The organism is Streptomyces sp. NPDC096013, assembly GCF_044763565.1.
GTDB lineage: Bacteria > Actinomycetota > Actinomycetes > Streptomycetales > Streptomycetaceae > Streptomyces.
Genome location: NZ_JBIWGK010000001.1, coordinates 281,260 through 337,111 on the forward strand (window position 1 = coordinate 281,260; position 55,852 = coordinate 337,111).

Sequence of the window (55,852 nt, forward strand, 5' to 3'; positions counted from 1 at the left end):
GCGCGGCCCCGTGCGCGGATCGTGATCGACCTGCGGCAGGTCGAGTTCTTCGACTGCTCGGGGCTGCGCCTGCTGTACCGGGCGCGGCACAGGGTGCTGGAGCGCGACGGCACGCTGCATCTGGTCTGCGCGCACCCGCTGACGCTGCGCATCCTGCGGGTCACCGGGCTCAACCGGCTGCTGCCGCCGCAGCCCACGCTGGACGCGGCCCTGGAACAGCCGGAGACCACGTCCGGCACGTCATGAGCCGTACGGGGAAAGCTACTTGAGGATCTTCGTGACCTGCCCGGCGCCCACGGTCCGGCCGCCCTCGCGGATCGCGAACTTCAGCCCCTCCTCCATGGCGATGGGTTGGATCAGTTCGACGTGCATGGTGGTGTTGTCGCCCGGCATGACCATCTCGGTGCCCTTCGGCAGGGTCACCACGCCGGTCACGTCGGTGGTGCGGAAGTAGAACTGCGGGCGGTAGTTGTGGAAGAAGGGCGTGTGCCGGCCGCCCTCGTCCTTGGACAGGATGTAGGCGCGGGCCTCGAACTCCGTGTGCGGGGTGACCGATCCGGGCCTGATGACGACCTGGCCGCGCTCCACGTCCTCGCGCTTGACCCCGCGCAGCAGCAGTCCGACGTTCTCGCCGGCCCGGCCCTCGTCGAGGAGTTTGCGGAACATCTCGATGCCGGTGACGGTCGTCCTGGTCTTCTGCGGGTGGATGCCGATGATCTCCACCTCGTTGTTGACCTTCAGGATTCCGCGCTCGATCCTGCCGGTGACGACCGTGCCGCGGCCGGTGATGGTGAAGACGTCCTCGATCGGCAGGAGGAACGGCCGGTCCACGTCCCGTACCGGCTGGGGCACGAACTCGTCGACGGCGGCGAGGAGTTCGAGCACCGACGCGGTCCACTCCGGGTCGCCTTCGAGGGCCTTCAGCGCGGACACCTTGACGACCGGGAGCTCGTCGCCGGGGAACTCGTACTCGGTGAGCAGTCCCCGCACCTCCAGCTCGACGAGTTCCAGGATCTCCTCGTCGTCGACCATGTCCGTCTTGTTGAGGGCGACGACGATGTACGGCACGCCGACCTGCCGGGCCAGCAGGACGTGTTCCTTGGTCTGCGGCATGGGTCCGTCGGTGGCCGCGACGACGAGGATCGCGCCGTCCATCTGGGCCGCGCCGGTGATCATGTTCTTGATGTAGTCGGCGTGCCCGGGGCAGTCGACGTGCGCGTAGTGCCGGTGCTCGGTCTGGTACTCGACGTGGGCGATCGAGATGGTGATGCCGCGCTGCCGTTCCTCGGGCGCCTTGTCGATCTGGTCGAACGGCGTGAACGGGTTGAGGTCGGGATACCGGTCGTGCAGCACCTTCGTGATGGCCGCCGTGAGGGTGGTCTTGCCGTGGTCGATGTGACCGATGGTGCCGACGTTCACATGGGGTTTCGTCCGCTCGAACTTCGCCTTCGCCACGGCGAGTCCTCCTGATCGCCTCGGTGCTGCCGAGCGTTGCTCCGTCCCCTCATGTCTATTCGTTCGGCGGCGCGTCGAACAGGGCGCTGACGGACTCGCCGTTGTGAATGCGCCGTACGGCCTCGGCGAGCGCCGGGGCGATGGACAGGATGCGCAGCTTCTCGGTGCGCTCCTCCTCGGGCACCGGCACCGTGTTGGTGCAGACGATCTCCAGTACGTCGGGCTGCTCCCCGATCCGCTTGAGCGCGCCCGCCGCGAACAGGCCGTGGGTGCAGGCCACCCGGATCGAGCGCGGCCCCAACTCCCGCAACCGCTCCAGGAGTTCGAGCACGGTGCTGCCCTTGGCGATCTCGTCGTCGAGCACGATGACGTCCCGGTCGGCGATGTCACCGATGACGGAGCTGATGACGACCCGGTCGTCCGCGTACCGCTGCTTGGCGCCGGCGGCCACCTGGGCGCCGATCAGCCGGGCGAACGCGGCGGCCTCCTTGGCGTTGCCGAGGTCCGGGGAGACGACGGTGGTGCGGGAGAGGTCGTACTGCCGGAAGTGCGCGGCCAGTTCACGCAGGGCGTGCAGATGGTCGACCGGCACCGAGAAGAAGCCGTGCACCTGCGGCGAGTGCAGGGTCATCGCCAGGACGCGGCTCGCGCCCGCCGCGACCATCAGGTCGGCGACCAGTCGGCCGCCGAGCGAGATGCGTGGGGCGTCCTTCTTGTCGGAGCGGGCGTACGAGTAGTGCGGCATGACGACGGTGATCCGCCCGGCGGAGGCCCCGCGCGCCGCGTCGCACATCAGCAGCAGCTCGACGAGGTTCTCCTGCACCGGTTTGACCAGCGGCTGGATCAGGAAGACGTCCCGTTCCCGGCAGTTGGCCTGGAGCTGTACCTCCAGGCAGTCGTTGGCGAACCGGCTGACCCGGGTCGGGCTGAGCGGAACACCGAGATGCGCGCAGACCTCCTTCGCCAACTCGGGGTGGGCACTCCCGCTGAACACGGCGATGTCTCGCACGATCTGCTCCTCGCATGATCATTCCCGGCCGTGCCTCATGCTACTGACCCGGAAAACCGGTTGCGGACGCCCCGACGGTGGGCGTCATGATGGCCGCGTCCGTGCCCTCTCCCGTCAGGAACCCTCAGATGCGCCGACTCCTCGGAATCCACCGGCTCCCCCACTGGACGACGGTTCTCGAGGACTCGACCACGTATGCGCACCCTGAACATCGGAATTCTGGCCCACGTCGACGCGGGTAAGACCAGCCTCACCGAGCGGCTGCTGTTCGACCACGGCGCGATCGACCGGCTCGGCAGCGTCGACGCCGGTGACACCCGTACGGACGACGGCGCGATCGAGCGGCAGCGCGGGATCACCATCCGCTCGGCCGTCGCCGCGTTCACGTCCGGCGACACCCAGGTCAACCTGATCGACACCCCGGGCCACTCGGACTTCATCGCGGAGGTCGAGCGCGCCCTCGAGGTGCTCGACGGCGCCGTCCTGCTGCTCTCCGCCGTGGAGGGCGTCCAGGCGCAGACGCGGGTCCTGATGCGGACCCTGCGACGGCTCCGGCTGCCCACGCTCGTCTTCGTCAACAAGATCGACCGGGCGGGCGCCCGCGGCGGAGACCTGGTCGCGGAGATCCGGCGCCGGCTGACCCCGCACGTCGTACCCCTCACGGACGTGACGGCCCCCGGCACGCCCGGGGCGTGTGTGCGGCTCCGCCCGCCCGGCGACCCGGAGCTGGCCGAGGCGCTCGCCGACGTCGACCCGGACATCCTCGCGGCCGTCGTCGACGGCCCGGCCCCCACCCCGGACGACCTGCTCAAGTCCCTCCTCAGCCGCACCGCCGACGGCTCGGTCCACCCCCTCCTGCACGGCTCGGCCCTCGGCGGCCAGGGTGTCCCCGCCCTCGTCGACCACCTGATCCGCCTGATCCCGCCCTCACCCACCGGCCCGGGCACCCCGAGGGGCACGGTCTTCGCGGTCCGCCCCGGCCCCGGCCGCGAACGGACGGCCTATCTGCGGCTCTACGACGGAGAGGTGGCCCCGCAGCAGCGGCTCACCTTCCGCCGCCACGGCGCGGACGGGCGGACGGTCGAGGTCTCCGGACGGATCACGCGCCTCCAGGTGATCGGCCGGGCCGGACCGCTCACCGCCGGGAACATCGGGGCGCTGACCGGCCCGAAGGACATCCGGGTCGGCGACCGGCTCGGTGAACTCACCGAGCGGGCACCGCAGTTCGCGCCGCCGACGCTGGAGACCGTCGTACGGGCGAGGCGACCGGAACAGGCGGCGGCGCTGCGGTCCGCGCTGCTCGCGCTGGCCGACCAGGACCCGTTGCTGCACGCACGGCCCGCCGCGTCCGGGGCGACCGTGCTGCTGCTGTACGGGGAGGTCCAGAAGGAGGTCGTCGCGGCGACGCTGGTCCAGGACTTCGGCATCGAGGCCGACTTCGAGCCGAGCCGGGTGCGGTTCCTCGAACGCCCGGCCGGGACCGGCGAGGCCTGGGAGGAGTTCCCGTGGCACGACCACACCCACTACTGGGCGACGATCGGGCTGCGCGTCGAACCGGGCGAGCGCGGCTCCGGCGGGGTCTTCGCCTACGAGACCGAACTCGGCGCGCTCCCAAGGGCGTTGCACCAGGCGATCGAGGACACCGTCCACGCGACCCTGCTCAGCGGTCTCCACGGCGCACCCGTGACGGACTACCGGGTCACCTTCACCCGCTCCGGGTACGCGGCCCCGCTCAGCACGGCCGCCGACTTCCGCGGTCTCACCCCGATCGTGCTGCGCCGGGCGCTCGGGCTGGCGCGGACACGGCTGTACGAGCCCTACGTCATGTTCGAGACGGAGGTCCCGCTGGACGCGCTCGCGCCGGTGACCGCGCGGCTCGCGTCCTGCCGTGCCGAGTTCGCGGGGACGACGGGAGGTGTCGGCTCCTGGGTGATCACCGGGGAGCTGCCGGCCCGGCGGGCGCGCGATGTGGAACTGGCGCTGCCGGGACTCACCCGCGGTGAGGGAGTGTGGTGGTCGCGGCCGTCGGGCGACCGTGAACTGCGGTCCCGCTGAAGGGCGTTCACCCCTCAGCGGCAGGAAACGGACAGTACGTCCGGGATGCCCGTGGCCAGTGTCACGACACGGAACGGACCGTGCTCCGGAAAGGTCACGGGACGCATGGGCCGGACCGCCCGGGAAATGCTGTCATCGGCCGGCCGGGACGCCCGACCGGCCGGACCAGTGACTTTTCACCCCCTGTGCGCCCTCCGTGCCCCCACCAGATGGACCGTTCAGCCAACAGGTCTGTCTGACAGGGCATTTGGGGGGCATGCGCATACCGAGGAAGGGAGGGCCGTCCCCATGACGACTTCCATCAGCCGTGCATCCCGGCGTATGCCGGGCTGGGCGAAGGTGCTCACCGCCGTCGTCGTCGTGATCGCCGTGCTGTTCGCCGGTCTCCGGCTCGCCGTGCTCCCGGGTCTGCGGGACATCTTCGGCACCAAGACGACCGACCGCTCGGGCCCGGCCCTGCTCAAGTCCATCCAGGACATGAGCCGTTACGACGCGGCCTCCGGCAACTTCCAGGTCGTCGTCGACCTGGAGAAGGACGCCAAGTACCTGCCGGACGCCATCCGCGGCACCCGCACGCTGTACGTCGGCGCGGGCACCGTCGAGGGCTATGTCGACCTGGGCAGGCTCGGCAAGCAGGACGTGACGGTCAACGCCGACCGCACGTCGGCCAGCATCAAGCTGCCGCACGCCACGCTCGGCAAGCCGGCCCTGGACCCGGACCACTCCTACACGGTCTCCAAGCAACGGGGTCTGCTCGACCGCATCGGGGACATATTCTCCGACAACCCCAACAGCGAACAGGCGGTGCAGAAGCTCGCCTCGAAGCACATCGGCGAGGCGGCGAAGACCAGTGGACTGACCACCCGCGCCGAGACCAACACGACCAACATGCTCAAGGGCCTGCTCGGCTCGCTCGGCTTCACCGACGTGAACATCTCGTACAGCTCCTGACCGGACGCTGCTGAACCATCGAAAGCTGGAGGCCCACCGCATGGCCCGTACCGTTCCGCGCCTGCGCACCACCAAGAAGGCCAAGGCGGAGCCCGAGCCGAAGCCGGTCCGACCCGAACGCGGACGCCATCAGATGTCGCTCCCCGTGCGTCTGCTGGCGATGCTGATCGGGTTCGTCCTCATGGTGGCGTTCGCCGTCGTACTGGCCAAGCTCACCCTGGAGCCGTCCCCCGCGTCCAAGGCCCTCGTGCACACCAATCTGCACCCGGGCCGCTCCCTGAAGGCCTATCTCGACCAGCCGGCCCTGCGCGACGCCGTCAAGCAGATCGGCGGGAACGTGGTCCTCGGCATCCCCTTCGGGGTGCTGGTGCCCGTGTTCGCGCCGCGGGCCCGCGGCATCCTGAAGGTGCTGCTGCTGACGGCGACCGTCATGCTCCTGGTGGAGTTCGCGCAGGGCGCGTTGATCACCGGGCGGGCCTTCGACATCGACGACGTCATCCTCAACACCTCGGGGGCGCTGATCGGTTGGGTCCTGCTGGGCCGCCGGCTGGGCCGGGCGGTGCACGCGCGCAAGCCCGTGGAGCCGGCGAAGCGGACACCAAAGGCGTCGAAGGCACCCAAAGCGCCGAAGGCCGCGTCCTGACCTTCGCCCACCGGGCCGTCGCGTTCAACTACTGGTCCGTACCAAGGTATTGACGCTCTCCTTATCTCACTCCTTAAATCAAGAGGCGACGCTTTCACCCCCCACCTCAGTCGGCGTGCCGGTCCCCACTGCCGCCGTACAGAAGGGAACGCCGTGGCCTCCCCACGCTTGCTCCGCAGATGCCTCTTCGCCGCCCTGTCCGCCGCACTGGTCGCGTCCGCCGCGATCGGTCCGGCGCGGGCGGCTTCGGCGTCGGCCGCCCAGGCCGACGCCGTCACCTTCTCCGACACCTTCGACGGGGCGGCCGGTTCGGCCGTCAACTCCTCGAAGTGGACTCTGGAGACCGGCGACAACGTCAACAACCACGAGCGCGAGTACTACACGTCCGGCACCAACAACGCGGCCCTGGACGGCCAGGGCCATCTGGTGATCACCGCCAAGAAGGAGAACCCGGCCAACTACCAGTGCTGGTACGGCACATGCCAGTACACCTCGGCCCGGATGAACACCTCGGGGAAGTTCAGCGCGCAGTACGGGCACGTCGAGGCGCGGATGAAGATCCCGCGCGGTCAGGGCATGTGGCCCGCGTTCTGGATGCTCGGCACCGACATCGGCTCGGTCGGCTGGCCCAACTCGGGCGAGATCGACGTGATGGAGAACGTCGGCTTCGAGCCCTCCACGGTCCACGGCACCATCCACGGTCCCGGCTACTCCGGCGCCAACGGGATCGGCGCCGGCTACACCCTGCCCAACGGCCAGGCCTTCGCCGACGCCTTCCACACCTTCGCCGTCGACTGGGCGCCCAACTCGATCAAGTGGTCGGTCGACGGGGTCGTCTACGAGACCCGCACCCCCGCCGACGTGGGCGGCAACACCTGGGCCTTCAACAAGCCGTTCTTCCTGATCCTCAACCTGGCGGTCGGCGGCGACTGGCCGGGCGACCCGAACAGCGCCACGGCCTTCCCGGCCCAGCTGGTGGTGGACTCGGTCTCGGTGACCACCAGCAACACGGCCGCCGGGGTGGCGATCAAGGGCCTGGCCGGCAAATGCGTCGACGTCAACGGCGCGAACTCCGCCAACGGAACCGCCGTACAGCTCTACGACTGCAACGGCTCGGCCGCCCAGCAGTGGACCGTGGGTTCCGACGGCACGATCCGCGCCCTCGGCAAGTGCCTGGACGTGGCCGGCGGCGGCACCGCGGACGGCACCAAGGTGCAGCTCTACGACTGCAACGGCAGCGCCGCCCAGAAGTGGGCCGTCTCCTCGGCGAACGACATCGTCAACCCGCAGGCCGACAAGTGCCTGGACGTCACCGGCAACACCTCCGCCAACAGCACCCCGCTCCAGATCTGGACCTGCTCGGGCGGCGCCAACCAGAAGTGGACCGTCGGCTGATTCCGTAGGACCTAGTGCGGCAACCAGGTGAACTTGTCCCCGCCGACCCAGCGCACCACGTCCGGGTCGTCCAGGTCGCGGACCGTGATGCCGCACACGGCCGCGACCTGGAGCACGTCGGTGATCCCCCTGGCCTCGGCGACCATCTCCCCGTCGATCTCCACGATGCGGAACGGCGGGGTACCGGGCTGCACCTTGAGCACCATGATCCGCGGGCTGGAGATGTGCGGACTGGACATTTCGGTCATGCAATAGAGCCTAGAACGCATCAGGCGGACGCGAGCGGTCCACGGTGCCCGACCGGGGGCCCTCGCGGGAGGAGGCTCGATGGATCCCGTGCAGGCACTGGACCGGATCGCCTTCCTGCTGGAACGCTCCCTGGCCCCCACCTACCGCGTACGCGCCTTCCGTACGGCCGCCGGGGTCCTGGCGGCACTCCCTGAGGGCGAGGTCGCCGAACGCGCCGCTGCCGGGTCCCTGGAGTCCCTCAAGGGCATCGGCCCCAAGACCGCCCAGGTGGTCCGCGAGGCCCTGGACGGGCGGGTGCCCGCCTATCTGGAGCAGCTGGAGGCCGAGGCGCCCGCCCCGTCGGGACCCGGCGGCGAGAAACTGCGGGCGCTGCTGCGCGGCGACTGCCACCTCCACTCCGACTGGTCGGACGGCGGCAGCCCGATCGAGGAGATGGGCCGTACGGCGGCCCGGCTCGGCCACGAGTGGGCGGTGCTGACCGACCACTCCCCCCGGCTGACCGTGGCGCGCGGGCTGTCCCCGGAGCGGCTGCGCGAGCAGCTGGACGTGGTGGCGGCGCTGAACGAGACCTGGGCGCCCTTCCGGCTGCTGACCGGCATCGAGTGCGACATCCTCGACGACGGCTCGCTGGACCAGGAACCCGAGCTGCTGGAGCGGCTCGACGTCGTCGTGGTCTCCGTGCACTCCAAGCTGCGGATGGAGGCCCGCGCCATGACCCGGCGCATGGTGGCGGCCGTACGGAATCCGCACGCGGACATCCTCGGGCACTGCACCGGGCGGCTGCTGATCGGGCGGGACGGGGGTGCCGCGCGGCCGGAGTCGGCGTTCGACGCGGACGAGGTGTTCGCCGCGTGCGCCGAATCGGGCACGGCCGTGGAGATCAACAGCCGCCCGGAGCGCCTCGACCCGCCGAGGCGGCTGCTGCGGAAGGCCGTGGACGCCGGGGTGCTGTTCTCGATCGACACGGACGCGCACGCGCCGGGCCAGCTCGACTGGCAGATCAACGGCTGTGCGCGGGCGGAGGAGTGCGGGGTGCCCGCCGAACGGGTGCTGACCACCTGGTCGGCCGACGAGCTGCTGGCCTGGACCTCTGGCACGTGACGCACATCACCGGGTGCCGCCGCCCCCGCAGGAACACCCTCAGGTAGTTCTCCGTTGAACAGACCGTGGGTGCGGAGGGAACAGTGTCCCCGGGCCTCAACCTCCGCCCACAGGGAAGATCGTTCGGCTGAAGCCCTGTGGAGCCTTTCGCCGCGAGGCGACCGCCTTCCGTGCCCACCACCTGACCGCCCCGGTCGTGATTCCCCCGTCACGGCCGGGGCTTCTCCTTGACTTGGAGCGCACTCCAATTCGTAGCGTTCCGGTATGACCACTGCACAGCACAAGATCGGTTCCGGATTCGGCGCGAAGAGCACCGCCGACGACGTCCTGAAGGGCATCGACCTCACCGGCAAACTCGCCGTCGTCACCGGCGGCTACTCGGGCATCGGCCTGGAGACCACCCGTGCGCTCACCAAGGCGGGGGCTCGGGTCGTCGTCCCCGCCCGCCGCCCCGACGCCGCGCGCGAGGCCGTGGCCGGGATCGACGGCGTCGAGCTGGACGAGCTGGACCTCGGCGACCTGGAGAGCGTGCGCGGCTTCGCCGACCGCTTCCTCGCCTCCGGCCGCACCGTGGACCTCGTGATCGACAGCGCCGGCATCATGGCCTGCCCGGAGACCCGGGTGGGTCCCGGCTGGGAGGCCCAGTTCGCCACCAACCACCTCGGCCACTTCGCCCTCGTCAACCGGCTGTGGCCGGCCATCGCGGCGGGCGGCGCGCGAGTGGTCTCGGTGTCCTCGACCGGCCACCACGCCTCCGGCATCCGCTGGGACGACATCCACTGGAGCCACGGCTACGACAAGTGGGAGGCCTACGGGCAGGCGAAGACCGCGAACGTCCTGTTCGCCGTCCACCTCGACCGGCTGGGCGCCGACCACGGCGTACGGGCCTTCGCGCTCCACCCGGGCGGCATCCTCACACCGCTCCAACGCCACCTCGCCACGGAGGAGATGGTGGAGCGCGGCTGGATCGACGCGGACGGCAACCTGCTGCACCCGGACCTCTTCAAGACCCCGGAGCAGGGCGCGTCCACCCAGGTCTGGGCCGCGACCTCGCCCCAGCTGGACGGCCTCGGCGGCGTCTACCTGGAGGACTGCGACATCGCCGAACCCGCCCCCGCCGACGGCGAGCGCACCGGCGTCAAGGAATGGGCGATCGACCCGGAGCAGGCCGCCCGGCTGTGGAAGCTGTCCGCCGACCTCACCGGTGTGGACGCGTTTGCCGGATAATTCCGGGCACGGCCTCACGAAGGGTCGAGGTCCTTCGGGCCGTACAGGGCGGCGGGCGCGCCGGTGGCCAGCGCCCAGTAGCGGTCTCCGTACGACCAATGCCACCACTCCGTCGGGTAGTTGACCAGGCCGACCGCGCCGAGCGCCTTGCCCAGAACGGCGCGGTGGGCCCTGGCCTCGGCGGTGATGTTGTCGGCGCCTGTGTAGCAGGCCCCCTCGCTCTCCTCGGGGTTGGCGTTCATCGGCGTACCCAGGTCGAGTTCGCGGCCGTCGGCGTCGGCGAGGGTCAGGTCGACGGCCGCGCCGGCGGAGTGCGGGGCGATCTCGGGCGGTGACACATAGCGGCTGGCGGCGGACCGGATGCGGTCGGCGGGCCAGTCCGGGTGGGCACCGCACAACTCGTCGCCGTAGTCCTCGAAGTAGCGGCGCTGGAGGGCCGGTGGCCGGTAGCCCTCGACGAACAGCAGGCGCAGGCCGTCGGGCAACAGGGCCTCCGCTGCGAGGAGCCGGTCCAACACGCCCCGGCGCAGGTGGAGTTCGGCGCCGGTGTCCTTCTTGCGGTCGTCGACCAGCAGGACGGCACTCACATCGGCCAGGGGCTCTCCGCACTCCTCGACGGGGATGGCGGCGACCCGGGCGTCGGACATCAGGATGATCTCACTCATGAGGTGATCATCCCCCAACCGCCTGTCCCCTCAGTGCGGTGCGCGTTCCTCCAGTGCCGTGCGCCAGGCGGGCGGCGGGCCTTCCGGTTCGGGTTCGGCCCTTCGGCCGCCACGCGCGAAGAAGTCGGCGAGCGGAAGGATCGCGGCGCCCACGGTGACCGCGTCCGGACCGAGCAGGCCGAGGTCGATGCTGACGCGTCCGGCGGGGTGGCGCAGCGCGTAGGCGGTGGCGTGGTGGCGTACGGCGGGCAGGAAGCGGGTGCCGAGCTGGAGTCCGGCCCAGCCGCCGATGAGGATGCGCTCGGGCTGGAAGAGGTTGATCAGGTCGGACAGTCCGGCGCCGAGGTACTCGGCGGTCTCCTCCAGGACGGCGAGCGCGACGGGGTCGGCGTCGGTGCCCGCGGGCGGGTAGGCGGCGACCAGGAGCGCGGTCATCGCGGTCTCCTCGTCGGTGCCCTCGGGCGGGCGTCCGCCCTGTTCGCGCCAGCGGTCGAGCAGCGACTCGGCGCCCGCGTACGCCTCGAGGCAGCCCAGGGCTCCGCAGCGGCAGCGACGCCCCCTGACCCGTACGGTCAGATGCCCCCACTCGACCGCCCGGCCGTTCTCCACCTCGGGGGTCACGAGGCAGGCGCCGACGCCGGAGCCGAAGAGGACGACGATCGCGTTGCGCGCACCCCGGCCGCCGCCGAACCACATCTCGGCCTGGCCGAGGGTCTTGGCACCGTTGTCGATGAAGTACGGGACGGTGTCGGGGAGTTGCGAGGTGCTGCGGAGCAGTTCCTCCAGGGGGACCGCGTCCCAGCCCATCGTCTGGCCGTGCACCACGGCGCCGCGGTCCGGGGTGTGCTCGACTATCCCGGGGACGCCGATGCCGACGCCCAGGAGCTGTTCCGGCGCCTTGCCCGCGGCGGCGAGGACCTCGGCCATGCCGTCGCGGATGTGGCCGACGATGACCTCGACCTCGTAGCGCTGCTGCTCCAACGGGCGTTCTGCGCGGGCGAGTTCGGTGAGAGTGAGGTCGAACAGCTCGACGCGGACGCGGGTCTCGCCGACGTCGACGCCGATCATGTGGCCGCTGTGCGGGGCGACTCGGAGGAGGGTCCGGGGGCGGCCGCCGTCGGAGTCGACGCTGCCGGCCTCCTCGACCAGTCCGTCGGCGACGAGGTCAGCGACGACATTGCTCACCGAGCCGGAGCTGAGTCCGGTCACCGGGCCCAGCTCGAAGCGGCTGAGGGGTCCGTCGAAGTACAGCCGTTGCAGCACGGCCGTGCGGTTGGCCCGCCTGAGGTCGCGTACCGTGCGCCCGTTCCGCCCCGCCATGTGGCTCCCTCCGAACCCCGCACCCTCTTAATTCACGCCCTGAACTAAGGGGCGATGGAATGCACACTACGTGGTCGAAGCCGTCTCGTCGATCTCCCCCAGGGCCGCGAGGAGCTCGGGACCGACCTTCTCCCGCCGCCAGCGGTTCTGTTCCTCGCCGAACTCCCGGGGGACCGCCTCCGCCAGCATGATCAGGTAGAGATAGCTGCGATAAAGGGCGTACCGGAGGCGGGCCGACCGGTCGAACTCGGCCCGCCCGCCCGCCTCCCGGTAGCCCGCGAGGAACGCCTCGTCCTCCCTGATGTCGCCCAGCAGCGCCAAGGAGACGAAGTCGGCCAGCGGATCGCCCCAGAACATCCGCTCACCGTCGATGAGTCCGCCGATGCGGGGTGTCCCGGTGGTGCGGTCGACCAGGATGTTGCCCCGCCACAGGTCGAAGTGGACGGCACACGGGACGGTGACCTCGTCCAGGGCCGCGTAGGCCGACCGGGCCGTGCGGGCGATGTCGTCGGCGGGGAGCGGCAGCCAGGCGTCGTAGCGGCGGGCATCGTCGAGGACGGCGTCGTAGAGCGTGGTGAACGCGGTGCGCCAGTCGGGGGCGAGGGGGCCGAGGGCGCCGGAGGGGTAGCCGAAACCGGGGCCGGTGATCTCGTGCAGGCGGGCCACCTGGCGGCCCAACTCCGTGCGCAGGCGGGTGATTTCGGGGGCGGTGATGGTGTCGTCCCAGGGTTCGCCGGCGCAGAGCGTCATCAGAAGGGTGTCGCCGTCGAGGACCACGACGCGCGGTGCCGCTACCCCGGCCTTGGCGGCGGCGCCGTAGAAGTCGGCCTCGGAGACGAGGAGTTGGCGCTCGTGGGACAGGCCGGGGGCGGTGGGCGCCGTCTTGAGGACGTGGCGGGTGCCGTCGGTGAGGGTGAGTTCCTCGACGAGGTTGTAGGTGCCGCCGCCCAGGGGACGCAGGCGCGCGAGGTCGGCGGGCGGGATGCCCGCCGCGCCGAGTGCCCGCCGGGCCCGCTCCCAGGAGTCCGTCACCGTGCGCCCACCTCTCCGTCCCGGTCTGCCCGCGGCGTACCCGTCCTCGACGTAACGCCCGTCCGCCGTCAGCGTGTTGAGCCACTGCCCGGCGGCCGAGTCGTCGGCGCCGGGCGTGCGGTCCGGGTACAGAGTACGGAACGCCGCGCGCACACCGGTGCCCTGCGCGAGCCGTCGCCGCGGACGAACACCCGGGCGCCGACATCCAGCAGGGCCCGCCGGCTGAGTGCGCGTACTCATGCGCTCCCGTGACCGCCGCGGCAGGGTGGGCCCATGACGCAGGTACTGCCCGAACATCCGCCCCGGCACCGCCGATGGCCGTGGTCGCACAGGACGTCCCGCGCCTCGGACGTTCTCGCCGCCATCTCCCTGTTCGTCGCCGAGGCCGCCTTCTTCGCCTGGTCGATGTTCACCTGCGGCATGGAGGGCTGGGCCGCGCAGGGCGACCAGGACAGGATCGACGTGGCCGCACTCGCGAACATCGCCTGGACGGAACACTTCCTCTATGTCCTCCTCGCCCTGGCAGGGCTCGCGGCACTCTCCCGCGCACCGTGGACGGCGGTGTCGCAACTCGTCGTCGCGGGCCTCGTGTTCACCCTGCTCACCGGTATGCAGCACGAGTGGGACCGCACGCATCCGGCCCCCGCGCCCACGCCGAGAGCCGGCTACTCGCCCTGCTACAGCGGCAGCGGGACCTGTTCCTGAGCCGCAGGCCGGTGGAGTGAGCAGGGCGTGACATGAGGGGCCGGTCGCGGTGTGTGATGTGTACGGCTCGGCTGTCGGCCCGGTGGACGCGGCGAACCGTGCCGAACCGGTCGCCCGCGCCTACGCGGTCGGGGTGGTCACGCCGGGGGTGTGGCCGCCGGTGCCCGCCTCGGCCGCCGGCGAGCGGTAGGCCGTGCCCGCGCCCTCCGGCGCCCCGAAGCGGGCGAGGGTGTGCCACACCATCTTCAGGTCCTGGAGTGGGTACCGCCCGGTGCGGGCCGCGTCGCCGATGATCCTCGGGTCGAGGGTCCCGCGCTCGGCGACCAGGCCGCCGAGGTCGGCGTACTCCTGGCCCCGGTAGTCCGCGTGCCGGTGCAACTCCCTTACGGAGAGCCGGTATCCGGGGTGCCACTCGACGGGGCAGGGCAGCCGCCGGGCGGCGGTCTCGACGGGAGTGCCGCGGTAGCTCGCGTCCAGGACGAGGGCCTCGATGTCGCGGGCGAGGTCGACTCCTCCGTGGACCTGGGCCTCGATGTAGTCGTTCAAAGCGTCCTGTTCGTCGGCCTCGGCGAGCGCGATCAGATGCATGCCGGAGGCGACGCCGAAGTCGGTCGGTTCGGCCGCGCTGTCGGGGTAGCAGAAGGTCGCACGGGCGAGGGCCGCACCGGTGAGCCGGAAGTGCGAGGAGCCGAACCTCGGTGCGGCGCCCACCACTTGATGGCGGAAGTTCAGCGCGCCGTACACCGGCCGCTCGACCGCGGGCGCCTCGTCGTAGACACCCGCGAAGATCCGGCTCTCCCAGCGTTGACGGTCACCGCCGGGGTGGGCCGTGAGGCCGCCGTTGCTGGTGCCGGTGACGAACTGCGAGTGGTAGGTGCCGTCCTGGGCCAGCGCGTCGAGGATCGGGCGGCCGGTCGCCGTACGGTCGGGATGGAAGTTGAGCGTGATGCGCAGCCGCGGGTCGACAACCGGGCCGGACGAACCCGCCGCCACATGCCGCAACGCCCGCGCCTGGTACGCCCCGACGCCCTCGACGCCCCCGAAATCCATTGGCCCCTCCACCGCTCGCCTCATTACCCTGGCCCGAAACCTAGACCCCCTAGGTTTCGGAAACCGACACCGCCCCAAAGGCGCCGGACCACCGGCACCGCCCGGCAGGCGCCGTCCCAGGAGACTCCCCCATGAGATCACTCACCGAGCAGGACATCCGCGGTTCCTTCGTCAACTGCTCGAAGGGCGAGGCCAAGCGGCTCGCCGTGCCCCGCGATCTCGACACCCGCCCCTGGGGCGACCTGGACTTCCTGGGCTGGCGAGATCCCGGGGCGCCCGACCGCAGCTACCTCGTCACCGAGCGGGCGGACGGGCCGATCGGGGTCACGCTCCGGTTCCCGTCCTCCCAGCGCGGCTTCCTGCACCGGAGCATGTGCTCGCTGTGCGTGACGACCCACCCGGGCGGCGGTGTCTCCCTGATGACCGCGCGCAAGGCGGGACCCGCGGGCCGCGACGGCAACTCGGTCGGCCTGTACATGTGCACCGACCTCGCCTGTTCCCTCTATGTGCGCGGCCGGAAGATCCCCGAGTCGGGCATCCGCATCGAGGAGAGCCTGACCGTGGAGCAGCAGATCGAGCGGACGGTGGGCAACCTGACCGCGTTCCTGGACAAGCTGTACGTCTGAGGTCAGTCCCCCGGTACCGCGATCACGATCTTGCCCCGGTTGTCCCGGCGCTCCAGCCGCTCGTGGGCGGCGCGGGCCTCGGCGAGCGGTACGACGGTCTCGATCGGCACGCGGTAGGTGCCGGCGGCGACCCGTTCGGCGAGTTCACGCAGGTCGGCGCGGGGGTCGTAGCCGCCGTGGATCTGGAGGTTGGTGAGCTGGAAGCCGAGGATCGACGCGTTCTTCGGGTAGAAGTCGCGGGTGTCGACGGTGCTCGCCTCCAGGGCCACGTTGGCGAGGGCGACGACCCGGCCGCCGTGGCCGATCTCGCGCAGGCTGCGCCCGAAGGCCGCGCCGCCGACGGTGTCGAGGACGACGTCCGCACCACGTCCGCCGGTGAGCCGCAGCACCTCGTCGACCTCGCCGTCATCGGGGTGGGCCGACGTGTCGAGGGTGGCGTGGGCACCGAACTCCGCCACCCACGCGGCCTTTTCGGGTGATCCAGCGAGCGCGATGACCCGGGCGCCGGTCTCGGCCGCGATCTGCACGGCCGCGCTGCCGACCCCGCTCGCGGCGGCCTTCACGACCACCGTGTCCTCCTTGGTGACCCGGGCGAGATGGCGAAGGCAGTACCAGGCCGACAGCCAGGCGACGGGCAGCGCGGCGGCGTGGGCGAGGTCGATCCCGTCGGGCAGGGCGGCGACCTGCGTGGCCGGCACGGCGGCCAACTCGGCGTAGAAACCCGGTGAGTTGACACCGTCGAGGGCGACGACCCGCTGCCCGACCGTGAAGCCGGTGACGCCCTGCCCGAGCGCGGCGACGGTGCCGGCGCCCTCCACCCCGGGGATCAGCGGCGGGCGTCCGGCCCGGTGGTAGTTCCCCGACCTGATCAGGGCGTCCGCGCGGTTCACGCCCGCCGCGGCGACCCGCACCAGGACCTGCCCGGGACCCGCGACCGGGTCGGGCACCTCGACCGGTACCAGCACCTCGGGCCCGCCGAACTCGTCGATCCGTACCGCACGCATACCGCACCCGCTCCCTGTCGCGGCCACGACCTCTGGCCGACACCTGTTGAACTGGTGTCACCATGCGACACCCCATGAACCGGTGTCAAGGCAGGCGGACGCCCTCGCGCACAAGGCAGGTGGACCACCTCGCGTACACCGCATGAACCGGTGTACGCGAGGTAGGCTCGCTGCCATGACGCTCCCGCCCGCCTTCCCGTTCATCGGCGGTCGCCCTTGCCTGAACTTCGTGGCGACGCTCGGCAAGCGGCACGACACGCCCGTCGAGCGGCTGCCCGACGCGGCGGCGCTGGCCGCCTGGATCACGGAGGCGGAGCTGTCGCCGGGCACCGAGCCGGTGCGGGTCACGGCCCGGGAGCTGGCGGACGCGCGCACCCTGCGCGAGGCGCTCTACCGCGTCGTGCGCGACGCGATGGCCGGGCGGGAACCGGCGGCGGCCGACGTCGAGCGGGTCAACGAAGCCGCCGCGCGGCCGGATCTCGCGCCCCAACTGGGCGAGCCGCGCTGGAAGTCGGCGCATCCGGCACGCGCGGCGCTGGCGACGGTGGCCCGGGACGGTGTCCTGCTGGTGGGCGGTCCGCTGCTGGAGCGGGTCAAGGAGTGCGAGAACCCGGAGTGTTCCCTGCTGTTCCTCGACGACTCCCAGGCCCGCCGCCGCCGTTGGTGCTCGATGGACCGCTGCGGCAACCTCGCGAAGATCGCGGGCTATCGGTCGCGCAGCCGGGCCGCCGTCACGGGGTGACGGTGGACGAGGGGTGACCCCCACCGTCGTGGGGCGCGGTCTCCCTCAGGACGCGGCGGGCGTCCAGTGCGGGTCCCGGCCCAGGAACGCGAGGAGTTTCTCCGCCCTGTCGTAGCCCTCCTTCTCCTCCCGGGCGGGTGCGAACACGTGGAAGGCGTCGCGGAGGTGGTCGACGAGGTGGTCCGCGACCGGCCGGATGCCCTCGGCGAGGTCCGTGCCGAGTGGCCGGTTCTGGCCGGTGGCCGCGGCGATGTCCCAGGCGTGCACGGCCGCGTCCATGGCCGCCGTCGCCGCGGCCGACGCGAGGGGCATCGGGCCCAGCGGCGTCGGCACCTGCTCGGCGTCGGCGGGCAGGCCCGCGTACGCGTCGGCCACCATGGTGAGCACCTGGTCGAGTCCGGCGAGCGGGTCGCCGTCCAGGGCGTCCTCCGGGTGGAAGGGGTCGGAGTCGGGCCGGCCGCCCTTGAGCAGGAGGCCGTAGGCCTGCTGGTCGATGCGGGCGTGGTTGAGGACCTGTCGTACCGTCCACTCGCTGCACGGCGTCGGCGCGGCCCACGCCGTGTCGGGCACGGCGGCGACGACCTCGCGCAGGTACGCGTGCGAGCGCAGCAGCACCTCGACGCCCTGGTTCTCCGTCATGAGATTCCCCTCCCGTTGGCTCCGTCCGGTGCCGACAATCTAGGACGGGTTGCGGACAGCTACTGTCCTCAAGAGAAACGTTCGGCGCCTCAGGTGAGAGGGAATAGGCCAAGGATGCGAGATGTCCGGGAGTGGGCGGCGCCGCTGGTGCGGCTCGTGGGACGGCACCGGGACCCGGTGGCCGTCCAGACGCTGCGGTCCGCGACCGCGGCGACCGTCGCGTACGTCGTGGCGCTGCGCCTGAGCCCCGAGCCCGCGCCGCTGACCGCTCCCCTCACCGCGCTCCTCGTCGTCCAGGTCACCCTGTACGCCACGCTCACCAACGGCATCCGCCGTGTGACGGCCGTGGTCACCGGCGTGCTCGTCGCGATCGCGTTCAGCCTGCTGGTCGGTCTGACCTGGTGGAGCCTGGCCCTGCTGATCGTGGCCGCGCTGGTGGTGGGGAGGCTGGTGCGGGTCGACGAGTACGTGCCCGAGGTGGCGATCAGCGCGATGCTCGTCCTCGGGGTCACCACGGTCGGCAACACCGCCTGGGCACGGGTCGTGGAGACCCTGATCGGCGCGGTCGTCGGCCTCGGCTGCAATCTGCTGCTCGCTCCCCCGGTCTGGGTCGACGAGGCCGGCGAGTCCATCGAGGGCCTGGCCCGTCGGCTACGGCGGCTGATGCGGCGCATGGGCGAGGAGGCGGCGGGCCGTACCCCCGTCGACCACGCCACCGCGCGGCTGCACGAGGCACGGCGGCTCGACCACGACATCGTCGAGGTGGACGCGGCGCTGCGGCAGGCCGAGGACAGCCTGCGGCTCAATCCGCGGGTCCGGGAGGGTCTGCTGCACCGGATCGTGCTGCGGACCGGTCTGGACACCCTGGAGATCTGCACGGTCGTGCTGCGCGTCCTCGCCCGCACCTTCACCGACCTGGCGAAGGAACGTGAACCCGAGCCGCTCTTCGCGCCGCCGACGGGGGCCGCCGTGGAGCAGCTGCTGTCGGAGGTCGGGGACGCCGTGGTCAGTTTCGCGGTGCTGGTGACCACCGATGTGTCGGTGAGCGCGGAGTCCGCGGAGTCCCGGCTCACCGCCGAGCTGTACACGGCCGCCGCGACCCGCGACAAGCTGGCCCAGCTGCTCCTGGAGGACGTCCAGCGCGATGCCGCCCAGTGGCAGCTGCTGGGCGCCCTGCTCACCGAGGTCAACCGCATGCTGGACGAGCTGGACACCGAGCACCGCTCACGCCGGCTCTTCGAGGAACTCGACCGCTGCGCCCGCGAGCAGCGCGAACGCATGCCCTGGCTGACCTGGCTGCGGGAGCGGGTGGGCGTACCGGACCGGCTGCGCAGGAACCGGGGGGAGGGCGCCGATCGTTCTAGGTGACGGAGTCACCGGGGGCGGGCGTCCGGCGACGGAGGCAAGGGGCGGGGCATCTCCTGCGGCGGACCGAGGGGCGAGCGGCCTCTCCGGGTGGAACAAGGCGATACGACGGGGGGCGGGCCCCTCGGGCAACGGAACACGGGGGCGGGCCGTCCTGCCGCCCGGGGCGGTATAGGGGGCGGGGCGGCATGCCTCCCGAAGCGGTACACGGGCGGGTCGACATGCCCCCCGGAGCGGAACAGGGGGCGGGTCTACCTGCCTCCCACGGCGGAACAGGGGGCGGGCGTATGACCGACAGCACCGTACGGATCGACGGGAACACCTTGCGGCTGCCGGGCGGTGCGGCGGTGCGGTTCGTCCGCACGCTGCGGCTGCCGGAGACGGGGACGCATCCATTGCCACCGGGGCTCGGCGAGTTCCCGGTCCGGCGGGTCGCGGACTTCCCGGACACGGTGCCCGAGGAGTGGCGGGCGCGGGGCGGGGTGATGCTCCCGGTGTATCTGCGCGAGGCGATGTGGCTCAGCTTCGCGGGCACGCGCCGGCCGGCCGCGCTCCAAGTCGGGGTGGGCAAGGTGTGCGCGGTCTCGGGCGAGCCGTGGAGCGACCGGCTGTCCCGGGACCCGCAGAACTACGTGGTGCTGCCCCGCCAGCCGTGGCTCGACGGCATCAACTCCGGGAAGGGCACGGTCCGTCAGTTCGTGGCGGTCCCGCTCGGGCTCGGCGCGACGGTCGAGGGGCAGGTCACGGGCGAGGAGGTCTGGGGCGGCGTACAGCTTCAGTGCTTCCCGCTCAACGAACGGGAGCTGGCCATCTGGCGCGAGGCCGAACAGCGCCTGGCGCGGCAGGCACGCGCGCGTGCGGCGACCCTGCCGACCGGCGGCCACGGCATGCCCGCCATGCCGATGGCCGTGGGGGCCGCCCCCGCACCCGGCGGTCCCCCGGCCCCGAGCAGGCGGGCCGCCGCGATGGGCCTCGGCGTCGGCGGTTCGATGCACCAGGAGGTCTACGCGGACGACCGCCCGCTGTCGTCCTGGGCGGAGCAGCCCGCGGGCCGGGTCTTCGTGCACCTGGTCACGCCCCCGGAGTGGCGCCGCATCACCGGCGAGGCCAGCCCGCCGTCGCCGGTGGACCGGGCCGCGTACACCCGGGCGGGGCTTCCCTGGTTCGACTACTACGACCAGGACGCCGAGGATCTCGCCCCCGCCGACACCCTGGGCGCGGTGCGGCCGGTCGGCGACTGGCTGGGCGACGACCACGAGCCCTGGCAGCCGCCCGCCCCCGGCCAGGTGGAGCCGCTCAAGGACGCGAAGGGCGAGCCGGTGGAGGACGGCGACTGGTGACCCGACAGGGCGTTGCACTGTCTGCAACGCCGGTTGTCGTTCTTGCGCTCGACCCGCCCCGCACGTCAAGGTTGCCGTGACGACCGAGGCGAGCGACGACCTGAGGGTGTGAGCATGACCAGTGGTGCGGAGGCGTCACGCGAGGGCTGGAGCAGGCGCCGTTTCATCGGCGCCCTGGGCGGAGCGGCGGCGGTGGTCGCGGTCCCCGCCCCGGCCCCGGCACCGGCGGAGCCCGAATCCGCGCCGCCGACGGGCTCCACGACCGCACCGGCACCCGGCACCCACCGCACAGGCAAGGCCGCAGGCCCCCACCCGCTCTACCTCGGCACCTACACCTCGGTCGACGGCGGCGGCAAGGGCATCGGCCTGGCGACCTACGACGCGTCGACCGGCCGGATCACCGGCGCGGGCACCCTCACCGGCGTCGCCGACCCGTCGTTCCTCGCCCTGCACCCCGACGGCCGCACGCTGTACGCGGTCGACGAGCGGACGGCCGGCGCGGTGACCGCCGTACGCCTGGCGGACCGCAAGGTCCTCGGCTCGCGGAGCACCGGCGGCGCGGGCCCCTGTCACCTGTCCGTACATCCGGGCGGGCGCTGGCTGCTGAGCGCCAACTACACGTCCGGCAGCGTGGCCGTGCACCCGATCGACGCCTCGGGCGCGCTCGGCGAGCGCACGGCGCTGGCCGAGCACTCCACGCCGCGGCCGGGTCCCGGCCAGGACGGCCCGCACGCGCACCAGTTCGTCACCAGTCCCGACGGCGGCCATGTCCTCGCCGTCGACCTGGGCACCGACACGGTCTACACCTACCGCCTGGACACCACGAGGGGCACGCTCACCGAGGTCTCGCAGGCACACACCCGCGCGGGCGCCGGTCCGCGCAGCCTGACCTTCCACCCCGGCGGCCGGTACGCCTACCTGGCCAACGAGGTCGACGACACCATCGCGGTCTGCACCTACGACGCCGCCACGGGCGCCCTGTCGATCGGCGCCCCGCAGCCCAGCGGCAGCACGGGGAGCACCACCAACTACCCGGCGCAGATCCTGGTGACGTCGGACGGCGCCTACGCCTATCTCGCCAACCGGGGCGACAACACCCTCGCCCGGTACGCCGTCGAGGCGGACGGCGCCCGGCTCAGGCTGCTCGGCACGGTCCCGGTGTCCGGTGACTTCCCGCGGCAGATCGCGTTCTCCCCGGACGGCACCCTGCTGTTCACGGCGAACCAGAGGTCGAGCACGGTCAGCGTGTTCCACGTGGACGCCGTCGGCGGTGAACTCCGGCTCGCGGGCGCGCCGTTCGCGTCACCGGTCGCCGTCTGTGCGCTGCCGCTGTAGGGGGCGCGGGCAGGACGCGGCGCCGGCCTGGGTGAGCAGCACGTGCATGCGCTCGGTGAGGTCGGCGACGGTGGCGGCGGGCGAGTGGAACGGCAGGCGTACGTCGCCGTGGGCGCGGGCGCGCTCGATGCGCAGGGTCAGTCCGTGCCGGTCGACGGCGAGGGGCTGGACGCGGACCGCGCCGTGCAGGCTGTCGGGCTCGACGAGCCGGGTGAGCCGCTCGACGGCGTCGGAGTGGCAGTCGGCGAGGTGGGTGAGCAGCTGGGCCTCGGCGAGGGCGAGCGGGTCGGGTCCGGCGGCGGCGAACTCGTCGAGGTCGACGACGACCGCGCCGGACGGCGGGCGCAGCACCACGCGCGTCGCGCGGAAGGCCAGGTGGTCGTCCTCGGGGACGAACCAGCCCGCGAGCCACAGCCGGGCCCGGATACGGCTCCGCACGGGGACGGGTGCGACATCCGCGAACTCCAGGACGGCGGACGGCTCGCCGCGCGGCGCGCAGATCGCGGCGGTCAGCAGGGCGCTGTCCTCGGGCACGCGAAGGAGCACCCGGCCGTCGTCGGCCACGCTGTGCGCGCCGACGAACTCCTCGCGACCGCCCTCCGCGGTCACCGCGCAGGACCATGCGGCGGCGAGCACCGAGCGGGCCCGCTCGGCCGCGGCGGGCGCGGCCGTCCACGATTGGGTGTCACCCATCCCTGAACCTCCTTAGGTAAGCCTTGCCTAACCTATCGAAGTTCAGGCCGCACGCCAACCACGCCACGCGATCCACACGACTTCCCTGACGAACGGCCGTTCAGGGCGAGAGGACGCCCAACAGCGCCCGTGCGCACAGATCGCGCACCTGCTCCCGGCTCAACTCCGGCCCGCGCAGCCACTCCAGACAGACCGCGGTGGTGAACGCCAGCCACCCGCGCACCGCGAGCTTCGTGTCGGGCCGCTCCCCCACCGCCGGCCCGAACTCCGGATCGGCCGCCAGCGCCGCCAGGATCTGCCGCTCCTGCGCTGCCAGCGCCCGCTGGTAGACCCGCCGTACGGTCTGGTCCCCGGCCGCGTCGGCGCGATGGAAGGCGCGGTAACCGTGCGCGTGGGTGTGCACGTACTCCAGATATGTGTCGAGGGCGGCGGCGAGCTGTTCGCGGGCCGGCACTCCCGGCACCGCCGCCGTCATCCGCAGCATGCGCTCGCTCTCGCGCTCGACGACGGCCGCGAAGAAGTCCCGCTTGGTCGGGAAGTAGTGGTAGAGCAGCCCGCGGGAGACCCCGGCGATCTCGGCGACCTGCTCGATCCACACGTCGTCGTAGGGGTCCTCGGAGAACAACCGCGCGCCCACCGTGAGGAGTTGCTCCCGGCGCTCCCCGGTGCTGAGCCGGCGGCGGGTGCGCTCACCCTGATTGGCGGCCATTCCCGCACTTTACTTGACGTCGGTTCAACAACGGGATCAGACTGAAACCCGTTATTGAACCCACGTACAACAGGCTCAGCCTGCCGCTGGCCCGAGGGAGATCGCGTCATGGCGGAGACGACGACGGTGACGCCGACCGGGCTGCCGAAGGGCTTCCGGGACGCCGAGCAGGGCTGGCCCGAGCTCGACCGCATCCCGCATCCCCCGCGCCGGGTCCCGTTCCTCGGCGACGTCCTCGGCGCCGACCGCCGCACTCCCCTCCAGGACTCGCTGCGCTTCGCCCGTCAACTGGGCCCGATCTTCCGGCGGAAGGCGTTCGGCAAGGAGTTCGTGTTCGTGTGGGGCGCGGACCTGGTCGCCGACATGGCGGACGAGTCCCGGTTCGCCAAGCACGTGGGTCTCGGGGTGGCGAACCTGCGTCCCGTCGCCGGGGACGGACTGTTCACGGCGTACAACCACGAGCCCAACTGGCAGTTGGCCCATGATGTGCTGGCCCCCGGCTTCAGCCGCGAGGCGATGGCGGGCTACCACCCGATGATGCTGTCCGTGGCCGAGCGCCTCACCGACCACTGGGACCGCGAACTCGCCGCCGGACGCCCGGTGGACGTCCCCGGCGACATGACCAGGCTGACCCTGGAGACGATCTCGCGCACCGGCTTCGGCCATGACTTCGGTTCCTTCGAACGCGACCGCCCGCACCCCTTCGTGACGTCGATGGTCGGCACGCTCAGCTACGCGCAGCGCCTCAACTCCGTACCGTCCCCGCTGGCCCCGCTGCTGCTGCGCACGGCAACTCGCCGCAACGAGGCGGACATCGCCTTCCTGAACCGCACGGTGGACGAGATGGTGCGGATTCGCCGTGACGGCGGAGGCGGCGACGGCGACCTGCTGGACCGCATGCTCGACACCACCCACCCCGACACCGGCGAACGCCTCTCCCCCGAGAACGTCCGCCGCCAGGTCATCACCTTCCTGGTCGCCGGCCACGAGACGACCTCCGGCTCCCTGTCCTTCGCCCTCCACTACCTGGCCCGCCACCCGCGGATCGCGGCCCGCGCCCGCGCCGAGGTCGACCAGGTGTGGGGCGACACGGAGACCCCCGGCTACGACCAGGTCGCCAAGCTGCGCTACGTCCGCCGGGTCCTCGACGAGTCGCTACGGCTCTGGCCGACGGCCCCCGCGTACGCCCGAGAGGCCACCCGGGACACCGAGTTGGCCGGGACCCACCCGATGCACCGGGGCGCCTGGGCGCTGATCCTGACGCCGATGCTGCACCGCGACCCGGAGGTATGGGGGCCGGACGCCGAGGAGTTCGACCCGGACCGCTTCGACGCCAAGGCCGTACGCTCCCGCGCCCCGCACACCTTCAAGCCGTTCGGCACCGGGGCGCGGGCCTGCATCGGCCGCCAGTTCGCCCTGCACGAGGCGACGTTGGTCCTGGGCCTGCTGCTGCGCCGCTACGAGCTGCGCCCGGAGCCCGAGTACCGACTGCGCGTGACCGAACGCCTGACGCTGATGCCGGAGGGGCTGCGGCTCCACCTCGACCGGCGCACGGCGTCCGCGCCGCCGACCGCACCGGTCACGGTCCCGGACGAGACCGCCTCAGGACCCCGCTGCCCAGTGCACCGGGCGGACGACTGACCCCGGCAGCCTGGTCCCCGCGCTCCCCCGGGCGGCGTCGACCTGCGGCTGGGTGAGGAAGAACGCTCCGGTGAGATCGGCGTCCGTGAGGTCGGCGTCCCGAAGGTCGGCGCCGATCAGATCCGCGCCGCGCAGATCGGCCCCGGTGAGATCGGCGGCGATGAGGTAGGCACCGCGCAGATCGGCCAGGCTCAGGTCGGCGTTCCTGAGCCGGGCGCCCATGAGGTCGGCGCCCCGCCGGTTCTTCTTCCTGCCGCGCACCCCGGCCCGCACCAGCTCGCTGGTGCGCAGCAGCAGCACGTTGACCTCCTGGCGGTGCGCGCCCACATCGAGCGCGCCCAGCTCTTCGGGCGTGCCGCGCGTGAGTTCCTCGGTGCGGTCCAGGGCCCGTCGCAGATCGGGGTGGACCGGCCCGGCGGCGGGCAGGGTGAGCGCCTCGGTCAGATACCAGAGCAGTTCATGCAGCTGCCGTACGACGGGAAACACGTCGAACATCCGGCGGGCCCCCTCCCCGCCGGCGGTACGCCAGTCCTGGCCGCCGAAGGTGACCTGCGAGACCTTCTGACCGGCGCCGAAGCAGTCGTAGACCGTGCAGCCGCTAAAGCCCGACCGCCGGAGCTCGGCGTGGATGCCGCAGCGGTGATCATCCCGGAGGTTCGGGCACGGTGTCCCCGCGGGCTTGTCGATCGCGAAGTCCTTCGCGGCGATGAAGGGCAGCGCCACACAGCACAGCCCGAAGCACCGCTCGCAGTCGCCGCGGAGGGCGGGGCGGGGCGCTATGTGATCTTCCATGGCGTTCAGCGTGCTGTTCCGTTCGCATCGAGGCGGGCCAGTCGTTCCGGGTCGGACAGGATGTACATCTCGGTGATGCGGCCCTCGGCGATGGTGACGCCCATGACCGAGAGCAGCCGGCCCTCGGGCGCGTTGACGACGCCCACCGAGCCGTTGACCAGGACGAGTCGGGCGTGGTGGGCGAACGGCGCGAAGAACAGGGCCTGTTCGGCGACCGTGTGCGCGCCGCGCAGTGCCTTGGACGCGGCCGCGCCCCGGATCAGGGCGCCGGAGTCCGCGCGCAGGGCCACGTCCGGGTGGAGCAGGGCGACGAGGGCGTCGAAGTCGCCCTCGCGGGCGGCGGCCAGGAAGGCCTCGACGATCTCGCGCTGGCGGGCGAGGTCGGGGTCGGTCGAGGGGCCGGCGGCCTGGACGCGGCGGCGGGCCCTGCTGGCCAGTTGGCGGGTCGCGGCCGATGTCCGTTCCACGATCGGGGCGATGTCGTCGAAGGGCACGGCGAACAGGTCGTGCAGGACGAACGCGAGCCGTTCGGCGGGTTCCAGGCTCTCCAGGACGACGAGGAGGGCGAGACCCACCGAGTCGGCCTGGAGCAGTTCCTCCTCGGGGTCGAGGTGCGTCAGGGGACCGATCAGCGGGTCGGGCACGAACGTCTCGTCGAGGGGGTCCTCGCGGCGCGCCGCACGCGCGCGCAGGAGGTCGAGGCAGACCCGGCCGACGACCGTGGTCAGCCAGCCGCCGAGGTTCCTGATCTCCTCCGCGCGGGTCCGGCTGAGCTTCAGCCAGGTCTCCTGGACGGCGTCCTCCGCCTCCGGCACCGATCCGAGCATGCGGTACGCCACCGCGCGCAGCCGGCCGCGATGCCGCTCGAAGCGGTCCGCCAGAAGATCCTCGTCGTTCACACCGTCCCCGTTCCCCGTCGTGGAGTGGAAAGCCCGGGTGATCAAAACACGTGCACCGCCGCGATGGCCACGCGTTTGCGGGGCCGGTGGGGCGGGACGACCATGTGACTCATGGACCCGCTCGGCGTCGCGTCCCGCAGGCTGCCGCGCCTCGCGGCCCTGATCCTCGCCGTCCTCGCCACAGCGGTCCTCACCCTCACCGCCACGGCCCGCTCGACCGTGGTCTCACCGGGTTTCTACCGCTCAGCCCTGAACGAGCAGAAGGCCTACGACCGCCTCTACGACCAGGTCCTGGTCGACCCGAGGACGGCGGCCGTCACCCGGGAACTCCTGGCCCGGCTGCCCGTCCCGGAGGCCCAGGTCACCTCCAATCTCAGGCTGGTGCTGCCACCGGAGACGGTCCGGGACCTCACCGAGACGCAGATCGACGCCGTGGTCGGCTATCTGGGCGGCAAGCGTGACGCGCTGGACCTCACGGTCGACCTGCGGCCGGCGCTGGCCAACCTCAACGACCTCGCCCAGATCTACTTCGGCGATCTCGTCGCCTCCGTGCAGGACCGCCCCGAGCCCGACTTCCAGCGCTTCTCGACCGATCTGACCGCCGCCCTGGACGCCGTCGTCGCCGGGCACGTACCCACCGGGCTGCCCGCCCTGCCGCTGACCGGGGCGCAGGCGGACCGGGCGGCCGCGACCCTGGTGAGCGGTCTGCCCGCCGTCTAACGCGACGCCCTGCGCCCCGCCGTGGAGACGGCTCTGCGGGACGGCGATGTCGCCACCGCGCTCGCCACCCTCGCCCCCGCCGTCGTGACGGACCGCACCCGCACGGCCGTCGACCGGTTCCGGGCGACCGTCGACGGCGGCACCTGGAACCTCACCGAGGCCCTCGCCGCCTCCGGCAACGACCTGGCCGCCCTCCACCACGCCCGCGCCTGCACCGCCGTGGGCCTCGGCCTCGCGGAATCCCTCGCCGGGGCCCTGCTCGTCGTCGCGCTGGTGGTGCTCTGGCTCGGGAGTTCCGCGCCTCCCGGCAGGCGCCTGCTGCCGCTGGGCTGGTCGCTCGCCGGGGGCGGAATGCTGGCCGGGCTGCTCTCCCTCGCGTTCCGGCTGATCAGCGGCGGCCGGGTGATCGACCCGCCGGGTTCCTGGCCGCCGAGCCTCGCCCGGCTGGTCGACGACGTCCAGCGCACCGCCCTGGACCGGCTCACGGCCACCGCACTGGCGACCGCCCTCGTCCCCGTCCTGGCCGGCGCCCTCCTGACCGCCGTCGGCTGGGCCCTCCAGGCCGGGCCGCGCGTCACCCTGCCCCGCGTCCGCCGGCCGGCCCTCGCCATGGGCGGTGCCGCCGTCGCCGGCGTGCTGCTCGTGCCGTACGCCGTGACACCCGTCGCGCCCCGCACCTGCGAGGGCAGCGCGGCGCTGTGCGGCCGGTCCTACGACGAGGTCGCCTACCTCACCTCGCACAACGCGATGTCGACGACCGTCGACCGGTTCATCGGCCCGCTCCAAGACCCGTCCATCGCAACCCAGTTGGACGACGGCGTGCGCGCCCTTCAGATCGACACCTACCGCTGGGAGCGGCCGGACGAGATCACGCGGCGGCTCACCGAGTCCGATTTCACCCCGGAACAGCGGCAGTTCATCGCCTCCGCCGTCGACAGGTTCAACCCGCCGCGCGCGGGCCTGTGGCTGTGCCACTCCGTGTGCCGGGCCGGTGCCACCGCCCTGGTGCCCGCACTGCGCGAGATCGGTGACTGGATGCGCGCCCATCCGACCGAGGTCCTCACCCTGATCGTGCAGGACGCGATCAGCGGCGAGGACACCCGGAAAGCCTTCGCGCAGGCCGGGTTGAGCGACCTGGTGCACACCCCGGACCCCGATCCCGCGAAGCCGTGGCCGACCCTCGGCCATCTGATCGACAGCGGGCGCCGGCTCGTCGTCTTCGCCGAGCAGGCCGACGGCCCGGCGCCCTGGTACCGGAACTTCTACGACTACGGGATGGAGACGCCGTTCGCGTTCCGCACCCCGCAGGAGATGAGCTGCGTACCGCACCGTGGTGGCAGCGACAGACGGCTGTTCCTGCTCAACCACTTCATCACCGTCGACGGCGGCAGCCGCCTGGACGCGGGCAAGGTCAACTCCCGGCAGTACGTGCTCGACCGCGTCCACCGCTGCGAGCGGGAACGCGGTCGGCCGGTGAACTTCGTCGCCGTCGACTACACGACGATCGGCGACGCGGGCAGCGCCGTGGACGCGCTCAACTCCGAGCCCTGAGGCCCCTGTTGCCCGGTGGTCGGCTCAATACCGCTGCGCCTTGGCCAACTTGGGGGTCAGGACCGGCTCCGGCGGCTTGGTGCTGATCGCGACGGGCTGGGCCTTGGCGCCGGGTGCGAGGTTCTCGGCGCCGACGTAGCGGGTCTCCACCACCTTCCCCGAGGAGTCGAGGAAGTCGACCTGGACGGCGTACGACGCCTTCTTGTCGGTCTTGTTGGTGATGGTGACGAGGACGGCGAGCAGGCCGCCGGTCTGGGCGCGCGGTTTGCCGGTCATGGCAACCTCTGACACCGCGTTGCCCTGGCCCTTGACGTTCTTCAGTTCGTTCTGGGCGTCCTTGCTCGCACGGCCCACCGCGGAGGACACGGAGGCCTCGAAGGAGGACGCCGCGGCCGAGGCGGAGGACGCGGCGGCGGATGCCCGGGCCTTGGCCGAGGCGACCGCCGAGGACGCGGCCGACTTCAGGGCCGACGGTGTCATGCCCGAGAAGGAGGCCGTGTCCGGTGTCGAGGGCTGCGAGCTGCTGTTGGTGTTGTCGTCGCCGCAGGACACCAGCGCGACCGTGCTCGCCGCGACGACGGCGAGGACCAGGGCGGCCGGGCGGGCCCGGCGAAGTGACTTGGTATTCATCGAAATGAACCCTATGCCGGAATTTTCGTCGCGGCATGTCCTCTACGGCCACCCGGTGGAGACCGCGCCCAGGGGCGAATCCCTGCCCTACGCCTCGTCGCGCGTGAGGGCGATCAGCCGGTCCAGGACACGCGGGCCACCGGCCCTCACACCGTCGTGCTCGAACTCGTCGGTGACCCAGGTGCGCAGCCCGCGGATCGCACGGGCGGTCTCCAGGGAGTGGGCCGCGTCGACGTACATGTCGTCGTGGTAGACGGCCGCGGCGACCGGGACCTCGTTGACGGCGAGCCGCGCCGGGTCGTAGAGGGGCTGCCAGTCGGTGTGGGCGGCGAGGAGTTCGGCGGTGTCGCGGAGCGGGCGCAGCGCCGGGTCGCAGTCGAACATCCAGGGGTGGATGGTCTCGCCGGTGAACAGGAGGGGGCTGTCGCCCGCGAGGGTCTTCGCGGCGTCGAACTGCGGGAACTCGGCGCGGACGCGCTCCGCCGACCAGTCGGTGGGGCGGCTGTCCTGGCCGTAGGTGGCCTCGTGGACGAGGGCGTAGAGGGGGTGGCCCGCGAACGACAGGGAGTTCTGGACCTCTTCCTGGAACGCGTCGGAGAGTTCGTGGCCGCCCGGGGTGCGGACGAAGGCGTTCTCCAGGAGGAAGTGGAGGCGGTGGCTGCCGTCGCTGCCGCCGAGCATGATGCCGAGGGACTGGAAGGCCTCGACGGTGAGCCGGTAGCCGTTGGGCAGGACCGACTCGTGGCGCATCAGGTGCTCGGCGATGCGGCGGGCGCGTTCCACGTCCTGCGGGTAGCGGTCGTAGTGGGCGGCGACCTTGCGCTCGATGCGCGGGTAGGCGGCGCGGTAGACGTCGTCGGCGTGCGCGTCGAGGGAGGGCAGGCCGCCGGTGAGGATCGCGGCGCGCAGGCCTTCGGGGGCGGTGGAGAGGTAGTTCACCGTGCAGAAGCCGCCGAAGCTCTGGCCGAGGACGGTCCAGGGGGCGCCGCCGGTGAGGGCCGGGCGGATGGTCTCGCAGTCCCGGACGATCGAGTCGGCGCGGAAGTGCGTGAGGCGCTCGGCCTGCTCGGCGGGGCCGCCGTACAGCGGGAGCGTCTGGCGGTTGAGCGGGGTGGAGTGGCCGGTGCCGCGCTGGTCGAGGAGGAGGACGCGGTAGTCGTCCAGGGCGCGGCCGAGCCAGGCCTGCCGTCCGACGAAACGATTCGCCCCGAAACCGGGTCCGCCCTGGAGGTAGACCAGCCACGGCAGGTCCTCGCGGTGCGCCTTGTCGCCGGCGACGACCTCACGGGCGTAGAGCTCGATGGTCTCGCCCGTGGGGTCCTCGTGGTCGAGGGGCACGGTGAAGTGGCGGTCGGTGAGGACGACGCCGGGCTGGCGGTAGCTGACGGACAACGGTGCTCCTGGGACGGACGGTGTGCGGGCCGCGACACAGTTCAGCACATGTGCGTCCGATATCCGACCCCCGGGATCATGAAATCCTACTGACCGGCGGATCAGCGGGCGGCGAGGCTGGAGCGGCGCACGACCAGTTCCGGCTGGAGCACGACCCGCCGGTGCTGGTGCGGACGGGCCGCCGTGTCCGCCTCCGCCTCGGTTTCCTCCAGGAGCAGTTCGGCGGCCAACGCGCCCATGGTGACGGCCGGTTGGCGCACCGAGGTGAGCGGTACGGCCGCCGCCGCGGCGAACTCGATGTCGTCGTAGCCGACGATCGCGAGGTCGTCGGGGACGCCGACGCCGGCCGCGTACATGGCCTGAAGCACACCCAGCGCGAGGAGGTCGTTGGCGCAGAAGACGGCCGTCGGCCGGTCGGCGAGACCGAGCAGCCGGGCTCCGGCGTCGCGTCCGGCGGCCACGTCGAGCCGGTCGGTGGGCAGCTCGCGCAGCGCGTCGGGGTCGAGGCCGGCCTCGGTGAGCGCGTTCTTCGCGCCGGTACGGCGGTCCCGCACCTGGTTGAAGCCGGGCGGACCGCTGACGTAGGCGATCGAGCGGTGCCCCGCGTCGATGAGGTGCCGGACCGCGAGCGCGCCGCCGGCGACGTCGTCGACGGAGACCGAGCACTCGGTGGTGCCTTCGGCGACACGGTCCACGAGCACGAAGGGAATGCCGTGCCTGCGGAACGACTCGATGTTGCGCCCGGTCGCGTCGGCCGGGGTCAACAGCACGCCCCGCACCCGCTGTTCGGCGAAGAGCGAGAGGTAGTCGGCCTCCTCGACGGGGCTCTGCGCGCTGTTGCAGACCATCACCCCGAGCCCGGACTCCCGTGCGGCCCGCTCGGCGCCGCGGGCCACGTCCACGAAGAACGGGTTGCCCATGTCGAGCACGAGCAGCCCCATGATCCGGCTGCGCCCGGCACGCAGCTGACGCGCCGACTCGCTGCGGACATAGCCGAGGCGGTCGATCGCGGACAGCACCCGGGCCCGGGTCTCCGTGGCGACGGTGTCCGGGCGGTTGATGACGTTCGAGACCGTGCCGACGGAGACTCCGGCGGCGCGGGCGACGTCCTTGATACCCACCGGCTGGGCCATCAGGCGGAGACCTCCAGGGTGACGTGGGGCGGCGGGAAGGTCTTCACATTACCGCCATGACCTGTACCGACTCCTTCTGCCGTGCCCCTCACGCGGGCAGGGCGAAGTCGACGACGTGGAGTGCCGAGGGGGTCGTGCCGCTCGACTTCTCCTGGTACATGAACGACAGCACGTTGTCGGCCTTCACCCGTGTCTCGTCGACGACGACCTCGCCGAACGCGTTCAGACCGCCGCCGTCGTACAGCAGCGCCCAGTCGGTGTACCCGGAGGCCTTCGAGGCGCCCGCGATACGGCCGTAGGGCAGCACGGCATAGGCGTTGTCGTACGTGTCCAGGACCAGCTTGGTGCGCTGGCTGGAGCCGAGCGCGATCGGGATCTCGGTCTTCTGCCAGCCGCCGGACGCGTTCTTGCGAAGGTGGAAGGCGCGGCCGTTGGCGGTGCGGTCGGTGACGTAGTCGGTGGTGCACTGGCCGAAGCGGCCGGGGACGTAGCTGATGATCGCGTGCGGGAGCCCGGCGGAGTCGGTGGACTGGCTCTCCTGGTTCATCAGGGAGTGGTCCGGGTCGAGCGAATCGACGACGAGCCCCGCGTCCGTGACGGCCACGGTGTTCGAACCACCCGTCGTTCCTACGACGGTTCCGGCGTCGTTGCGCCAACTGCGGCCCCGGTCGGTCGAGTAGACGTAGCCGGTGTCGTGGTTGGTGATGCCGCCGCTGCTGCACATCACGGCGGCGGACTGCTCGCGCCAGGTGAAGAAGGAGTGCAGGCGGCCGTTGACGTCGTAGTCGATGCCGTGCAGGTACATGTTGCGGGCGGTGCTGGAGCCGTGCGCGCTGGTGTAGGTGCCGGTCGAGCCGCTCCACTCCCCCAGCGCCGTCCAGGTCGAACCGTCGTACTCCGCGAGGGCGTTGCGGCCGTTGCCGGAGATCCCGACGCGGTAGCTGAGCTGCAGCTTGCCCTCGGGGGTGGCGATGAACTGGGGGTAGGTGAACTGGGAGGTGAGGGCGACACCGTCCAGCGATGTCTGTACGGCACCGAAAACGGCCGAAGTCCACGCCGTGGACGCCGGGTTGTCGAGAAGGCCGGCGACCGACTTGACGTAGAAGAAGCCGTCGCTGTGGGAGTCCAGGTTGAGATGGAGCCGGCCGTCGACCTTGGAGACCCCCATGGAGATGACGTTGTGGGAGTCGTCGCTCTTGAGGGTGTGGGAGAGCGTGACCGTGGACCAGGCGGTCGCGCCCAGGGCCCGGCGGGCGACGACGGCATGCCTGCTCGCGGTGTACCAGGCCGCGTACTGGTGGCCCTTGTAGGTCAGCAGCCCGTTCTTCTGGAACGAGTTGTTGTTGACCAGGCCGTCGTACGAGACGAAGTAGACGGCCTGGGCGTCGAGTTGGGTGGTGCTCTTCTTGGTGACGGAGGGGCCGGGGTCGGCCGCCCGTGCGATGCCCGGCGTTGCCACGGCCGCAAGTATGGCGGTGGCGAGCACGGCGCGTCTTCTCATGACGGCTCCTGTGGGGGGATCACGCGAGGTGGAAGACCTCGGTGAGGGGCTTCATGGCCTCGTCGGGACGGGCGCCGTCCAGGGACTCGAAGAACGGCGCCATCTCCGCCTGCCAGCGGGAGTTGATCTCGGTGGCTGCCATGCCGGCCTGAGCGGCGGCGAAGTCCTCGGTCTCCACGTAGCCGACCAGCAGGCCGTCCTCCCGCAGGAAGAGCGAGTAGTTGTGCCAGCCGGTGGCCGAGAGTGCGTCGAGCATCTCGGGCCACACGGCGGCGTGCCGCTCGCGGTACTCGTCGAGGCGGTCCGCCCTGACCTTCAGCAGGAAGCACACGCGCTGCATCAACACCCCTTGGGTGAAAGGGACTTCGGCGACTAGAAGTTGAACTGGTCGATGTTCTTCGCGTCGAACACGGTCGGCTTGCCGAGGTTGATCACGCCGTCCTTGCCGATGGTGTACGTGGTGGAGCCGGCCTTGAAGGTCTCGCCCTCCTTGCCGGTGATCTGCCCCGAGGAGAGCGCGACGGCGGTACGGGCGGCGAGGTCGCCGAGCTTCGCCGGGTCCCACAGCTCGAAGCCGTCGACGGTGCCGTTCTTGACGTACTTGCGCATGTCGTTGGGGGTGCCGAGGCCGGTCAGCTTGACCTTGCCCTTGTACTTGGAGCCGGAGAGGTACTGGGCGGCGGCCTTGATGCCGACGGTGGTCGGGGAGATGATCCCCTTCAGGTTCGGGTGCTCCTGGAGCAGGCCCTGGGTCTGCTGGAAGGACTGCTGGGCGTCGTCGTTGCCGTAGGCGACCTTGACCAGCTTGATGTTCTTGTACTTCGGGTCCTTCAGCTCCTCCTTCATGAAGCCGATCCAGGTGTTCTGGTTCGTCGCGGTCTGCGCGGCCGACAGGATCGCGATCTCGCCCTTGTAGCCGATCTGCTGGGCGAGCAGCTGCACCTCGGTGCGCCCGAGGTCCTCGGCGCTGGCCTGCGACACAAAGGCGTTGCGGCACTCCGGGTTGGTGTCCGAGTCGTAGGTGACGACCTTGATCTTGTTGCTCATGGCCTGCTTGAGCGCGGTGCACAGCGCGCCCGGGTCCTGCGCGGACACGGCGATCGCGTTCACCTGCTGCTGGGTGAGCGTGTTGACGTAGGAGACCTGCCCGGCGGTGTCGGTGGCGCTGGTCGTACCGACCTCCTTGTACTTCTCGCCCAGTTCCGTGAGGGCCTTCTCCCCGCCCTTGTCGGAGGTCGTGAAGTACGGGTTGTTGACCGCCTTGGGCAGGAAGGCGACGGTCAGCCCCTTCTTGAGCGCGGCATTGGGGTCGGCCTTGCCACCGGAGACGGCGGCCCCGGTGTTCTCGTCCTTGACGTCCTTCTTGGTGGTACCGCCGCAAGCGGTGGCGACGAGCGTGAGAGAAGTGACGGCGACGAGGGCCGCAAGGGCACGGCGAAGGGATGTCTTACGCATGACACGGGTTCCTTTGATACGAGGTTGAGTGATAGCGCCCCTTTCCGGGGCGCGGGGAACGGCGCGACCAGCCACATCGGACCCGCAGCCGCCAACCGACCGATTAGGTGGATCGTGCCGCGGCCCGAGAGACAGCGACTTGCCGAGCAACCCGAGGCCCGAGCACCGAGACCACGAGCAGAACACCGGTGACAACGATCTGAGACTGCGCGGAGACGTTCACCAGACTCATCACGTTCTGCAATGCCCCGAGCAGGAAGACACCGGCGATCGCACCGCCCAGCGTGCCCTTCCCGCCGTCGAAGTCGATCCCGCCGAGCAACACCGCGGCCACGACGGACAGTTCGAGCCCGGTGGCGTTGTCGTACCGGGCACTGGCGTAGTGCAGCGCCCAGAACACACCGGTCAGCGAGGCCATCAACCCGGTCACCGTGAACAGGATCAGCTTCTGCCGCCGCACCCGGATACCGGCGAACCGCGCCGCTTCCACGTTCGCCCCGATCGCGAACAACGACCGCCCGAACGGCGTCGCGTGGAGCACGACCACAGCGATGGCGAGGAGCACGAGGAAGGGCAGGAAGGCCTGCGGCAGGAACGTGCCCCCGAGCCGCCCGGACGCGAAGTCCAGGTACTGCGAGGGGAAATCGGTCACCGCGTCGGACCCGAGGACGATCTGCGCGATCCCCCGGTACGCGGCGAGCGTACCGATCGTGACGGCGAGCGACGGCAGCCCCAGCCGGGTGACGAGCAGCCCGTTGACCAGGCCGCAGACCACGCCCAGCAGCAGGCAGATCGGGATGATCGTCTCGATGGTCATGCCGTCGTTCCACAGCTTGCCCATCACCGCACCGGACAGCCCGGCCGTGGAGGCGACCGACAGATCGATCTCGCCGGAGACGACGAGCAGTGTCATCGGCAGGGCGATCAGCGCGATGGGAAGCGTGTTGCCGATCAGGAACGACAGGTTCAGCGCGTTCCCGAAACCGTCCACGAAGGAGAAGGAGAACAGCAGCAGGACGATCAGCAGGGCGCCGACGACCGTGTCCCAGCGGATCGCACGCGTCAACGACTCAGGCATGGCGGGCGTTCCTCTTCTTCAGTGCGGTGGCCACACGCAGGGCGACGATCCGGTCGACGGCGATGGCGAGGATGAGCAGGATGCCGTTGATGGCCAGCACCCAGACGGAGCTGACGCCGAGGGCGGGCAGCACACTGTTGATCGAGGTCAGCAGGAGCGCGCCGAGGGCCGCGCCGTAGACGCTGCCGGAGCCGCCGGTGAAGACCACTCCGCCGACGACCACCGCGCTGACGACGGTGAGTTCGTAGCCGGTGCCGGTGCCGGAGTCGACGTTGCCGAAGCGGGCGAGGTACATCGCGCCGGCGAGTCCGGCGAGGCCGCCGCAGAAGGTGTACGCGGCGAGGATCCGCTTGCGGACCGGGATGCCGGCGAGCCGCGCGGCCTCGGGGTTGGAGCCCAGGGCGTACAACTCCCGCCCGCTGCCGAAGTGTTTGAGGTAGTAGGCGGTGGCGATCAGCACGGCGAGCGCGATGAGCGCCAGCCAGGGCACGGCCGACAGCCCGCCGGAGCCGAAGTCCACGAATCCGCCCGGGAGATCGGCGGCGGTGATCTGCCGTGAGCCGACCCAGATGGAGTCGACGCCCCGGATGATGTAGAGCGTGCCGAGCGTGACGACCAGCGCGGGCACCTGGCCGAGACTGACCAACAGCCCGTTGACCAGGCCGAGTCCGATGCCGAGCAGCACCGCCAGCACGATCGCGATGACGGCGTTGCCGCCGCCCTGGAGATATGTGCCGGTGGCGAAGGCGGTGATGCCGAGCGTGGAGCCGACGGACAGGTCGACGTTGCGGGTGATGACGACCAGCGACTGACCGGTGGCGACCAGCACGAGGATGGTCGCGTTGAGGAGCAGGTCCTTGATGCCCTGCTCGGACAGGAACTCGCTGTTGCCCGCCTGGGTGATGCCGATCATCACCAGGAAGACGACCAGGATGGCGAGTTCGCGCATCTTGAACACCCGGTCGACGAGCCGCGTGCTGCTGGACTCGGGCACCTCGGCGGCGGGCGCGGGATTGGGCGCGGTGACCGTCATTCGGCGGCCCTCCCGAATACTGCGGTCGTCATGAAGGCCTTGTTCATGCGGCGGCCCTCCCGGTGGCTGCGGCCATCACGGTTTCCTCGGTGGCTTCGGAGCGGGGGATCTCGGCGGTGAGGCGGCCCTCGTGCATCACCAGCACGCGGTCGGCCATGCCGAGGATCTCGGGCAGATCGGAGGAGATCATCAGGACGGCCACGCCGTCGGCGGCCAACTCGCTGAGCAGCCGGTGCACTTCGGCCTTGGTGCCGACGTCGATGCCACGGGTCGGCTCGTCGACGATCAGCACCTTGGGGCCGGTGGCCAGCCACTTGGCGAGGACGACCTTCTGCTGGTTGCCGCCGGAGAGGGTGTTGACGGTGTCCGCGATCCGCGCGTACTTGACGTGCAGCTTCACCGCCCAGTCCAGGGAACGGCTGCGCTCGGCGCCCCGGTCGACGAAACCCGCCCTGACGGTCGTGCGCAGCCCGGTCAGGCCGATGTTGCGCTCGATGGACATGTCCATCACCAGGCCCTGGGCCCGCCGGTCCTCGGGGACGAGGGCGAGACCCGCGGCCATCGCGGTCGAGGGGGCGCCGTTCGTCAGCGCCTTGCCGTCGACCTCGACCCCGCCGGCGTCCCACCGGTCGATGCCGAAGACGGCCCGCGCGACCTCGGTACGGCCGGCGCCGACGAGCCCGGCGAGTCCGACGATCTCTCCGCGCCGTACGTCGAAGGAGACGTCGGTGAAGACACCCTCGCGGGTCAGCCGCCTGACGCTCAGGGCGATGTCACCGGGTTCGACGTCCTGCTTGGGGTAGAGCTCGTCGAGATCGCGGCCGACCATGCGTCGTACGAGATCGTCCTCGGTCATGCCGTCGAGCGGCTCGCTGGAGATCAGGGCGCCGTCGCGCAGGGTGGTGACCCGTTGGCAGATCTGGAAGATCTCCTCCAGACGGTGCGAGATGAACAGGACGGCGGCGCCCTGTTCGCGCAGGGTGCGGACGACACCGAAGAGGCGGGCGACCTCGCTGCCGGTGAGGGCCGCGGTCGGCTCGTCCATGATCAGGACACGGGCGTCGAAGGAGAGCGCCTTGGCGATCTCCACGATCTGCTGGTCGGCGATGGACAGGCCGCGTGCCGGGCGGTCGGGGTCGAGTTCGACACCGAGCCGCTTCATCAGGTCGGCGGTCGCCGCGTACGTGGCCTTGTGGTCGATACGGCCCAGCGCGCGGCGGGGCTGGCGGCCCATGAAGATGTTCTCGGTGATCGACAGGTCCGGGAAGAGCGTGGGCTCCTGGTAGATCACGGCGATCCCCGCGTCGCGGGCGTCGCCGGGGCCGTGGAAGAGGACGGGCGCGCCGTCGAGCAGCACCTGGCCGGCGTCGGGCCGGTGTACACCGGCGAGGGTCTTGATGAGAGTGGACTTGCCCGCGCCGTTCTCGCCGGCGAGGGCGTGCACCTCACCGGGGAACAGTTCGAGGGACACGTCCCGCAGGGCGCGCACCGCGCCGAAGGACTTGGAGATGCCCTTGAGCGCGAGCACCGGGGCCGGACCCGCGTCTGACGGGTGGGTCATGAGGGGCTCCTCGACGACGCCGGCGGGTGGGCCCTCACGGCGTCGTGAAAGGTTTCAACTTGGTTGCCGGGACGTTAGGCGCGCCAGCCTTGTCACGTCAATGGGTCCGCGTCGAAAAACTTTCGATAGCCAAAGGTCACATTGGAGTCACGGGACACAGGCTTCGCCGTAGGGCTTGACACCCCTACGGGAGGCTCATAACTTCGCTCTCTGAATCGTTTCATACACACGTCGTTCCGTCGCACGTCACAGGAGCCCTCAAGTGACCGATCTCGCCGCGGTGAAGGCCGCTCTCAGGACCCAGGCAGTCGAGACGCCGTCGTGGGCGTACGGGAACTCCGGGACCCGGTTCAAGGTCTTCGCCCAGGAGGGCGTACCGCGCACCCCGCAGGAGAAGCTGGAGGACGCGGCGAAGGTCCACGAGTTCACCGGTGTGGCTCCTACGGTCGCCCTGCACATCCCCTGGGACCGGGTCGACGACTTCGGGGCGCTGGGGAAGTTCGCGGAGGACCACGGGCTGAAGCTCGGCGCGATCAACTCGAACACCTTCCAGGACGACGACTACCGGCTCGGGAGTGTCTGCCATCCCGACGCGGCGGTCCGGCGCAAGGCGCTCGATCATCTGCTGGAGTGCGTCGACATCATGGACGCGACGGGCTCCGCCGATCTGAAGCTCTGGTTCGCGGACGGCACGAACTACCCCGGGCAGGATGATCTCTCCGCGCGGCAGGATCGGCTGGCCGAGGCGCTCGCGGCGGTGTACGACCGGCTCGGGGACGGGCAGCGGATGCTGCTGGAGTACAAGTTCTTCGAGCCGGCGTTCTACGCGACGGACGTGCCCGACTGGGGGACGGCCTACGCGCACTGCCTGAAGCTCGGGCCGAAGGCCCAGGTCGTGGTCGACACCGGTCATCATGCGCCGGGCACCAATATCGAGTTCATCGTCGCGACGCTGCTCCGGGAGGGGAAGCTCGGGGCGTTCGACTTCAACTCGCGGTTCTACGCCGACGACGACCTGATGGTGGGGGCGGCCGATCCCTTCCAGTTGTTCCGGATCATGTACGAGGTGATCCGGGGCGGGGGGTTCACCGCCGATATCGCCTTCATGCTCGATCAGTGTCACAACATCGAGGCGAAGATCCCGGCGATCATCCGGTCGGTGATGAATGTGCAGGAGGCGACGGCGAAGGCGTTGCTGGTGGATCGGGACGCGTTGGGCGTGGCGCAGCGGGACGGGGATGTCCTGGGGGCCAACGCTGTGATCATGGACGCGTACAACACCGACGTGCGGCCGCTGTTGAGGGAGCTGCGGGAGGAGCAGGGGCTCGATCCTGATCCGATCGCGGCGTACCGCTCCAGCGGGTGGCAGGAGCGGATCGTCGCCGAGCGGGTCGGGGGGCAGCAGGCCGGGTGGGGCGCCTGAGCGTCCGCCGGACCGTTGTCTGTTCACGGGTGCGGGCCGCAGGTGGCCGGTCGCGCCCACGCGGCGGAATCGACACAGCCCCCGCGCCCCCAAGGGATACAGCTCGCCTCTCTCGAAAAGGACTGGAAGTTCATGGGACCGCACCCCGAAGCCGACGCTCTGCTCTCTCGATCCAATCGGCTTGGTTCTGATCCTCGTAACACCAACTACGCCGGCGGGAACACGTCCGCGAAGGGCACCGACACCGATCCCGTCACCGGCGGGGATGTCGAGCTGATGTGGGTCAAAGGCTCCGGAGGGGACCTCGGGACGCTCACCGAAGGCGGGCTGGCCGTGTTGCGGCTGGATCGGATGCGGGCGCTGGCCGACGTGTATCCGGGAGTCGAGCGCGAGGACGAGATGGTCGCCGCGTTCGACTACTGCCTGCACGGCAAGGGGGGCGCGGCGCCTTCCATCGACACCGCCATGCACGGGCTGGTGGACGCCGCTCATGTCGATCATCTGCACCCGGACTCCGGGATCGCGCTCGCCTGCGCTGCCGACGGGGAGAAGCTGACCGCCGAGTGTTTCGGGGACAGCGTGGTGTGGGTGCCCTGGCGGCGGCCCGGGTTCCAGCTGGGGCTCGACATCGCCGCCGTCAAGGCAGCCCATCCGCAGGCCATCGGCTGTGTGCTCGGGGGCCATGGGATCACCGCGTGGGGCGACAGCTCCGAGGAGTGCGAGCGGAACTCGCTGCACATCATCCGGACCGCCGAGGCCTTCCTCGTCGAGCGCGGGAAGCCGGAGCCCTTCGGGCCCGTCGTCGAGGGATACGATGCGCTGCCCGAGGCCGAGCGGCGGGAGCGGGGGGCCGCGCTCGCGCCGTACGTCCGCGCTGTCGCGTCCCAGGACCGGCCGCAGGTGGGGCACTTCACCGACTCCGATGTCGTGCTCGATTTCCTCGCGCGGGCCGAGCATCCGCGGCTCGCCGCGCTCGGTACCTCCTGCCCCGACCACTTCCTGCGGACCAAGGTCAGGCCACTCGTCCTCGATCTGCCGCCCACCACGCCGCTCGACGAAGCCATCGCGCGGCTGAAGGAACTGCACGCCGCCTATCGCGAGGAGTACGCCGCCTACTACCAGCGGCACGCTCTGCCCGACTCCCCCGCGATGCGCGGCGCCGATCCGGCGATCGTGCTGATCCCGGGTGTGGGGATGTTCTCCTTCGGCAAGGACAAGCAGACGGCGCGCGTGGCCGGTGAGTTCTACGTCAACGCCGTCAACGTGATGCGGGGCGCCGAGGCCGTCTCCACGTACGCGCCGATCGAGGAGTCGGAGAAGTTCCGGATCGAGTACTGGGCGTTGGAGGAGGCCAAGCTCCAGCGGATGCCGAAGCCCAAGCCGCTGGCCACTCGGATCGCGCTCGTCACCGGTGCGGGGAGCGGGATCGGCAAGGCCATCGCCCGGCGGCTGGTCGACGAAGGGGCCTGTGTCGTCGTCGCGGATCTCGACTCCGGGAGCGCTCGGGCCGTCGCGGAGGAACTGGGCGGGCCCGACAAGGCCGTCGCCGTCACCGTCGATGTGACCGACGAGGCGCAGATCGCCGCTGCCTTCAAGGCCGCGCTGCTGGCCTTCGGCGGGGTCGATCTCGTCGTCAACAACGCGGGGATCTCCATCTCCAAGCCCCTGCTGGAGACGTCGGCCAGGGACTGGGACCTCCAGCACGACATCATGGCCCGCGGTTCGTTCCTGGTCTCCCGTGAGGCCGCCCGGGCGATGATCGCGCAGGGACTCGGGGGCGACATCCTGTACATCGCGTCCAAGAACGCCGTGTTCGCCGGCCCCAACAACATCGCGTACTCCGCGACCAAGGCCGACCAGGCCCATCAAGTACGGCTGCTGGCAGCCGAGTTGGGTGAGCACGGCATCCGGGTCAACGGGATCAACCCGGACGGGGTGGTGCGCGGCTCGGGCATCTTCGCGGGCGGCTGGGGTGCGCAGCGGGCGGCGACCTACGGCATCGAGGAGGAGAAGCTCGGCGAGTTCTACGCCCAGCGGACCATCCTCAAGCGCGAGGTGCTGCCGGAACATGTCGCCAACGCCGTGTTCGCCCTCACCGGCGGGGACCTGACGCACACCACCGGGCTGCATGTCCCGGTCGACGCCGGTGTCGCGGCAGCCTTCCTTCGGTGAGCGCCGACGTGAAGGTGTATGCCGCGGTCGACCTCGGCGCGTCCAGCGGGCGCGTCATGGCCGGCCGCGTCGGCCCCGACTCCCTGGAGTTGACGGAGGCGTACCGCTTCCCCAACCGGCCCGTCCGCACTCCCGACGGGCTGCGCTGGGACATCCTCGCGCTGTACGCGGGTGTCCTGGACGGGCTCCGGGCGGCGGGACCCGCTCTCGACTCCGTCGGCATCGACAGCTGGGCCGTGGACTACGGCCTGCTGGACGCGGACGGGGCCTTGCTGGGCAACCCCGTGCACTACCGGGACGCCCGCACGGAAGGGGTCGCCGAGAAGGTGTGGGCGACGGTGCCGGCGCGTGAGTTGTACGCCTCGACCGGGTTGCAGTACGCGCCGTTCAACACCCTGTACCAGCTGACGGCGGCCCGGGACTCGGCCCAACTGGCCTCCGCCGAGCGCCTGTTGCTCATCCCGGACCTGCTGTCCTACTGGCTCACCGGCGAACAGGGCACCGAGCTGACCAACGCCTCCACCACCCAGCTCGTCGATCCCCGGACGCGCGAGTGGTCGTACGACATCGCCTCGCGGCTCGGTATCGACCTCGGACTGTTCGCGCCCTTGCGGCAACCGGGCGACCCCGCGGGGGTGTTGCGGGCCGAGGTGCTGGAGGAGACGGGGCTGAAGGGGCCGGTGCCGGTGACGGTGGTCGGGTCGCATGACACGGCGTCGGCTGTGGCCGCCGTCCCGGCGGTCGGGGAGCGGTTCGCCTATATCTGCACGGGGACCTGGTCCCTGGCCGGTCTTGAGCTGGACGCGCCGGTGCTCACCGAGGCGAGCCGGGCCGCGAACTTCACCAATGAGCTGGGGCTCGACGGCACGGTCCGTTATCTGCGCAACATCATGGGGCTGTGGCTGCTTCAGGAGTGTCTACGGGCCTGGGGCGAGCCGGAATTGGGCGGGTTGTTGCGCGAGGCGGCACGGGTGCCGACGCTGCGGTCGGTCGTGGACGCGGGGGACGCGGCGTTCCTCGCGCCGGGGCGGATGCCGGAGCGGATCGCCGACGCCTGCCGCGCTTCCGGACAGCCGGTGCCGGAGTCACCGGCCGAGATCACCCGCTGCATTCTCGACTCGCTCGCGCTCGCCCACCGGCGCGCGGTGGGCGAGGCCCAGGAACTCGCCGGGCATCCGGTCGACGTCGTGCACATCGTCGGCGGCGGCACCCGGAACGCGCTGCTGTGCCAACTGACCGCCGACGCCTGTGGGTTGCCGGTGGTGGCCGGTCCCACGGAGGCCGCCGCGCTCGGCAACGTCCTCGTCCAGGCGCGGGCCCACGGGCTCGCCGGTGACCTGGCCGGGATGCGGCGGCTGCTGGCCCGTACCCAGCCGTCGACCCGCTACGAACCGCAGGGCGACACCGCCCGCTGGCGGGCTGCCGAGGCCCGGCTCGCCGCGCGGTGAACCGGGGACTCCCCGAGACCGTGGTCGCCGACTACGCTGCATCCATCCGATGACCGATCACTGAGGAGCCGCGATGCGTGTCGCCCTGTTCCTGACGTGCGTCAACGACACGCTGTATCCGGATACCGGGCGCGCCGTGGTGAAACTGCTGACCAGACTGGGCGTCGACGTCGACTTCCCGATGGCGCAGACCTGCTGCGGGCAGGCGCACTACAACACCGGGTACCGCCATGAGGCCGAGCCGCTCGCCCGGCATTTCTCCGATGTCTTCGGACAGTACGAGGCGATCGTCACGCCGTCCGGGTCGTGCGGGGCGATGGTGCGCGAGCTGTATCCGCGCCTGGGTGAGCGGGCCCGGGCCGAGGGGCGCGGGGACGCCCTCGCGGCCACGCTGGCGCCGGTCGTGCCGAAGACGTACGAGCTGACCGAGTTCCTCGTGGACGTGCTCGGGGTGACAGATGTCGGGGCCTGCTACCCGCACAAGGTGACCTATCACCCCACCTGTCACGGCCTGCGCAGCCTGGGGCTCGGTGACCGGCCACTCAAGCTGCTCCGGGCCGTCAAGGGGCTGGAGTTGGTCGAGCTGCCGGGTGCGGACGAGTGCTGCGGGTTCGGCGGGACGTTCGCCGTGAAGAACGCCGATGTCTCGGCGGCGATGGGCGCCGACAAGGTCCGCAACGCCGAGTCGACGGGCGCCGAGGTGCTGTGCGCGGCGGACAACTCCTGTCTGATGCACATCGGCGGCACGATGGCGCGGCTGCACACGGACATGCGGCCGGTGCACATCGCGGAGATCCTGGCCGCGACCGAGGACAGCACGGAAGGCGCCACGGAAGTCGGCGCCGAAGTCGTCACGCGAGAGGAGACGGGCGCATGAGCGGGACCTTCGTCGGAATGCCCGCGTTCCCGGCTTTCCCCGTCGCCGCGCACGAGGCCGTCGGCAACCGGACACTGCGCGGAAATCTGCGCCACGCCACCCACACGATCCGCGCCAAGCGGGCCAAGGCCGTGGCGGAACTGTCCGACTGGGACGCGCTGCGCGAGGCCGGCAAGCAGATCAAGGACCACACGCTCCGTCATCTCGACCGCTATCTGGTCCAGTTGGAGGAGTCGGTGACGGCGGCGGGTGGCACCGTCCACTGGGCCGCCGACGCCGACGAGGCCAACCGCATCGTGACCCGACTCGTCCGGGAGACGGGCGAGTCGGAGGTCGTGAAGGTCAAGTCGATGGCCACACAGGAGATCGGGCTCAACGAGGCGCTGGAGGAGGCGGGCATCCGCGCCTACGAGACCGACCTCGCCGAGCTGATCGTGCAGTTGGGCAAGGACCGCCCCTCGCACATCCTGGTCCCGGCCATCCACCGCAACCGGGGGGAGATCCGGGAGATCTTCGCGCGGGAGATGAGCGAGTGGGGCCGCCCGGCCCCGGACGGACTGACCGACACCCCCGCCGAACTCGCCGAGGCCGCCCGTCTCCACCTCCGGGAGAAGTTCCTGCGGGCCAAAGTCGGCGTCTCCGGCGCCAACTTCATGGTCGCCGAGACCGGCACGCTCGTCGTCGTCGAGTCGGAGGGCAACGGCCGGATGTGCCTCACCCTGCCCGAGACGCTGATCTCGGTCGTCGGCATCGAGAAGATCGTGCCCACCTGGCAGGACCTGGAGGTGTTCCTCCAGACCCTCCCCCGCTCGTCCACGGCCGAGCGCATGAACCCGTACACCAGCACCTGGACCGGCACGACCGACGGCGACGGGCCGCGCGCCTTCCACCTGGTCCTGCTCGACAACGGCCGCACCGACACCCTCGCCGACGAGGTCGGCCGCCAGGCCCTGCGCTGCATCCGCTGCTCGGCCTGCCTGAACGTCTGCCCGGTGTACGAGCGGGCCGGCGGGCACGCCTACGGCTCGGTCTACCCTGGCCCGATCGGCGCGATCCTCAGCCCCCAACTCCGGGGCACCGCAAGCGAGATCGACGCGTCACTGCCGTACGCCTCCTCCCTCTGCGGCGCCTGCTACGAGGTGTGCCCGGTCGCCATCGACATCCCCGAGGTGCTGGTGCATCTGCGCGAACGGGTCGTCGAGGGCGGGCCGGTGACCCGCGAGGGCAACAAGGTCGTCCTGCAACCAGCCAAGGGGCATGCCGCCGAGCGCGCGGCGATGCGGGCGACACGCTGGACGTTCACCCACCCCGGCGCTCTGCGCACCGGCCAGCGGCTCGCGTCCCGCACCCGCCGCTTCCATCCACGGACCCTGCCGGGACCCGGCAGGGCCTGGACCGGCACCCGCGATCTGCCCGCCGTACCGGCGGAGCCGTTCCGCGACTGGTGGCAGCGCACGAACGGTGGAAAGGACGAGACCAAGTGAGCGGCAGGGAAAGGATTCTGGGCCGTGTGCAGCGCGCGCTCGCGGACGTTCCACGGGACGACACGCCCTATGAGCAGGCCTTCGCGCGCGGCTATCTGCGCGAGCACGGGGACCGGAGTGCCGAGCGGACGGTGGAGCTGCTGGCGGAGAACCTCGCCGACTACCGGGCGATCGTGCACCGGTGCGCGCAAGCCGAACTGCCCGCCGTGATCGCCCGGTTGCTCGCCGAGCGGGGGTCCAGGACGGTCGTCGTACCGCCGGGGCTGGAGCCGTCCTGGCTCGCCTCGGCCGATGCCGAACGGATCGCCGACCGGGGGGAGAGCACCCCGGCCGAGCTGGACCGGGTCGACAGCGTCGTCACGGCGTGCGCGGTGGCCGTCGCCGAGACCGGCACCATCGTCCTGGACGGCGGCCGGGACCAGGGCCGTCGCCGGATCACGCTCGTCCCCGACCATCACATCTGTGTCGTACGGGTGCCGGACCAGGTGGTGTCCTCGGTCCCGCTGGCGCTCCAACGCCTCGACCCGGCACGCCCGTTGACGTGGATCTCGGGCCCGTCGGCGACCAGCGACATCGAGCTGGACCGGGTGGAGGGGGTGCATGGTCCGCGCACCCTCGAGGTGGTGCTGGTGAGCGGTCAGGCGAGCGCGGAGGTCACCTCGTAGCGCCCTGACGGGAGTCGGTAGTCGGCGGTGCCGTCGGTGAAGCCGTGGAACCGCACGCCCGGCGCCTCGGCCAGCGGCCTGCCGCCCTCCCGGACGGTCGACGGGTCGGTGGTGGGGAGGTGCAGGGTGGCCGTGCTGTTCGCGGGGACGACCGCCCGGTACGTCAACTGCCCTTCCCGCACGGCCCATTCGCTGACGATCTCGCCGTAGGGAGAGACATGTGAGCCGCTCGCCCTCGTGATCCTGCCGGTCGGGTCGGGGTGCGGGCGGAGCTGGAAGTGCTTGAAGCCCGGGTGTTCGGGGTCCCTGGCGATGCCGGCCATGCTCTCGTACATCCACTCCACGATCGCGCCGTAGGAGTAGTGGTTGAAGGAGTTCATGTCGACCGGGCCGAAGCCGTCGTCCTTCGAGTACGAGTTCCAGCGCTCCCAGACCGTGGTGGCGCCGTTGGCCACCGAGTAGAGCCAGGACGGCATGGCGTGCTGGTGGAGGAGGCGGTACGCGAGGTCGGCGTGGCCTTCGGCGGTGAGGACGGGGGCGAGGACGTTCACACCGAGGAAGCCGACGGCGAGGGTGTTCTCCGGGTAGCCGACGCGGGTGCTGTCGGGGTGGGCCGCCTTGTAGGCGGGGCTGTTGCCGATGTTCTCGGTGAGCAGGGTGACCAGTCGGCGGTGCTGCGACTCGGTGTCGTAGAAGCCGAGTTCGAGGATCCAGAGCAGGGCGGTCTGGGTGTCGTCCTCGGTCCGCCCGGCGCTGTTGCCGGGGGTGTGGGGTGGTGGGTCGCCGAGGCTGGAGCGGACGGTCAGCCCGCCGGTGAGGGCGTCGGTGACGAGGTACTTGGCGATGAAGGCCTGTTTGATGTGGGTGAACAGCCGCTCGTAGGCCGCCGATTCGGCGGTGCGGCCGGTGGCGCGGGCCATGTCCGCCATGAGGCGGGCGCTGTAGCCGTAGTAGACGTCGCTGATGAGCTGGGTGCTGGTGATCTGGAAGGCGAGCCAGTCGCCGAAGATCGCGCCCTCGCCCGCGTAGGTGTCGCCGGTGCGACTGCGGATCCAGTCCAGGTACCTGGTCATCGAGGCCCAACTGCGGTCGATGATGGTGGAGTCGCCGGACATCTGCCACACCGTCCACGGCACGACCACCCCGCAGTCCGCCCAGCCACTGGCCGGGAGCGCCTGGCTGTAGCGGTGGCCGGGGGCGACCCAGGGGAACTGGGCTTTCTCCGCGCCGTAGTTGCGCTGCGAGTCGATCAGGGTGTCCTGGAAGTGGCTGAGGAAGGGGACGGCATCGGTGTTGTACAGGGCGGTGCGGGCGAAGAGCTGGGTGTCGCCGGTCCAGCCGAGGCGCTCGTCGCGTTGCGGGCAGTCGGTGGGAATCCAGAGGTAGTTGCCGCGCTGGCCCCAACGGACGTTGCTGATCAGCTGGTTGACGTCGGCGTCGTCGGTGGTGACGGTGCCGATGTCGTGGAGAGCGGAGGTGGCGACCTTGCCCGTGAGCTCGACGAGGGTGACGGTCTCGGTCGTGGTGACGGAGACGTACCGGAAGCCGTAGAACGTCAGTGAGTCCTGGTGGGTCTCCCCCGCCGGGTCTCCCTTGAGGATGTAGGTGCTGGTGGCCTCGGCGGTGCGCAGGTTCGCGCGGTACACCGAGCCCGCAGGGCCGTCGGCGCCCGCGCTGTCGTCGTTGAGCATCTCCCCCGGTTTGAAGGTGACGTGGGCGCCCGCCGGGCCGCGCAGGGTGTAGCGGGGCACGCCGACGAGGTTCTGGCCGAGGTCGATGACGGCGGTGTCGCCGGGGTGCAGGGTGACGGAGACGGTCGCCGCGCGCGTGGGGTCGGTGACCGTGCGGGCGGGGTCGAGGACGATACGGCCCCTGCCGTTCGCGCTGCCCTCCCGGTCCGCGACGCCCGTGCATACGGTGACGGACTGCGGTGTGAGGTCCCATTCGGGCATCAGGCGGGCGCTCTCGCCGGGGTAGGCGATCAACTGGGCGTCGGGCAACGGGTCCTGGGCCTCGACGGGCGACCAGGCCGAGGTGTCGAAGCCGTTCCCCGTCCAGCCCGGGAGTTCCTTGCGGGCGTCGTAGGACTGGCCGTCGTAGAGGTCGTCGGTGCGGTAGGGGCCGGTGTCGGTGGCCCGCCAGTCCTCGCCGGGGGCGGTGACGATCGTCTGGGTGGAGCCGTCGGCGTACCGGACGAGGAGTTTCGCCTTGAGGGCCAGGGAGTTGCCGTCGGCCGAGTAGTAGTGGGTGCTGTTCTCGGAGATGCGGCCGTTGTACCAGCCGTTGCCGAGCACGGCGGCGAGGGTCACCTGGGACGGGTCGGTGAGCAGGTCCGTGACGTCGTAGGCGAAGTAGTTGACGGTGGTGTCGTAGTTGGTCCAGCCCGGGGGCAGGAACTCGTACGTGGTGCCGTCGCCCTGGGGGACGGACACGCGCCGGCCGTTGACGTAGGCGTCGTACACCCCGAGGGCGGTGACGTACAGCCGGGCCTCGGTGACCCGCTCGCCCGTCAGCGGTGTCTGGCTGCGCAGGAGGGGTGCGCCGGGGGTGTTCGGCCTCTTGCCCGCCATGCCGATCCAGCGTGCGCCGTCCCAGCCGGTGACGCCGTCGGTGCTGAGCAGGCCGGTCTCGAAGCGGGCGGCGGGGGCGGTGGTGGCGCGGCCGTGCTCGTCCCACACCGTCACCGTCCAGTGGTAGCGGGTGGAGGCGCGCAGACCGGGGCCGGAGTAGCGGACGGCGACCGAGTCCGCCGCGTCGACGCCGCCGCTGTCCCAGACGTCGGGGCTGCCGTGGGTGAGGTGCCTGGGTGAGGTGGCGACCTTGATCCGGTACGCCGTCTGACGGCGGCCCCGCGCGGTGGACGCCATGCGCCAGCCGAACCTGGGGCGCGGCGCGTCCACGCCGAGCGGGTCGGTGCGGTGTTCCACCGTCAGGCCCGACACCGTGGTGCCGGCCGAGGGGGTTCCGCCGCCGCTGCCGCCCGCCATCGCGGCGGGGACGACGCTCAGGGCGGCCGCCGTGGTGAGCAGTGTGCGGCGGCGCAGCCTTCCGTCGCGGGGGACCGAAGCGTCGACCCCGTCGACTCCGTCGTTCATGCCGCTGTCCCTTCGTCCCGCCGGGAGATGGAGGTGCTCCGGATCATTCCAGGGTCCCCCTGCCCGCGTCACCAGCCAGTGGGACGCCGTTGAAGGGCGGTGCGGGACCGGCGCCGTTAGCGTGAGGACATGATCCGGTTCGAGCAGGTCAGCAAGCGGTACCCGGACGGTACGACGGCCGTGGACGGGCTGTCCTTCGAGGTGGACGAGGGTGAACTGGTCACGCTCGTGGGCCCGTCCGGCTGCGGCAAGACGACGACCATGATGATGGTCAACCGGCTCATCGAGCCCACCTCCGGCCGGATCTTCGTGAACGGCGAGGACATCGCCACGGTCGACCCGGTGCGGTTGCGCCGCCGTATCGGCTACGTCATCCAGCAGGTCGGCCTCTTCCCGCACCGCACGGTCCTCGACAACACGGCGACCGTGCCGTCCCTGGTCGGCTGGAAGCGCGCGAAGGCCCGGGCCCGGGCCGCCGAACTGCTCGACCTGGTGGGCCTGGACCCGACGACGTACGGCCCGCGCTACCCGGAGCAGTTGTCCGGCGGGCAGCGGCAGCGCGTCGGGGTGGCACGGGCGCTGGCCGCCGATCCGCCGGTGCTGCTCATGGACGAGCCGTTCGGCGCGGTCGACCCGGTGGTGCGGGAGCAGTTGCAGGACGAGTTCCTGCGGATGCAGGCAGCCGTGCGCAAGACGGTGCTGCTGGTCACGCACGACATCGAGGAGGCGGTTCGGCTCGGTGACCGGATCGCCGTGTACGGGCAGGGCCGGATCGAGCAGTACGACACCCCCGGCGCGGTGCTCGGTACTCCGGCGACGCCGTACGTCGCCGAGTTCGTGGGCGCGGACCGGGGTCTGAAGCGGCTGTCGGTCACCGAGGTCGAGCCCGACGACCTGGAGCAGCCGCCGGTCGCGCGGGTGGACGAGCAGGCGGAGCGCGCTGCCGAACGGCTGCGGGTGGAGGGCGCCCGGTGGGCGGTGGTCCTCGACGAGCAGGGCGCGCTCCAGGGCTGGGTCAAGGCCGACGAACTCACCGCGGGCGGCACGGTCGGTGCCCTCGCGCACCGGATGAACGCGTGGGTGCCGGTGGGCGCCCCCTTGAAGCAGGCGTTCGGTGTGATGCTCCAGCACGACGCCGGGTGGGTCGCCGTGCTGGACGGGGAGCGCTTCCTGGGGGTGCTGACTCCGGCGAAGCTGCACGAGGCGCTGCGGCGGTCGGTGGACGCGGATGCGCTGGGGGTGCCGCGGGGCCAGGTGGACTTCGACTCGGTGGCGGACGCGTGAGGGGAGCGCTCCGGCTCAGCTGAAGGTGAGGGGGCGGCCCTGTCGTAGCGCGTGCTGGGCCGCGCGCAGGTACAGGGCGACGTAGAAGGCCGTGTCCAGGTCCTGGGCCCAGGGGCCGGGGCTGACGGCCGCCAGCTCCTCCGCCTCGCCCTCCAGGAACCAGAAGGTGAGGGCGAGGTTCTCCGTCGCCTCCGGTGTCTCGGCGGGCAGTTCGAGGGCCGCCGCCAACCGCTCGGCGAGGGTGAGGACCTGGGGTGCGCCGACGATCACCGTCTCGTCCGTGTACGCGGAGCCGACCGGCAGCCGTATCGCCTCGTCGAGCGGGAACGGCACCAGCACCGACCAGCCGTAGAGCACCTCCCTTTCCTCGGGGGTCAGATGCGCACGGCACAGCGCGTCGAACCCCTGCATGGAGGGGCTCAGCTTCTCCTCGAAGCCCGGGGCCGTGTCCCGCGCGGGCACGGCCGTGTACGGCGGCAGCCCGCGCCGGGCCAGCTCCGCGTCGAGCCCCTTCGCGATCGCCCCCATCCCCCCTTCTCCCGTGTCCTCACTGAACCACTCCTGCGCGTCGACATCGACGAGATAGACACCCATGCCCGAAAGGTACAAGCACCCACTGACAACGGCCCCGCTCTCACGTCAGCAGCCCCTTGTCCTTCAGATACGTCCGCGCCACGTCCTGCGCCAACCGCCGCCAGCTGTCGACCTGTTGGTTCATGGAGGCGAGGTCGGCCGTGGTGAGGACGTCATTCAGTTTCCCCAGCGCCTTGGTCACGCCGGGGCTGCCCGCCCGGGAACGGTTGACGACCGGGACGACGTAGTCGGCGTTCTGGAGGTGCTTGTCGTCGGCGAGGATGACCAGGCCGAACTGGTCGAGGGTGGCGTCGGTGGTGGTGGTCAGCACCATCTGGTCCTGGCCGTTCTGCACCGCGTTCTTCGCCTGGGTCGTGCCGACTCCCTTGGGGTCGACGGCGGTGATGTCGATGCCGTAGACCTTCTTCAACCCCGGTTCGCAGTAGGGCCGTTGCACGCACTCGTCGCCCGCCGCGAGCCGCACCCTCAGCCCTGAGGCGCCGAGGTCGCTGAGGGTCTTGAGGTGGTGTTCCCCGGCGTACGAGCGGGCCACCGCGAAGGCGTTCTGGTCGACGGCCTTTCCGGGGGCCAGGACGGTGAGGCCGCGGGGTGTGGCCAGTCGGCGCAGGGCCTTCATCGTGGCGGCGAGATCGGGTGAGCCGACGGCCGGTGCGTCCGGGCCGTTGGTCTTGGCGTTGAGCCAGTCGGCGAAGGTGGCCGCGTACTCGGGGACGACGTCGATCTGCCCCGATTCCAGGGCGGGTTCGTAGAGTTCGCGGTTGGCGACGGTGAGCAGGGAGGTCTTGTAGCCGGCCTGCTTCAGCAGCAGCGCGTACATCTGGGCCAGCAGGTCGCTCTCGGTGAAGCCGGCCGAGCCGATGGTGAGGTGGTGGCTGTCTCCCGGTGGCGCGGTGACGGCGCCCTTGTTCTCCAGGGACGGGCCGGTCGAGCACCCGGTGACCAGGAGCAGCAGACCGGCGAGGGCCGTGCGGCGCTTCATCGCGCTCCCCTCACCCAGCGGGGCGCGAGCCGTTCGGCGGCCTCGAAGACGCCCTCGACGAGCAGCGCGAACACCGCGACGAGCACCGCTCCGGCGACCACCTGCGCGGTGTTGGCGAGGTTGAATCCGGCGGTGATGATGCGGCCGAGTCCGCCGCCGCCCGCGAGTGCGGCGATGGTGGCGGTGGCGACGAGCTGGACGGCCGCAATACGGACGCCGTTCATCAACAGGGGGAGGGAGAGCGGCAGTTCGACGCGGAACAGCATCTGCGACCCGGTCATCCCCATGCCGCGCGCGGCCCGCACCACATCGCGGTCGACCTCGCGCATGCCGACATAGGCGTTGGTGAGCAGGGGCGGTACGGCGAACAGGACGAGGGCGACGACCGTCGGCCCCTCGCCCCAGTTGCCGACCGGGGTGAGGAGCAGGAGGACCAGGACGGCGAAGGTGGGCACGGCGCGCCCGATGTTGGAGATGTTCACGGCGAGCGCGCCGCCCTTGCCGAGGTGGCCGAGGACGAGGGCGACCGGCAGCGCGATCACGCAGCTGATGACCAGGCAGACGACCGTGAGGACGAGGTGCTGCGCGAGCCGGTGCCAGATGCCGTCGTCGCCGGACCAGTGGGCGGAGTCGGTGAGCCAGTGCCAGGCGTCGGCGAGGGTGTTCATCCGCGTACCGCCCTCGTCCAGGGGGTGATCAGGCGTTGGACGAGCAGCAGGAGCAGGTCCGCCAGGATCGCGATCACCACGCAGAGCACGGACGCGGTGAGCACCTGTGCCTTGAAGTAGGTGTTCATGCCCGCGTAGATCAGGTTGCCGAGTCCCCCGAAGCCGACGATCGCCCCGACCGTGACCAGCGAGACCGCCGAGACGGTGGCGATGCGCAGGCCGGCCATGGCGGCGGGGAGGGCGAGCGGCAGTTCCACGGTGAGGAGGAGGCGGATCGGGCCGTAGCCCATGCCGCGTGCGGCCTGTCGGGTCTCCTCGGGGACGGCGCGCAGGCCCGCGAGGATATTGCGGACGAGCAGGGTGAGCGAGTAGAGGACGAGTCCGGCGACGACGAGGGTGGCCGAGAGGCCGTAGACGGGCAGGAGCAGCGAGAACATGGCGAGGGACGGGATCGTGTAGAGGATCGTCGTCACTCCGAGCACCGGGCCCGCGGCCCAGCCCCAGCGGCGGGCCGTCACCGCGAGGGGCAGGGCGATGGCGAGGCCGATGAGCACGGAGATCGCGGTCAGTTGCAGATGCTGGACGACCGCGTCGACGAGGATGTGGCGGCGGGTGCTCAGGTACTCGCCGCAGATCCACTCGTTGCGGGCGAGGCAGTCGTCCGGGGGCGCGGTCACAGGTCCATTGCATCGGGCGGTCCGGGCAGCGGCGCGTTCTGGTGACCCGTACGGGCGGTCCCGCAGGGGTTCCCGAAGGCGGCGAGGGCCGCGGCGGGTGTGCCGGAGCCGGTCAAGGCGGGGCGCGCCGGAACGGCAGGGCGGAAGCCACTCCTCTGGGCACAGTCCTGTCGCGGCCTCCCCTGCGGACCCGACGCCGGGGGTGTCGCTGAGTACACCCCGGGAAACGGGTTCTGCGCCCCATGTGCGCATCCGCCGTTCTCCGTAGCGTCGTTGACGAGGCACAGGGCGTGCCGCACGGAGGGTGAGGGCGATGTTTCGCAGCGCACGACGGACACAGGACAGGGGACCCGCCGCCGAGGCGCTGCGGCTGGTCAAGGTGAGCAGGACCTACGGCCGTGACGACAGCGCGGTGACCGCCCTGGACGGGGTCACGCTGAGCCTGGAGCGCGGGACGTTCACGGCGGTGATGGGTCCCTCGGGGTCCGGCAAGTCGACACTGCTGCGGTGCGCGGCGGGACTCGACCGGCCGGACAGCGGGATCGTGATGGTCGACGGCGCGGAGATGACGGGCGGGACCGAGGCCGAACTGACGCGGTTCCGGCGCAGTCGGATCGGGTTCGTGTTCCAGCAGTACAACCTGCTGGACACGCTCACCGTCGCGCAGAACACGGTGCTGCCGCTGAAGCTCGCCGGGCGGCGCGTCGACCGTGCGCGGGCCCAGGCGGTCCTGGCCTCGGTCGGTCTCGGCGACCGGCTCGGCCACCGCCCGAGCCAGCTCTCCGGAGGCCAGCGCCAGCGGGTGGCGATCGCCCGCGCGCTGGTCACCGAGCCCCGGGTGATCTTCGCGGACGAGCCGACCGGCGCCCTGGACACGCGCAGCGCGCGAGGTGTGCTGCTGCTGTTGCAGGAGGCGGTGCGGGTGCACGGCAGGACCGTGGTGATGGTGACGCACGACCCGGTCGCCGCCTCGTACGCCGACTCGGTGGTGTTCCTGGCGGACGGCAGGCTCGCCGGCCGGATGCACCCGCCGACCGTCGACGCGGTCGCCGAGCGGCTGGCGCACCTGGGCGACGAGATGACGGCGGGGGTGTGAGCGATGTTCGTCCTGGCGATGCGCTCGATCCGGCAACGACCCGGCCGCTTCCTGGCCACCCTGCTGGCCGCGTTCCTCGGCGCGGCGATCATCATGACCTTCAACTCCCTTCAGGACACGGCGAATCGGCAGGGCATCGACTCGGTCAGCGCCGGCACGCTGTCCACGTCGGCGAGTGTCGTCGGCGGCTACGGCACCCTGCTCGTCTTCTTCGCCGTCGCGTCGACCCTCACCGTCAACGTCCGCCAGCGCTCCGGGGAGTTGGAGACCCTGCGCTGCTCGGGGGCGACCCCGGCCCAGCTGAAACGCATGGTCGTGGGTGAGGCGGTGGCCGTCGCCCTGCTGGGTGCGGTCCTCGCCGTGGGCCCCGCGATGCTCGGCGGGCGGGCCCTGCTCGGCGCGTTCGAGGACAGCGGCCAGGTGGCCAGGTCCGTCGACTACTCCTTCGGCTCCTTCGCCCTCCAATCGGGCCTGGGCATCACGCTGTTGGCGTCAGCGGGCGCCGCGTTCCTGGCCGTACGGCGCGCGACCCGTGGCCGGCGGCAGCAGGGCCGGGCCCGGACACTGCTGGCCTACGCCGCGCTGGTCACCGGCGTCGTGTCGGTGACGGCGACGTTCGCCTTCTCCGCCACGGACGCGGCGTTGATGGCGGCCCCGGCGTACGGGGCGATCCTGCTCTCGGTCGGCCTCGCAC

General features: G+C 71.3%; 50 protein-coding genes and 1 pseudogene (2 of these 51 running past the window's edge). 24 read left to right on the forward strand and 27 right to left on the reverse strand.

Features of this window, described 5'->3' with window-relative positions; genetic code table 11:
* Positions 1–246: the 3' portion of an anti-sigma factor antagonist gene (locus ACIRB1_RS01270; protein WP_403464101.1), read on the forward strand. 135 nt of this gene lie to the left of the window's left edge; only the last 246 of its 381 coding nucleotides appear in the window; the start codon falls outside the window, past its left edge; it ends in the stop codon at positions 244–246.
* Positions 247–261: 15 nt separating this feature from the next.
* On the opposite strand, the gene tuf is transcribed toward ACIRB1_RS01270, so the two are convergent.
* Positions 262–1,455: an elongation factor Tu gene (gene tuf, locus ACIRB1_RS01275; RefSeq protein ID WP_403464102.1), complete on the reverse strand. Its 1,194-nt coding sequence runs from the start codon at positions 1,453–1,455 to the stop codon at positions 262–264.
* A 55-nt stretch (positions 1,456–1,510) separates the two neighbouring features.
* Positions 1,511–2,464, reverse strand: a complete 954-nt coding sequence (locus ACIRB1_RS01280; RefSeq protein ID WP_403464103.1) for a ribose-phosphate diphosphokinase — start codon at positions 2,462–2,464, stop codon at positions 1,511–1,513.
* A 195-nt stretch (positions 2,465–2,659) separates the two neighbouring features.
* Between ACIRB1_RS01280 and otr(A) the strand changes: the two genes are divergently transcribed.
* The 4 genes from otr(A) (at position 2,660) to ACIRB1_RS01300 (ending at position 7,508) form a co-directional block, all read left to right on the forward strand.
* Positions 2,660–4,519 carry a tetracycline resistance ribosomal protection protein Otr(A) gene (gene otr(A) / locus ACIRB1_RS01285; protein ID WP_403464104.1) on the forward strand — a complete coding sequence of 620 codons (1,860 nt, stop codon included), beginning with the start codon at positions 2,660–2,662 and terminating at the stop codon, positions 4,517–4,519.
* A 288-nt stretch (positions 4,520–4,807) separates the two neighbouring features.
* Entirely contained in the window at positions 4,808–5,470 is a 663-nt protein-coding gene (locus ACIRB1_RS01290) for a DUF4230 domain-containing protein (protein ID WP_352184707.1), read from the forward strand.
* A gap of 40 nt (positions 5,471–5,510) precedes the next feature.
* The gene (locus ACIRB1_RS01295) at positions 5,511–6,113 is read left to right on the forward strand and encodes a VanZ family protein (protein ID WP_352184706.1); all 603 of its coding nucleotides are present in this window, start codon (positions 5,511–5,513) and stop codon (positions 6,111–6,113) included.
* A 153-nt stretch (positions 6,114–6,266) separates the two neighbouring features.
* The gene (locus ACIRB1_RS01300; RefSeq protein ID WP_403464105.1) at positions 6,267–7,508 is read left to right on the forward strand and encodes a ricin-type beta-trefoil lectin domain protein; all 1,242 of its coding nucleotides are present in this window, start codon (positions 6,267–6,269) and stop codon (positions 7,506–7,508) included.
* A gap of 11 nt (positions 7,509–7,519) precedes the next feature.
* On the opposite strand, the gene ACIRB1_RS01305 is transcribed toward ACIRB1_RS01300, so the two are convergent.
* Positions 7,520–7,756, reverse strand: coding sequence for a hypothetical protein (locus ACIRB1_RS01305; protein ID WP_317771483.1), 237 nt, complete (start codon positions 7,754–7,756; stop codon positions 7,520–7,522).
* A 79-nt stretch (positions 7,757–7,835) separates the two neighbouring features.
* Here ACIRB1_RS01305 and ACIRB1_RS01310 point away from each other — a divergent pair, with 79 nt between their 5' ends.
* Together ACIRB1_RS01310 and ACIRB1_RS01315 are read left to right on the forward strand one after the other, a co-directional pair.
* Complete coding sequence (locus tag ACIRB1_RS01310; RefSeq protein ID WP_403464106.1) at positions 7,836–8,858, forward strand: PHP domain-containing protein; 1,023 nt, start codon at positions 7,836–7,838, stop codon at positions 8,856–8,858.
* 264 nt (positions 8,859–9,122) lie between these two features.
* Positions 9,123–10,085, forward strand: a complete 963-nt coding sequence (locus tag ACIRB1_RS01315; RefSeq protein ID WP_403464108.1) for an SDR family NAD(P)-dependent oxidoreductase — start codon at positions 9,123–9,125, stop codon at positions 10,083–10,085.
* A 14-nt stretch (positions 10,086–10,099) separates the two neighbouring features.
* On the opposite strand, the gene ACIRB1_RS01320 is transcribed toward ACIRB1_RS01315, so the two are convergent.
* From ACIRB1_RS01320 to ACIRB1_RS01330, 3 genes are all read right to left on the reverse strand, one after another.
* Positions 10,100–10,750: a M15 family metallopeptidase gene (locus ACIRB1_RS01320; protein WP_403464110.1), complete on the reverse strand. Its 651-nt coding sequence runs from the start codon at positions 10,748–10,750 to the stop codon at positions 10,100–10,102.
* A gap of 30 nt (positions 10,751–10,780) precedes the next feature.
* Positions 10,781–12,070, reverse strand: a complete 1,290-nt coding sequence (locus ACIRB1_RS01325; protein ID WP_403464111.1) for an ROK family protein — start codon at positions 12,068–12,070, stop codon at positions 10,781–10,783.
* 66 nt (positions 12,071–12,136) lie between these two features.
* Positions 12,137–13,102, reverse strand: a complete 966-nt coding sequence (locus tag ACIRB1_RS01330; RefSeq protein WP_403464875.1) for a phosphotransferase family protein — start codon at positions 13,100–13,102, stop codon at positions 12,137–12,139.
* Between the two features lie 273 nt (positions 13,103–13,375).
* Here ACIRB1_RS01330 and ACIRB1_RS01335 point away from each other — a divergent pair, with 273 nt between their 5' ends.
* A complete protein-coding gene (locus tag ACIRB1_RS01335) occupies positions 13,376–13,807 on the forward strand; it encodes a DUF6234 family protein (protein WP_403464112.1) in 432 nt (143 codons plus the stop codon).
* A gap of 120 nt (positions 13,808–13,927) precedes the next feature.
* Here the strand turns inward: ACIRB1_RS01335 and ACIRB1_RS01340 are convergent, their stop codons facing one another.
* Positions 13,928–14,857, reverse strand: coding sequence for a DUF3626 domain-containing protein (locus ACIRB1_RS01340; RefSeq protein WP_403464114.1), 930 nt, complete (start codon positions 14,855–14,857; stop codon positions 13,928–13,930).
* Between the two features lie 131 nt (positions 14,858–14,988).
* On the opposite strand from ACIRB1_RS01340, the gene ACIRB1_RS01345 reads away from it, so the two are divergent.
* On the forward strand, positions 14,989–15,483 hold the full coding sequence (locus ACIRB1_RS01345) for an FBP domain-containing protein (protein WP_403464115.1): 495 nt from the start codon (positions 14,989–14,991) through the stop codon (positions 15,481–15,483).
* 2 nt (positions 15,484–15,485) lie between these two features.
* Here ACIRB1_RS01345 and ACIRB1_RS01350 read toward each other — a convergent pair whose 3' ends face one another.
* Positions 15,486–16,487: a zinc-binding alcohol dehydrogenase family protein gene (locus ACIRB1_RS01350; RefSeq protein WP_403464116.1), complete on the reverse strand. Its 1,002-nt coding sequence runs from the start codon at positions 16,485–16,487 to the stop codon at positions 15,486–15,488.
* Positions 16,488–16,662: 175 nt separating this feature from the next.
* Between ACIRB1_RS01350 and ACIRB1_RS01355 the strand changes: the two genes are divergently transcribed.
* Positions 16,663–17,229 carry a CGNR zinc finger domain-containing protein gene (locus ACIRB1_RS01355; RefSeq protein ID WP_403464117.1) on the forward strand — a complete coding sequence of 189 codons (567 nt, stop codon included), beginning with the start codon at positions 16,663–16,665 and terminating at the stop codon, positions 17,227–17,229.
* A gap of 45 nt (positions 17,230–17,274) precedes the next feature.
* Here the strand turns inward: ACIRB1_RS01355 and ACIRB1_RS01360 are convergent, their stop codons facing one another.
* The gene (locus ACIRB1_RS01360) at positions 17,275–17,868 is read right to left on the reverse strand and encodes a TIGR03086 family metal-binding protein (protein WP_403464119.1); all 594 of its coding nucleotides are present in this window, start codon (positions 17,866–17,868) and stop codon (positions 17,275–17,277) included.
* 114 nt (positions 17,869–17,982) lie between these two features.
* Here ACIRB1_RS01360 and ACIRB1_RS01365 point away from each other — a divergent pair, with 114 nt between their 5' ends.
* The 3 genes from ACIRB1_RS01365 (at position 17,983) to ACIRB1_RS01375 (ending at position 21,908) form a co-directional block, all read left to right on the forward strand.
* The gene (locus ACIRB1_RS01365) at positions 17,983–19,236 is read left to right on the forward strand and encodes an aromatic acid exporter family protein (RefSeq protein ID WP_403464120.1); all 1,254 of its coding nucleotides are present in this window, start codon (positions 17,983–17,985) and stop codon (positions 19,234–19,236) included.
* Positions 19,237–19,520: 284 nt separating this feature from the next.
* The gene (locus tag ACIRB1_RS01370; protein ID WP_403464121.1) at positions 19,521–20,573 is read left to right on the forward strand and encodes a hypothetical protein; all 1,053 of its coding nucleotides are present in this window, start codon (positions 19,521–19,523) and stop codon (positions 20,571–20,573) included.
* A gap of 114 nt (positions 20,574–20,687) precedes the next feature.
* Positions 20,688–21,908 (forward strand): lactonase family protein, encoded by a 1,221-nt coding sequence (locus ACIRB1_RS01375; RefSeq protein WP_403464122.1) that lies wholly within the window; start codon positions 20,688–20,690, stop codon positions 21,906–21,908.
* Here ACIRB1_RS01375 and ACIRB1_RS01380 read toward each other — a convergent pair.
* Together ACIRB1_RS01380 and ACIRB1_RS01385 are read right to left on the reverse strand one after the other, a co-directional pair.
* Positions 21,876–22,601: a DUF2470 domain-containing protein gene (locus tag ACIRB1_RS01380; protein ID WP_403464123.1), complete on the reverse strand. Its 726-nt coding sequence runs from the start codon at positions 22,599–22,601 to the stop codon at positions 21,876–21,878. The two genes, ACIRB1_RS01375 and ACIRB1_RS01380, sit on opposite strands and share 33 nt — an antisense overlap.
* Positions 22,602–22,701: 100 nt before the next feature.
* Positions 22,702–23,310: a TetR/AcrR family transcriptional regulator gene (locus tag ACIRB1_RS01385; protein ID WP_352184689.1), complete on the reverse strand. Its 609-nt coding sequence runs from the start codon at positions 23,308–23,310 to the stop codon at positions 22,702–22,704.
* Between the two features lie 108 nt (positions 23,311–23,418).
* Between ACIRB1_RS01385 and ACIRB1_RS01390 the strand changes: the two genes are divergently transcribed.
* Complete coding sequence (locus ACIRB1_RS01390; protein ID WP_403464124.1) at positions 23,419–24,951, forward strand: cytochrome P450; 1,533 nt, start codon at positions 23,419–23,421, stop codon at positions 24,949–24,951.
* Here ACIRB1_RS01390 and ACIRB1_RS01395 read toward each other — a convergent pair.
* Together ACIRB1_RS01395 and ACIRB1_RS01400 are read right to left on the reverse strand one after the other, a co-directional pair.
* Positions 24,913–25,743: a pentapeptide repeat-containing protein gene (locus tag ACIRB1_RS01395; RefSeq protein WP_403464126.1), complete on the reverse strand. Its 831-nt coding sequence runs from the start codon at positions 25,741–25,743 to the stop codon at positions 24,913–24,915. The two genes, ACIRB1_RS01390 and ACIRB1_RS01395, sit on opposite strands and share 39 nt — an antisense overlap.
* Before the next feature lie 5 nt (positions 25,744–25,748).
* Positions 25,749–26,642, reverse strand: coding sequence for a sigma-70 family RNA polymerase sigma factor (locus tag ACIRB1_RS01400; protein ID WP_403464127.1), 894 nt, complete (start codon positions 26,640–26,642; stop codon positions 25,749–25,751).
* A gap of 111 nt (positions 26,643–26,753) precedes the next feature.
* On the opposite strand from ACIRB1_RS01400, the pseudogene ACIRB1_RS01405 reads away from it, so the two are divergent.
* Positions 26,754–28,913: pseudogene (locus ACIRB1_RS01405) on the forward strand (PI-PLC domain-containing protein).
* Between the two features lie 24 nt (positions 28,914–28,937).
* Here ACIRB1_RS01405 and ACIRB1_RS01410 read toward each other — a convergent pair.
* From ACIRB1_RS01410 to ACIRB1_RS01450, 9 genes are all read right to left on the reverse strand, one after another.
* Positions 28,938–29,543, reverse strand: coding sequence for an FxLYD domain-containing protein (locus tag ACIRB1_RS01410; RefSeq protein ID WP_403464128.1), 606 nt, complete (start codon positions 29,541–29,543; stop codon positions 28,938–28,940).
* An 87-nt stretch (positions 29,544–29,630) separates the two neighbouring features.
* Positions 29,631–30,935, reverse strand: a complete 1,305-nt coding sequence (locus ACIRB1_RS01415) for an alpha/beta fold hydrolase (RefSeq protein ID WP_403464129.1) — start codon at positions 30,933–30,935, stop codon at positions 29,631–29,633.
* Positions 30,936–31,036: 101 nt separating this feature from the next.
* On the reverse strand, positions 31,037–32,068 hold the full coding sequence (locus ACIRB1_RS01420; protein ID WP_352184682.1) for a LacI family DNA-binding transcriptional regulator: 1,032 nt from the start codon (positions 32,066–32,068) through the stop codon (positions 31,037–31,039).
* An 88-nt stretch (positions 32,069–32,156) separates the two neighbouring features.
* Positions 32,157–33,569 (reverse strand): BNR repeat-containing protein, encoded by a 1,413-nt coding sequence (locus ACIRB1_RS01425; protein WP_403464131.1) that lies wholly within the window; start codon positions 33,567–33,569, stop codon positions 32,157–32,159.
* Between the two features lie 19 nt (positions 33,570–33,588).
* The gene (locus ACIRB1_RS01430; protein WP_403464132.1) at positions 33,589–33,909 is read right to left on the reverse strand and encodes an L-rhamnose mutarotase; all 321 of its coding nucleotides are present in this window, start codon (positions 33,907–33,909) and stop codon (positions 33,589–33,591) included.
* A gap of 32 nt (positions 33,910–33,941) precedes the next feature.
* Positions 33,942–35,024 (reverse strand): rhamnose ABC transporter substrate-binding protein, encoded by a 1,083-nt coding sequence (gene rhaS / locus ACIRB1_RS01435; RefSeq protein WP_403464133.1) that lies wholly within the window; start codon positions 35,022–35,024, stop codon positions 33,942–33,944.
* Positions 35,025–35,127: 103 nt separating this feature from the next.
* Positions 35,128–36,102 (reverse strand): ABC transporter permease, encoded by a 975-nt coding sequence (locus ACIRB1_RS01440; protein WP_352184678.1) that lies wholly within the window; start codon positions 36,100–36,102, stop codon positions 35,128–35,130.
* Entirely contained in the window at positions 36,095–37,135 is a 1,041-nt protein-coding gene (locus ACIRB1_RS01445) for an ABC transporter permease (protein WP_352184677.1), read from the reverse strand. The genes ACIRB1_RS01440 and ACIRB1_RS01445 overlap by 8 nt, the downstream gene beginning before the upstream one ends.
* 43 nt (positions 37,136–37,178) lie before the next feature.
* The gene (locus tag ACIRB1_RS01450) at positions 37,179–38,696 is read right to left on the reverse strand and encodes a sugar ABC transporter ATP-binding protein (protein WP_403464134.1); all 1,518 of its coding nucleotides are present in this window, start codon (positions 38,694–38,696) and stop codon (positions 37,179–37,181) included.
* 262 nt (positions 38,697–38,958) lie between these two features.
* Between ACIRB1_RS01450 and rhaI the strand changes: the two genes are divergently transcribed.
* The 6 genes from rhaI (at position 38,959) to ACIRB1_RS01480 (ending at position 46,765) form a co-directional block, all read left to right on the forward strand.
* Positions 38,959–40,119, forward strand: a complete 1,161-nt coding sequence (gene rhaI / locus ACIRB1_RS01455; RefSeq protein WP_403464136.1) for an L-rhamnose isomerase — start codon at positions 38,959–38,961, stop codon at positions 40,117–40,119.
* A gap of 132 nt (positions 40,120–40,251) precedes the next feature.
* On the forward strand, positions 40,252–42,291 hold the full coding sequence (locus ACIRB1_RS01460) for a bifunctional aldolase/short-chain dehydrogenase (RefSeq protein ID WP_403464137.1): 2,040 nt from the start codon (positions 40,252–40,254) through the stop codon (positions 42,289–42,291).
* A complete protein-coding gene (locus tag ACIRB1_RS01465) occupies positions 42,288–43,739 on the forward strand; it encodes a rhamnulokinase family protein (protein ID WP_403464138.1) in 1,452 nt (483 codons plus the stop codon). Before ACIRB1_RS01460 ends, ACIRB1_RS01465 begins: the two co-directional genes overlap by 4 nt.
* 73 nt (positions 43,740–43,812) lie before the next feature.
* Positions 43,813–44,616, forward strand: coding sequence for a (Fe-S)-binding protein (locus tag ACIRB1_RS01470; RefSeq protein WP_403464140.1), 804 nt, complete (start codon positions 43,813–43,815; stop codon positions 44,614–44,616).
* Positions 44,613–46,100, forward strand: a complete 1,488-nt coding sequence (locus tag ACIRB1_RS01475; RefSeq protein ID WP_403464141.1) for a LutB/LldF family L-lactate oxidation iron-sulfur protein — start codon at positions 44,613–44,615, stop codon at positions 46,098–46,100. The genes ACIRB1_RS01470 and ACIRB1_RS01475 overlap by 4 nt, the downstream gene beginning before the upstream one ends.
* Positions 46,097–46,765, forward strand: coding sequence for a lactate utilization protein C (locus ACIRB1_RS01480; protein ID WP_403464142.1), 669 nt, complete (start codon positions 46,097–46,099; stop codon positions 46,763–46,765). The genes ACIRB1_RS01475 and ACIRB1_RS01480 overlap by 4 nt, the downstream gene beginning before the upstream one ends.
* Here the strand turns inward: ACIRB1_RS01480 and ACIRB1_RS01485 are convergent.
* On the reverse strand, positions 46,738–49,860 hold the full coding sequence (locus ACIRB1_RS01485) for a family 78 glycoside hydrolase catalytic domain (RefSeq protein WP_403464143.1): 3,123 nt from the start codon (positions 49,858–49,860) through the stop codon (positions 46,738–46,740). The genes ACIRB1_RS01480 and ACIRB1_RS01485 overlap by 28 nt on opposite strands.
* A gap of 129 nt (positions 49,861–49,989) precedes the next feature.
* Here ACIRB1_RS01485 and ACIRB1_RS01490 point away from each other — a divergent pair, with 129 nt between their 5' ends.
* The gene (locus tag ACIRB1_RS01490) at positions 49,990–51,144 is read left to right on the forward strand and encodes a betaine/proline/choline family ABC transporter ATP-binding protein (RefSeq protein ID WP_352184669.1); all 1,155 of its coding nucleotides are present in this window, start codon (positions 49,990–49,992) and stop codon (positions 51,142–51,144) included.
* A 15-nt stretch (positions 51,145–51,159) separates the two neighbouring features.
* Here ACIRB1_RS01490 and ACIRB1_RS01495 read toward each other — a convergent pair whose 3' ends face one another.
* From ACIRB1_RS01495 to ACIRB1_RS01510, 4 genes are read right to left on the reverse strand one after another with little or no spacing between them, the layout of a single operon-like run.
* Complete coding sequence (locus ACIRB1_RS01495; protein ID WP_352184668.1) at positions 51,160–51,738, reverse strand: hypothetical protein; 579 nt, start codon at positions 51,736–51,738, stop codon at positions 51,160–51,162.
* A 40-nt stretch (positions 51,739–51,778) separates the two neighbouring features.
* A complete protein-coding gene (locus tag ACIRB1_RS01500) occupies positions 51,779–52,717 on the reverse strand; it encodes an ABC transporter substrate-binding protein (RefSeq protein ID WP_403464145.1) in 939 nt (312 codons plus the stop codon).
* Positions 52,714–53,385 carry an ABC transporter permease gene (locus ACIRB1_RS01505; RefSeq protein ID WP_352184666.1) on the reverse strand — a complete coding sequence of 224 codons (672 nt, stop codon included), beginning with the start codon at positions 53,383–53,385 and terminating at the stop codon, positions 52,714–52,716. Before ACIRB1_RS01505 ends, ACIRB1_RS01500 begins: the two co-directional genes overlap by 4 nt.
* Positions 53,382–54,062, reverse strand: coding sequence for an ABC transporter permease (locus ACIRB1_RS01510; protein ID WP_352184665.1), 681 nt, complete (start codon positions 54,060–54,062; stop codon positions 53,382–53,384). The genes ACIRB1_RS01505 and ACIRB1_RS01510 overlap by 4 nt, the downstream gene beginning before the upstream one ends.
* Positions 54,063–54,375: 313 nt before the next feature.
* Here ACIRB1_RS01510 and ACIRB1_RS01515 point away from each other — a divergent pair, with 313 nt between their 5' ends.
* Together ACIRB1_RS01515 and ACIRB1_RS01520 are read left to right on the forward strand one after the other, a co-directional pair.
* Positions 54,376–55,158, forward strand: coding sequence for an ABC transporter ATP-binding protein (locus ACIRB1_RS01515; RefSeq protein ID WP_403464146.1), 783 nt, complete (start codon positions 54,376–54,378; stop codon positions 55,156–55,158).
* A gap of 3 nt (positions 55,159–55,161) precedes the next feature.
* Positions 55,162–55,852, forward strand: partial view of an FtsX-like permease family protein gene (locus ACIRB1_RS01520; RefSeq protein ID WP_403464148.1) — the 5' portion only. 620 nt of this gene lie beyond the right edge of the window; only the first 691 of its 1,311 coding nucleotides appear in the window; the start codon lies at positions 55,162–55,164; its stop codon lies off the right edge, out of view.

What these genes read in the sequence shown, in the direction of transcription:
- ACIRB1_RS01290 (WP_352184707.1), top strand. Translation starts at nt 4,808, where the DNA reads ATGACGACTTCCATCAGCCGTGCATCCCGGCGTATGCCGGGCTGGGCG.
- ACIRB1_RS01295 (WP_352184706.1), top strand. Translation starts at nt 5,511, where the DNA reads ATGGCCCGTACCGTTCCGCGCCTGCGCACCACCAAGAAGGCCAAGGCG.
- ACIRB1_RS01305 (WP_317771483.1), bottom strand. Translation starts at nt 7,756, where the DNA reads ATGACCGAAATGTCCAGTCCGCACATCTCCAGCCCGCGGATCATGGTG.
- ACIRB1_RS01310 (WP_403464106.1), top strand. Translation starts at nt 7,836, where the DNA reads ATGGATCCCGTGCAGGCACTGGACCGGATCGCCTTCCTGCTGGAACGC.
- ACIRB1_RS01315 (WP_403464108.1), top strand. Translation starts at nt 9,123, where the DNA reads ATGACCACTGCACAGCACAAGATCGGTTCCGGATTCGGCGCGAAGAGC.
- ACIRB1_RS01320 (WP_403464110.1), bottom strand. Translation starts at nt 10,750, where the DNA reads ATGAGTGAGATCATCCTGATGTCCGACGCCCGGGTCGCCGCCATCCCC.
- ACIRB1_RS01325 (WP_403464111.1), bottom strand. Translation starts at nt 12,070, where the DNA reads ATGGCGGGGCGGAACGGGCGCACGGTACGCGACCTCAGGCGGGCCAAC.
- ACIRB1_RS01335 (WP_403464112.1), top strand. Translation starts at nt 13,376, where the DNA reads ATGACGCAGGTACTGCCCGAACATCCGCCCCGGCACCGCCGATGGCCG.
- ACIRB1_RS01340 (WP_403464114.1), bottom strand. Translation starts at nt 14,857, where the DNA reads ATGGATTTCGGGGGCGTCGAGGGCGTCGGGGCGTACCAGGCGCGGGCG.
- ACIRB1_RS01345 (WP_403464115.1), top strand. Translation starts at nt 14,989, where the DNA reads ATGAGATCACTCACCGAGCAGGACATCCGCGGTTCCTTCGTCAACTGC.
- ACIRB1_RS01350 (WP_403464116.1), bottom strand. Translation starts at nt 16,487, where the DNA reads ATGCGTGCGGTACGGATCGACGAGTTCGGCGGGCCCGAGGTGCTGGTA.
- ACIRB1_RS01355 (WP_403464117.1), top strand. Translation starts at nt 16,663, where the DNA reads ATGACGCTCCCGCCCGCCTTCCCGTTCATCGGCGGTCGCCCTTGCCTG.
- ACIRB1_RS01360 (WP_403464119.1), bottom strand. Translation starts at nt 17,868, where the DNA reads ATGACGGAGAACCAGGGCGTCGAGGTGCTGCTGCGCTCGCACGCGTAC.
- ACIRB1_RS01365 (WP_403464120.1), top strand. Translation starts at nt 17,983, where the DNA reads ATGCGAGATGTCCGGGAGTGGGCGGCGCCGCTGGTGCGGCTCGTGGGA.
- ACIRB1_RS01370 (WP_403464121.1), top strand. Translation starts at nt 19,521, where the DNA reads ATGACCGACAGCACCGTACGGATCGACGGGAACACCTTGCGGCTGCCG.
- ACIRB1_RS01375 (WP_403464122.1), top strand. Translation starts at nt 20,688, where the DNA reads ATGACCAGTGGTGCGGAGGCGTCACGCGAGGGCTGGAGCAGGCGCCGT.
- ACIRB1_RS01380 (WP_403464123.1), bottom strand. Translation starts at nt 22,601, where the DNA reads ATGGGTGACACCCAATCGTGGACGGCCGCGCCCGCCGCGGCCGAGCGG.
- ACIRB1_RS01385 (WP_352184689.1), bottom strand. Translation starts at nt 23,310, where the DNA reads ATGGCCGCCAATCAGGGTGAGCGCACCCGCCGCCGGCTCAGCACCGGG.
- ACIRB1_RS01390 (WP_403464124.1), top strand. Translation starts at nt 23,419, where the DNA reads ATGGCGGAGACGACGACGGTGACGCCGACCGGGCTGCCGAAGGGCTTC.
- ACIRB1_RS01395 (WP_403464126.1), bottom strand. Translation starts at nt 25,743, where the DNA reads ATGGAAGATCACATAGCGCCCCGCCCCGCCCTCCGCGGCGACTGCGAG.
- ACIRB1_RS01410 (WP_403464128.1), bottom strand. Translation starts at nt 29,543, where the DNA reads ATGAATACCAAGTCACTTCGCCGGGCCCGCCCGGCCGCCCTGGTCCTC.
- ACIRB1_RS01420 (WP_352184682.1), bottom strand. Translation starts at nt 32,068, where the DNA reads ATGGCCCAGCCGGTGGGTATCAAGGACGTCGCCCGCGCCGCCGGAGTC.
- ACIRB1_RS01425 (WP_403464131.1), bottom strand. Translation starts at nt 33,569, where the DNA reads ATGAGAAGACGCGCCGTGCTCGCCACCGCCATACTTGCGGCCGTGGCA.
- ACIRB1_RS01430 (WP_403464132.1), bottom strand. Translation starts at nt 33,909, where the DNA reads ATGCAGCGCGTGTGCTTCCTGCTGAAGGTCAGGGCGGACCGCCTCGAC.
- rhaS (WP_403464133.1), bottom strand. Translation starts at nt 35,024, where the DNA reads ATGCGTAAGACATCCCTTCGCCGTGCCCTTGCGGCCCTCGTCGCCGTC.
- ACIRB1_RS01440 (WP_352184678.1), bottom strand. Translation starts at nt 36,102, where the DNA reads ATGCCTGAGTCGTTGACGCGTGCGATCCGCTGGGACACGGTCGTCGGC.
- ACIRB1_RS01445 (WP_352184677.1), bottom strand. Translation starts at nt 37,135, where the DNA reads ATGACGGTCACCGCGCCCAATCCCGCGCCCGCCGCCGAGGTGCCCGAG.
- ACIRB1_RS01450 (WP_403464134.1), bottom strand. Translation starts at nt 38,696, where the DNA reads ATGACCCACCCGTCAGACGCGGGTCCGGCCCCGGTGCTCGCGCTCAAG.
- ACIRB1_RS01460 (WP_403464137.1), top strand. Translation starts at nt 40,252, where the DNA reads ATGGGACCGCACCCCGAAGCCGACGCTCTGCTCTCTCGATCCAATCGG.
- ACIRB1_RS01470 (WP_403464140.1), top strand. Translation starts at nt 43,813, where the DNA reads ATGCGTGTCGCCCTGTTCCTGACGTGCGTCAACGACACGCTGTATCCG.
- ACIRB1_RS01475 (WP_403464141.1), top strand. Translation starts at nt 44,613, where the DNA reads ATGAGCGGGACCTTCGTCGGAATGCCCGCGTTCCCGGCTTTCCCCGTC.
- ACIRB1_RS01485 (WP_403464143.1), bottom strand. Translation starts at nt 49,860, where the DNA reads ATGAACGACGGAGTCGACGGGGTCGACGCTTCGGTCCCCCGCGACGGA.
- ACIRB1_RS01490 (WP_352184669.1), top strand. Translation starts at nt 49,990, where the DNA reads ATGATCCGGTTCGAGCAGGTCAGCAAGCGGTACCCGGACGGTACGACG.
- ACIRB1_RS01495 (WP_352184668.1), bottom strand. Translation starts at nt 51,738, where the DNA reads ATGGGTGTCTATCTCGTCGATGTCGACGCGCAGGAGTGGTTCAGTGAG.
- ACIRB1_RS01500 (WP_403464145.1), bottom strand. Translation starts at nt 52,717, where the DNA reads ATGAAGCGCCGCACGGCCCTCGCCGGTCTGCTGCTCCTGGTCACCGGG.
- ACIRB1_RS01505 (WP_352184666.1), bottom strand. Translation starts at nt 53,385, where the DNA reads ATGAACACCCTCGCCGACGCCTGGCACTGGCTCACCGACTCCGCCCAC.
- ACIRB1_RS01515 (WP_403464146.1), top strand. Translation starts at nt 54,376, where the DNA reads ATGTTTCGCAGCGCACGACGGACACAGGACAGGGGACCCGCCGCCGAG.